This is a genomic window from Oceanomicrobium pacificus, assembly GCF_009833495.1.
Lineage (GTDB): Bacteria > Pseudomonadota > Alphaproteobacteria > Rhodobacterales > Rhodobacteraceae > Oceanomicrobium > Oceanomicrobium pacificus.
The window spans coordinates 395,716-450,644 of record NZ_WUWG01000003.1; the positions used below are offsets into that span (position 1 = coordinate 395,716).

The 54,929-nt window shown below is 65.8% G+C and carries 58 protein-coding genes, 1 tRNA gene and 1 riboswitch (2 of these 60 only partly in view); of the genes, 34 read left to right on the top strand and 25 right to left on the bottom strand.

Annotation, left to right across the window (positions count from 1 at the left end; all coding sequences use genetic code 11):
- From GSH16_RS08405 to GSH16_RS08430, 6 genes are all read left to right on the top strand, one after another.
- Window positions 1-1,648: the 3' portion of a sarcosine oxidase subunit alpha family protein gene (locus tag GSH16_RS08405; protein WP_160853974.1), read on the top strand. 1,367 nt of this gene lie to the left of the window's left edge; 1,648 of the gene's 3,015 nt are visible here — the last part of the coding sequence; its start codon lies off the left edge, out of view; the stop codon is at window positions 1,646-1,648.
- Window positions 1,641-2,210 carry a sarcosine oxidase subunit gamma gene (locus GSH16_RS08410; RefSeq protein WP_160853976.1) on the top strand — a complete coding sequence of 190 codons (570 nt, stop codon included), beginning with the start codon at window positions 1,641-1,643 and terminating at the stop codon, window positions 2,208-2,210. Before GSH16_RS08405 ends, GSH16_RS08410 begins: the two co-directional genes overlap by 8 nt.
- 115 nt (window positions 2,211-2,325) lie before the next feature.
- On the top strand, window positions 2,326-3,075 hold the full coding sequence (locus GSH16_RS08415) for a transporter substrate-binding domain-containing protein (RefSeq protein WP_160853978.1): 750 nt from the start codon (window positions 2,326-2,328) through the stop codon (window positions 3,073-3,075).
- A gap of 56 nt (window positions 3,076-3,131) precedes the next feature.
- Window positions 3,132-3,821 (top strand): ABC transporter permease, encoded by a 690-nt coding sequence (locus GSH16_RS08420; RefSeq protein WP_160853980.1) that lies wholly within the window; start codon window positions 3,132-3,134, stop codon window positions 3,819-3,821.
- A complete protein-coding gene (locus GSH16_RS08425) occupies window positions 3,811-4,527 on the top strand; it encodes an ABC transporter permease (RefSeq protein WP_160853982.1) in 717 nt (238 codons plus the stop codon). Before GSH16_RS08420 ends, GSH16_RS08425 begins: the two co-directional genes overlap by 11 nt.
- A 76-nt stretch (window positions 4,528-4,603) precedes the next feature.
- Window positions 4,604-4,807, top strand: a complete 204-nt coding sequence (locus GSH16_RS08430) for an RSP_7527 family protein (RefSeq protein ID WP_160853984.1) — start codon at window positions 4,604-4,606, stop codon at window positions 4,805-4,807.
- A gap of 121 nt (window positions 4,808-4,928) precedes the next feature.
- On the opposite strand, the gene GSH16_RS08435 is transcribed toward GSH16_RS08430, so the two are convergent.
- Window positions 4,929-5,285 (bottom strand): hypothetical protein, encoded by a 357-nt coding sequence (locus GSH16_RS08435; protein WP_160853986.1) that lies wholly within the window; start codon window positions 5,283-5,285, stop codon window positions 4,929-4,931.
- A gap of 261 nt (window positions 5,286-5,546) precedes the next feature.
- Here GSH16_RS08435 and GSH16_RS08440 point away from each other — a divergent pair, with 261 nt between their 5' ends.
- Window positions 5,547-6,743, top strand: a complete 1,197-nt coding sequence (locus GSH16_RS08440) for an RSP_2647 family RNA methyltransferase (RefSeq protein WP_160853988.1) — start codon at window positions 5,547-5,549, stop codon at window positions 6,741-6,743.
- Entirely contained in the window at window positions 6,743-7,279 is a 537-nt protein-coding gene (locus tag GSH16_RS08445; RefSeq protein WP_160853990.1) for an RSP_2648 family PIN domain-containing protein, read from the top strand. The genes GSH16_RS08440 and GSH16_RS08445 overlap by 1 nt, the downstream gene beginning before the upstream one ends.
- Here the strand turns inward: GSH16_RS08445 and GSH16_RS08450 are convergent, their stop codons facing one another.
- From GSH16_RS08450 to GSH16_RS08475, 7 genes are read right to left on the bottom strand one after another with little or no spacing between them, the layout of a single operon-like run.
- Window positions 7,280-7,975, bottom strand: a complete 696-nt coding sequence (locus tag GSH16_RS08450) for a M48 family metallopeptidase (protein WP_160853992.1) — start codon at window positions 7,973-7,975, stop codon at window positions 7,280-7,282. It lies immediately after the preceding gene.
- Between the two features lie 4 nt (window positions 7,976-7,979).
- Complete coding sequence (locus tag GSH16_RS08455; protein ID WP_160853994.1) at window positions 7,980-8,486, bottom strand: DUF6653 family protein; 507 nt, start codon at window positions 8,484-8,486, stop codon at window positions 7,980-7,982.
- A complete protein-coding gene (locus GSH16_RS08460; protein ID WP_160853996.1) occupies window positions 8,483-9,673 on the bottom strand; it encodes a vWA domain-containing protein in 1,191 nt (396 codons plus the stop codon). Before GSH16_RS08460 ends, GSH16_RS08455 begins: the two co-directional genes overlap by 4 nt.
- A gap of 6 nt (window positions 9,674-9,679) precedes the next feature.
- A complete protein-coding gene (locus GSH16_RS15770) occupies window positions 9,680-9,847 on the bottom strand; it encodes a hypothetical protein (RefSeq protein ID WP_205524044.1) in 168 nt (55 codons plus the stop codon).
- Window positions 9,844-11,229 (bottom strand): DUF2927 domain-containing protein, encoded by a 1,386-nt coding sequence (locus tag GSH16_RS08465; RefSeq protein WP_160853998.1) that lies wholly within the window; start codon window positions 11,227-11,229, stop codon window positions 9,844-9,846. The genes GSH16_RS15770 and GSH16_RS08465 overlap by 4 nt, the downstream gene beginning before the upstream one ends.
- Complete coding sequence (locus GSH16_RS08470; protein ID WP_160854000.1) at window positions 11,229-11,675, bottom strand: GNAT family N-acetyltransferase; 447 nt, start codon at window positions 11,673-11,675, stop codon at window positions 11,229-11,231. Before GSH16_RS08470 ends, GSH16_RS08465 begins: the two co-directional genes overlap by 1 nt.
- The gene (locus GSH16_RS08475) at window positions 11,672-12,511 is read right to left on the bottom strand and encodes an AAA family ATPase (protein WP_160854002.1); all 840 of its coding nucleotides are present in this window, start codon (window positions 12,509-12,511) and stop codon (window positions 11,672-11,674) included. Before GSH16_RS08475 ends, GSH16_RS08470 begins: the two co-directional genes overlap by 4 nt.
- 191 nt (window positions 12,512-12,702) lie before the next feature.
- On the opposite strand from GSH16_RS08475, the gene dksA reads away from it, so the two are divergent.
- The 3 genes from dksA (at window position 12,703) to GSH16_RS08490 (ending at window position 15,595) form a co-directional block, all read left to right on the top strand.
- The gene (dksA, locus tag GSH16_RS08480) at window positions 12,703-13,125 is read left to right on the top strand and encodes an RNA polymerase-binding protein DksA (RefSeq protein ID WP_160854004.1); all 423 of its coding nucleotides are present in this window, start codon (window positions 12,703-12,705) and stop codon (window positions 13,123-13,125) included.
- Between the two features lie 137 nt (window positions 13,126-13,262).
- Window positions 13,263-14,390: a CaiB/BaiF CoA transferase family protein gene (locus GSH16_RS08485; protein ID WP_160854006.1), complete on the top strand. Its 1,128-nt coding sequence runs from the start codon at window positions 13,263-13,265 to the stop codon at window positions 14,388-14,390.
- The gene (locus GSH16_RS08490; RefSeq protein ID WP_160854008.1) at window positions 14,387-15,595 is read left to right on the top strand and encodes an FAD-dependent monooxygenase; all 1,209 of its coding nucleotides are present in this window, start codon (window positions 14,387-14,389) and stop codon (window positions 15,593-15,595) included. The genes GSH16_RS08485 and GSH16_RS08490 overlap by 4 nt, the downstream gene beginning before the upstream one ends.
- Window positions 15,596-15,599: 4 nt before the next feature.
- Here the strand turns inward: GSH16_RS08490 and xth are convergent, their stop codons facing one another.
- Entirely contained in the window at window positions 15,600-16,382 is a 783-nt protein-coding gene (xth, locus tag GSH16_RS08495) for an exodeoxyribonuclease III (RefSeq protein ID WP_160854010.1), read from the bottom strand.
- A 190-nt stretch (window positions 16,383-16,572) separates the two neighbouring features.
- On the opposite strand from xth, the gene GSH16_RS08500 reads away from it, so the two are divergent.
- A complete protein-coding gene (locus GSH16_RS08500; protein ID WP_160854012.1) occupies window positions 16,573-17,391 on the top strand; it encodes a hypothetical protein in 819 nt (272 codons plus the stop codon).
- Between the two features lie 10 nt (window positions 17,392-17,401).
- Here GSH16_RS08500 and GSH16_RS08505 read toward each other — a convergent pair whose 3' ends face one another.
- Window positions 17,402-17,734, bottom strand: a complete 333-nt coding sequence (locus GSH16_RS08505; RefSeq protein ID WP_160854014.1) for a HesB/IscA family protein — start codon at window positions 17,732-17,734, stop codon at window positions 17,402-17,404.
- Window positions 17,735-17,814: 80 nt separating this feature from the next.
- Here GSH16_RS08505 and GSH16_RS08510 point away from each other — a divergent pair, with 80 nt between their 5' ends.
- From GSH16_RS08510 to scpB, 6 genes are all read left to right on the top strand, one after another.
- Window positions 17,815-18,963 (top strand): deoxyguanosinetriphosphate triphosphohydrolase, encoded by a 1,149-nt coding sequence (locus tag GSH16_RS08510; protein WP_160854016.1) that lies wholly within the window; start codon window positions 17,815-17,817, stop codon window positions 18,961-18,963.
- A gap of 92 nt (window positions 18,964-19,055) precedes the next feature.
- Complete coding sequence (gene argS / locus GSH16_RS08515) at window positions 19,056-20,798, top strand: arginine--tRNA ligase (protein ID WP_160854018.1); 1,743 nt, start codon at window positions 19,056-19,058, stop codon at window positions 20,796-20,798.
- 77 nt (window positions 20,799-20,875) lie between these two features.
- On the top strand, window positions 20,876-21,790 hold the full coding sequence (locus GSH16_RS08520; RefSeq protein ID WP_160854020.1) for an SPOR domain-containing protein: 915 nt from the start codon (window positions 20,876-20,878) through the stop codon (window positions 21,788-21,790).
- On the top strand, window positions 21,790-22,803 hold the full coding sequence (nagZ, locus tag GSH16_RS08525; RefSeq protein ID WP_160854022.1) for a beta-N-acetylhexosaminidase: 1,014 nt from the start codon (window positions 21,790-21,792) through the stop codon (window positions 22,801-22,803). The genes GSH16_RS08520 and nagZ overlap by 1 nt, the downstream gene beginning before the upstream one ends.
- Complete coding sequence (locus tag GSH16_RS08530; RefSeq protein WP_160854024.1) at window positions 22,796-23,623, top strand: segregation and condensation protein A; 828 nt, start codon at window positions 22,796-22,798, stop codon at window positions 23,621-23,623. The genes nagZ and GSH16_RS08530 overlap by 8 nt, the downstream gene beginning before the upstream one ends.
- Complete coding sequence (gene scpB, locus GSH16_RS08535; protein ID WP_160854026.1) at window positions 23,616-24,308, top strand: SMC-Scp complex subunit ScpB; 693 nt, start codon at window positions 23,616-23,618, stop codon at window positions 24,306-24,308. Before GSH16_RS08530 ends, scpB begins: the two co-directional genes overlap by 8 nt.
- A 6-nt stretch (window positions 24,309-24,314) precedes the next feature.
- Here scpB and GSH16_RS08540 read toward each other — a convergent pair whose 3' ends face one another.
- The 8 genes from GSH16_RS08540 to GSH16_RS08575 form a co-directional block, all read right to left on the bottom strand.
- The gene (locus GSH16_RS08540) at window positions 24,315-25,409 is read right to left on the bottom strand and encodes a 2'-deoxycytidine 5'-triphosphate deaminase (protein WP_160854028.1); all 1,095 of its coding nucleotides are present in this window, start codon (window positions 25,407-25,409) and stop codon (window positions 24,315-24,317) included.
- A gap of 41 nt (window positions 25,410-25,450) precedes the next feature.
- Window positions 25,451-25,527 (bottom strand) — tRNA-Pro (locus GSH16_RS08545).
- A 62-nt stretch (window positions 25,528-25,589) separates the two neighbouring features.
- On the bottom strand, window positions 25,590-26,099 hold the full coding sequence (locus tag GSH16_RS08550; protein WP_160854030.1) for a MerR family transcriptional regulator: 510 nt from the start codon (window positions 26,097-26,099) through the stop codon (window positions 25,590-25,592).
- Window positions 26,100-26,107: 8 nt separating this feature from the next.
- A complete protein-coding gene (ihfA, locus tag GSH16_RS08555) occupies window positions 26,108-26,410 on the bottom strand; it encodes an integration host factor subunit alpha (protein WP_160854032.1) in 303 nt (100 codons plus the stop codon).
- Between the two features lie 87 nt (window positions 26,411-26,497).
- Complete coding sequence (locus GSH16_RS08560; protein WP_160854034.1) at window positions 26,498-27,475, bottom strand: beta-ketoacyl-ACP synthase III; 978 nt, start codon at window positions 27,473-27,475, stop codon at window positions 26,498-26,500.
- The gene (plsX, locus tag GSH16_RS08565) at window positions 27,472-28,623 is read right to left on the bottom strand and encodes a phosphate acyltransferase PlsX (RefSeq protein ID WP_160854036.1); all 1,152 of its coding nucleotides are present in this window, start codon (window positions 28,621-28,623) and stop codon (window positions 27,472-27,474) included. Before plsX ends, GSH16_RS08560 begins: the two co-directional genes overlap by 4 nt.
- A 24-nt stretch (window positions 28,624-28,647) precedes the next feature.
- Window positions 28,648-28,854 (bottom strand): 50S ribosomal protein L32, encoded by a 207-nt coding sequence (gene rpmF / locus GSH16_RS08570; protein ID WP_160854038.1) that lies wholly within the window; start codon window positions 28,852-28,854, stop codon window positions 28,648-28,650.
- Between the two features lie 155 nt (window positions 28,855-29,009).
- Window positions 29,010-29,585 (bottom strand): YceD family protein, encoded by a 576-nt coding sequence (locus tag GSH16_RS08575; RefSeq protein WP_160854040.1) that lies wholly within the window; start codon window positions 29,583-29,585, stop codon window positions 29,010-29,012.
- Between the two features lie 113 nt (window positions 29,586-29,698).
- On the opposite strand from GSH16_RS08575, the gene GSH16_RS08580 reads away from it, so the two are divergent.
- The gene (locus GSH16_RS08580) at window positions 29,699-30,163 is read left to right on the top strand and encodes an outer membrane protein assembly factor BamE (protein ID WP_160854042.1); all 465 of its coding nucleotides are present in this window, start codon (window positions 29,699-29,701) and stop codon (window positions 30,161-30,163) included.
- A gap of 28 nt (window positions 30,164-30,191) precedes the next feature.
- Here GSH16_RS08580 and msrB read toward each other — a convergent pair whose 3' ends face one another.
- Window positions 30,192-30,602: a peptide-methionine (R)-S-oxide reductase MsrB gene (msrB, locus tag GSH16_RS08585; protein ID WP_160854044.1), complete on the bottom strand. Its 411-nt coding sequence runs from the start codon at window positions 30,600-30,602 to the stop codon at window positions 30,192-30,194.
- A gap of 121 nt (window positions 30,603-30,723) precedes the next feature.
- On the opposite strand from msrB, the gene GSH16_RS08590 reads away from it, so the two are divergent.
- Window positions 30,724-31,479 carry a GNAT family N-acetyltransferase gene (locus GSH16_RS08590; RefSeq protein WP_160854046.1) on the top strand — a complete coding sequence of 252 codons (756 nt, stop codon included), beginning with the start codon at window positions 30,724-30,726 and terminating at the stop codon, window positions 31,477-31,479.
- A gap of 10 nt (window positions 31,480-31,489) precedes the next feature.
- Here GSH16_RS08590 and GSH16_RS08595 read toward each other — a convergent pair whose 3' ends face one another.
- The 4 genes from GSH16_RS08595 to GSH16_RS08610 all read right to left on the bottom strand — a co-directional run bounded on the left by GSH16_RS08595 (window position 31,490) and on the right by GSH16_RS08610 (window position 34,554).
- On the bottom strand, window positions 31,490-32,185 hold the full coding sequence (locus GSH16_RS08595) for an orotate phosphoribosyltransferase (protein WP_160854048.1): 696 nt from the start codon (window positions 32,183-32,185) through the stop codon (window positions 31,490-31,492).
- 38 nt (window positions 32,186-32,223) lie between these two features.
- Window positions 32,224-33,267: a dihydroorotase gene (pyrC, locus tag GSH16_RS08600; RefSeq protein WP_160854050.1), complete on the bottom strand. Its 1,044-nt coding sequence runs from the start codon at window positions 33,265-33,267 to the stop codon at window positions 32,224-32,226.
- A 79-nt stretch (window positions 33,268-33,346) separates the two neighbouring features.
- The gene (locus tag GSH16_RS08605) at window positions 33,347-34,057 is read right to left on the bottom strand and encodes a glutathione S-transferase N-terminal domain-containing protein (protein WP_160854052.1); all 711 of its coding nucleotides are present in this window, start codon (window positions 34,055-34,057) and stop codon (window positions 33,347-33,349) included.
- A gap of 137 nt (window positions 34,058-34,194) precedes the next feature.
- Window positions 34,195-34,554, bottom strand: a complete 360-nt coding sequence (locus tag GSH16_RS08610) for a PaaI family thioesterase (RefSeq protein ID WP_205524045.1) — start codon at window positions 34,552-34,554, stop codon at window positions 34,195-34,197.
- A gap of 264 nt (window positions 34,555-34,818) precedes the next feature.
- Window positions 34,819-34,898: riboswitch (SAM riboswitch) on the top strand.
- A 61-nt stretch (window positions 34,899-34,959) separates the two neighbouring features.
- On the opposite strand from GSH16_RS08610, the gene metZ reads away from it, so the two are divergent.
- The 13 genes from metZ (at window position 34,960) to glmM (ending at window position 51,869) form a co-directional block, all read left to right on the top strand.
- Window positions 34,960-36,147 (top strand): O-succinylhomoserine sulfhydrylase, encoded by a 1,188-nt coding sequence (gene metZ, locus GSH16_RS08615; protein ID WP_160854056.1) that lies wholly within the window; start codon window positions 34,960-34,962, stop codon window positions 36,145-36,147.
- A 132-nt stretch (window positions 36,148-36,279) separates the two neighbouring features.
- Window positions 36,280-36,918 (top strand): GTP cyclohydrolase I FolE, encoded by a 639-nt coding sequence (gene folE / locus GSH16_RS08620; RefSeq protein WP_328803202.1) that lies wholly within the window; start codon window positions 36,280-36,282, stop codon window positions 36,916-36,918.
- A gap of 187 nt (window positions 36,919-37,105) precedes the next feature.
- Window positions 37,106-38,554 (top strand): TrkH family potassium uptake protein, encoded by a 1,449-nt coding sequence (locus GSH16_RS08625; protein ID WP_160854058.1) that lies wholly within the window; start codon window positions 37,106-37,108, stop codon window positions 38,552-38,554.
- Between the two features lie 11 nt (window positions 38,555-38,565).
- Window positions 38,566-40,008 carry a thiamine pyrophosphate-binding protein gene (locus GSH16_RS08630; protein WP_160854060.1) on the top strand — a complete coding sequence of 481 codons (1,443 nt, stop codon included), beginning with the start codon at window positions 38,566-38,568 and terminating at the stop codon, window positions 40,006-40,008.
- Window positions 40,009-40,155: 147 nt separating this feature from the next.
- Window positions 40,156-41,088 (top strand): glycine--tRNA ligase subunit alpha, encoded by a 933-nt coding sequence (locus tag GSH16_RS08635; protein ID WP_160854062.1) that lies wholly within the window; start codon window positions 40,156-40,158, stop codon window positions 41,086-41,088.
- Window positions 41,089-41,122: 34 nt separating this feature from the next.
- Entirely contained in the window at window positions 41,123-41,563 is a 441-nt protein-coding gene (locus GSH16_RS15905; RefSeq protein ID WP_160854064.1) for a DUF6446 family protein, read from the top strand.
- Window positions 41,564-41,565: 2 nt separating this feature from the next.
- Window positions 41,566-43,782 (top strand): glycine--tRNA ligase subunit beta, encoded by a 2,217-nt coding sequence (gene glyS / locus GSH16_RS08645; protein WP_160854066.1) that lies wholly within the window; start codon window positions 41,566-41,568, stop codon window positions 43,780-43,782.
- Window positions 43,783-43,873: 91 nt separating this feature from the next.
- Window positions 43,874-46,564 carry a pyruvate, phosphate dikinase gene (ppdK, locus tag GSH16_RS08650; protein WP_328803203.1) on the top strand — a complete coding sequence of 897 codons (2,691 nt, stop codon included), beginning with the start codon at window positions 43,874-43,876 and terminating at the stop codon, window positions 46,562-46,564.
- 366 nt (window positions 46,565-46,930) lie between these two features.
- Window positions 46,931-47,752 (top strand): cell wall hydrolase, encoded by an 822-nt coding sequence (locus GSH16_RS08655; protein ID WP_235913089.1) that lies wholly within the window; start codon window positions 46,931-46,933, stop codon window positions 47,750-47,752.
- Window positions 47,753-47,847: 95 nt separating this feature from the next.
- A complete protein-coding gene (locus GSH16_RS08660) occupies window positions 47,848-48,825 on the top strand; it encodes a dihydroneopterin aldolase (protein WP_328803204.1) in 978 nt (325 codons plus the stop codon).
- Window positions 48,826-48,832: 7 nt separating this feature from the next.
- The gene (locus GSH16_RS08665; RefSeq protein ID WP_160854068.1) at window positions 48,833-49,510 is read left to right on the top strand and encodes an HAD-IA family hydrolase; all 678 of its coding nucleotides are present in this window, start codon (window positions 48,833-48,835) and stop codon (window positions 49,508-49,510) included.
- A complete protein-coding gene (gene folP / locus GSH16_RS08670; RefSeq protein WP_328803205.1) occupies window positions 49,507-50,532 on the top strand; it encodes a dihydropteroate synthase in 1,026 nt (341 codons plus the stop codon). The genes GSH16_RS08665 and folP overlap by 4 nt, the downstream gene beginning before the upstream one ends.
- Window positions 50,529-51,869: a phosphoglucosamine mutase gene (gene glmM, locus GSH16_RS08675; RefSeq protein WP_160854070.1), complete on the top strand. Its 1,341-nt coding sequence runs from the start codon at window positions 50,529-50,531 to the stop codon at window positions 51,867-51,869. Before folP ends, glmM begins: the two co-directional genes overlap by 4 nt.
- Before the next feature lie 18 nt (window positions 51,870-51,887).
- Here the strand turns inward: glmM and GSH16_RS08680 are convergent, their stop codons facing one another.
- On the bottom strand, window positions 51,888-52,817 hold the full coding sequence (locus tag GSH16_RS08680) for a DMT family transporter (protein ID WP_160854072.1): 930 nt from the start codon (window positions 52,815-52,817) through the stop codon (window positions 51,888-51,890).
- Window positions 52,814-53,764, bottom strand: a complete 951-nt coding sequence (locus tag GSH16_RS08685; protein ID WP_160854074.1) for a DMT family transporter — start codon at window positions 53,762-53,764, stop codon at window positions 52,814-52,816. Before GSH16_RS08685 ends, GSH16_RS08680 begins: the two co-directional genes overlap by 4 nt.
- A 257-nt stretch (window positions 53,765-54,021) precedes the next feature.
- On the opposite strand from GSH16_RS08685, the gene GSH16_RS08690 reads away from it, so the two are divergent.
- Window positions 54,022-54,929, top strand: the 5' portion of a protein-coding gene (locus tag GSH16_RS08690; protein ID WP_160854076.1) for a phosphoserine transaminase. Its footprint extends 259 nt past the window's final position; the window shows 908 of its 1,167 coding nt (coding positions 1-908); it begins with the start codon at window positions 54,022-54,024; the stop codon falls past the right edge of the window.

Consider the following 54,929-nt stretch of genomic DNA (forward strand, 5'->3'; position numbering starts at 1 on the left):
GACCGCCGGCACGGCTTCGGGCCCGATGGACACGGGCGCCGCGCTGGCTGATGCGGTCGAGGCCGGCCACCGCGCCGCAAAGGCGCTCGGCCATGACAAGGGGGCGCCGCGCATTCCGCAGGCCGACGGCACAGCCGACGGCCCGCCGGCCGCCGTCTGGATGATGCCGCATGGCGCGGGGCCGGAACTGCGCGGCAAGGCCTTCCTCGATTTCCAGAATGACGTGAAAGTGTCCGACGTGCAGCTGGCCGCGCAGGAGGGCTACCAGAGCGTCGAGCATACCAAGCGCTACACCACGCTCGGCATGGCGACTGATCAGGGTAAGCTGAGCAATATCAATGGTCTTGCCATTCTTTCTGACAGTCTGGGTGCCCCGATACCGGAGGTGGGCACAACGACATTCCGCCCGCCCTACACCCCGATCTCTCTGGGGGCCGTGGCGGGCGAGGCGCGCGGATCGCTCTTCAAGCCGGTGCGCCGCACGCCGATCCATGACTGGCACGCGGATGCCGGCGCGGTCTGGGAGCCGGTCGGCGACTGGCGCCGCCCCTATTGCTACCCGAAGGACGAAGAGAGCCACCGCGACGCGGTCAACCGCGAGATCACAGCAACGCGGAGCGGTGTTGGCCTGCTCGACGCCTCGACGCTCGGCAAGATCATCGTCTCGGGTCCGGACGCGGCGGCCTTCCTCGACCTGACCTACACCAACATGATGTCGAGCCTGAAGGTCGGGCGCTGCCGCTACGGACTGATGTGCACCGAGAACGGCTTCCTGTTCGATGACGGGGTGGTCGTGCGCCTGTCGGAGGACAGTTTCCTCTGCCACACCACATCCGGCGGGTCGGACCGTGTGCATGCCTGGATGGAGGAATGGCTCCAGACCGAATGGTGGGACCTGAAAGTCTGGACGAGCAATGTCACCGAACAGTTCGGCCAGATCGCGATTGTCGGTCCCAAGGCGCGCAGCGTGCTGGAGCGGCTCGGCGGTATGGACCTGTCGGCCGAAGCGCTGCCCTTCATGGCGATGGCCGAAGGCACGCTCGGCGGGATCGGCGTGCGGATCTTCCGCATCTCATTCTCGGGCGAGCTGAGCTATGAGATCGCCGTGCCGGCGGGACGCGCACGCGCGCTCTGGGACATGCTTCTCGCAGAAGGCGCGGCGGACGGGATCACACCCTACGGCACCGAGGCGCTGCACGTGATGCGGGCCGAGAAGGGCTATATCATGATCGGCGACGAAACTGACGGCACCGTCATCCCGCAGGACCTCAACCTCGGCTGGGCGGTCTCGAAGAAGAAGTCCGACTTCATTGGCAAGCGCGCGATGGAACGTTCTGCGCTCACCGATCCGGATCGCAAGCAGCTTGTCGGGTTGGAAACCGAGGATCCGGCGCTGGTGCTGCCGGACGGCGCGCATGCCGTATCGGGCCAGACCAACAGGTTCGGCCAGCAGGAAACGCTCGGGCATGTGACCTCGACCTACTGGTCGCCGACACTGAACCGCTCGATTGCCATGGCACTCGTTTCGGGCGGGTCGCGGCGGATGGGCGAGACACTCGATTTCAGCCTCGAGGATGGCAGGATCGCGAAGGCCCGCGTGGTCGATCCGGTCTTCCTCGACAAGGACGGGGAGCGGCAGAATGTCTGAGGCGGTCACAGCGCTTGCGGGCGCAACCTATGAGGGCGCGGTCACGGTCGCCGACGGCGGGCTGACCGGCATGGTGCAACTGCGCGCCGATCTGGCCGACGCCGCGGTCGCGACAGCGGTGAAGGCCGCCACGGGTGCGGATCTGCCGGACAGGCGCCGCATCAGTGCCGCGAAAGAGCAGCGCCTGCTCTGGATGAGCCCCGACGAACTTCTGATCCTGACCGATCATGGGGCGGCGCCTGATCTGGTGAAGCGGCTCTCCACTGAGTTGACCGGCCAGCATGCGCTGGTGCTCGACCTGTCGGACGCGCGGTCGCGCATCCGCCTGTCGGGGCAGGGCGTGCGCGAGGTGCTCGCCAAGGGCGCGCCGGTCGACCTTGCACCGGGCCGTTTCGAACCCGGCGAGGTGCGGCGCACCCGGATCGGCCAGATCGCGGCGGCCTTCTGGCTCCTGTCGGAAACGGAAGCCGAGGTGATCTGCTTCCGTTCGGTCGCGCCCTTCCTCTTCGACTGGCTGTCGACCGCTGCGCGTCCCGGAAGCCTGCCCGGCCATTTCCGTTAGGTCACCTTCGGCGCACAGCCGATTCCGCTCCGATTGGAGGGTCATGCATCTTGACCTTCCGGCAGGTGTGCATAAGGGTTGAACGCTGGAATACCACTGTCCACGGGAGACAAAAATGAAACGTATCACGATGGCCGCCGCGGCAGCCATGACCCTTGCCGGTGCCGCTCAGGCCGCAGATCTGAAAATCTGTGTCGAGGGTGCCTATCCTCCGTTCTCCGAAACCTCCGCCTCCGGAGAGGTCGTCGGCTTCGACATCGACATCGCCAACGCTCTTTGCGCCGACATGGGCAAGGAATGCGAAATGGTGAAAACCGACTGGGACGGCATCATTCCCGCGCTTCTGGAAAAGAAATGCGACGCGATCATCGCGTCGATGTCGATCACCGACGAGCGCAAGCAGGTCATCGACTTTTCCGAGAAATATTACAACACGCCGGCCCGTTTCGTCGGCAAAGAGGGCATGACGGCTGACGATCTGGCGGGCAAGACCGTCGGTGTGCAGCGCGGCACCATCCACCAGGATTTCATGGAAGGCGAGTTCGGCGATGTGGAGCTGAAGCTCTACGGCTCGCAGGATGAAGCCTATCTCGACCTCGTGGCCGGCCGCGTCGACGCGCTGATGGCCGACAGCATCGCGATCCTCGACGGCTTCCTGAACACCGACAATGGTGCGGGCTTCGCCTTCTTCGGCGACAGCTACTCGATCCCGGAATATCACGGCAACGGTGCCGGTGTGGGCGTGCGCAAGGAAGATACCGAGCTGCGTGACGCGATCACCGCCTCGATCAAGGCGATCCGTGACAGCGGCGAGTACGAGTCGATCAACGGCAAATATTTCGACTTCGACATCTACGGCGGCTGACCGCCCCCTGAACCCGGCTGATGCCCGCGTGACCGCGCGGGCATCGGCATATGAACATGCTCATTCTCATCGATTATATTCCGCTGTTGTTGCGCGGCGCCGTCGTCACGATCTCGCTGGCCCTGCTGGGCCTGTTGCTGGCGACGGTTCTGGGTGCGCTCGGGGCTGCCGGCAAGCTGTCGGGCGGCCGGATCGCCGGGGCGCTTGTCCGGCTCTATACGACCATCGTGCGCGGTGTGCCGGACCTCGTGCTGATCCTGCTCATCTATTTCGGCGGCCAGCGGCTGGTGAACACTGTCGGTGACCTGTTCGGCGCGGACTATATCGAACTGTCGAAATTCGGGGCCGGTGTCCTGTCGATCGGCTTCATCTACGGCGCCTATCTGACCGAAACGTTCCGCGGCGCCTATATGACGATCCCGCGCGGGCAGGTGGAAGCGGCGCAGTCGCTTGGGATGGGCGCGCTTGCCACGCTCTGGACCGTGTCGATCCCGCAGTTGGTGCGCTTCGCGCTGCCGGGCTACGCGAATGTCTGGCAGGTGCTTGTCAAATCCACCGCGGTTGTGTCGATCATCGGGTTGGAGGACCTTGTGGGCCTCGCCAATGACGCGGGCAAGACGGTGCGCGAACCATTCATCTTCTTCTCGGCCGTGCTTGTGGCCTATCTCTTCTTCACCTGGGTGTCCCAGCAGATCTTCAACAATCTGGAACGGCGCTACGCGCTCAGGGGGCATGATGCGGGTTGATCTTGTCCTTCAGAACTGGGAGCTCTTCGCGGGCGGTGTCTGGGTCACCGCGCAACTGACCTTCCTGTCGCTTTTCTTCGGCTTCTGCATCGCGCTGCCCTGCGGTCTGGCACGGGCGCGGCGCGTGGGCTGGGCCTCGCCGCTCATCAACGGATATGTCTACCTGTTTCGCGGCACGCCGCTCCTCGTGCAGACCTACCTGATCTATTACGGGCTCTCGCAATTCGAATTCATCCGCGACAGCTGGGCGTGGATTTTCCTGCGCGAGGCATGGTGGTGCGCGCTCATCGCATTCACGCTCAATTCGGGCGCCTACGCGACCGAAATCATCCGCGGCGCGGTGGAGACCACACCGAAAGGCGAGACCGAGGCCGCGACGGCGCTCGGACTGGCGCCGCGTCAGGTGACATGGCTTGTGCTGATCCCTTCCGCGTTGCGGCGCGCGCTGCCGCAATATGGCAACGAGGTCGTCTTCATGCTGCATGGCTCGGCGGTGGCCAGCGTCATCACCATTCAGGACATTCTGGGAGCGGGACGCACGCTCAACGCGCGCTATTATGTCGCCTATGAAGGGTTCATCACGGCGGCGCTCCTTTACATGGCGATCACCTTCACGCTGGTGATGATCTTCCGCCAGCTGGAGAAACGCTACCTGCGGCACCTGAATATCCGGCCCGCCAAGAAAAGCCATGCAATTCCCGCATAGCGGCTTTCGACTTTTTTGCACTGCAACAGAGCCGGTGGTCGCCTTACGTTGAGGTCAACAGATTCAAGCGCGCCCGGTGACCGGGCCGCGAACCGGAGACCTCGACATGAGCCAGTATGATTTCCGTGTGCCGGACATTAACGAGCGCGAAGCCTATATCGCCCGCGCCCACGAAATGCGCGCCGAAGCCGTGCGCGACAGCTTCAAGGCCCTCGGCCGCGCCATGACCGCAGCGATCCGCTCGGTTGCGACCCTCTTCAAGCGTCCGACGCACGCCTGACACCCTATTCAAAGTTCCTCCCTAGACTTGGGCCGTCCCGGACGGCCCATTTTTTTTGGCTGCAGGAAAAAAAGGCCGGCAATTGCCGGCCCCCAATGTAAGACTTTCTATCAGTCTGCCCTCAAACCGAGAAACATCCCTGCTTGATGCCGGCTTGTGTGAGCGCTTCGTAGTGACCCTTGGTCGACGCGAGTTCATTCTCATGATCGTCGCCGGTGGCAAGAAGAAATGCGGCAGGCCAGAACAGAACAATTGCAACGCCTGTTGCCACGGCATCGCTCGTCGCCTTGCTTTGCTGGTCATCAGCCAACTTGTTGACACGGGTTGCAATGGCATTGCGTTCCGAAACGATCTCGCCACAGTTTTTGGAGGAGTAGACGGTCGGGCTTACATAATCCGCGCTGATCTTATCTGGGGATTTTGCGCATGCTGTCAGGGTCAAGGCGATCAGACACGCGCCGGCTGTTACTTTCTTCATTGGTCTTCCTTACTCATTAATGCCCCAATGAGTGGCGCGATTGCGCGTGGGGCAGGACGCGGTTCACCATCCTGCCCGGCTCGCAATCGGCAGTGTTGCACTAATCCGACGCAAAAAATGAGAACCTTGATTTAGGTCAAATTTGCTCACCTTTTTATGGCGCCGATGTTTGACCTTGGGTCGTAAGGAGACCCGCAACGCAAGCCACCCCCGGCTTCAATCGGTCTTTCCCATCACGCGCCGCCGCGTTAGGAGACAGGCATGAGCGACATTCAGACACCGACCGTTCGGCTGAAGCCGAAAATCTCGCCGCGGCAGATCCGATTCGGCGCGCCGTGGATCTTTGCCGACCAGCTGGTGCTCGACCGGCGCAGCCGCAATATCGCACCCGGTGCAATCGTTGCGGTCGAGGATGGCAACCGCCAGCCGCTCGGCTACGGCGCTTTCAATGCCAATTCGAAGATCGCCGTGCGGATGTTGGGCCTTGGCCCGGTGGAGGATGTTGATGCGGACTGGTTCGAAGCCCGGTTCGCCCGCGCCGCCGCCTTGCGGGACAGGCTTTACGATGCGCCCTACTACAGGCTCGTCCATGCCGAGGCGGATGGGATGCCGGGGCTGATCGTCGACCGGTTCGGCGATGCGGCGGTCGTGCAGCCGAACGCGGCCTGGACGGACTCGCATCTGGACGCGCTTTGCGCCGGGCTGCAAAAAGCCGTTCCGGTCAGCACCATCGTGATGAACGGCAGCGGGCGGGCGCGCAAGCTCGAAGGGCTCGACGAGCGGGTCGATCTATTGGCAGGGCAGTTGGACGGGCCGCTGGCCGTGCCGATGAATGGTGCGACATACATGGCGGACCTGATCGGCGGCCAGAAGACGGGGCTCTTCTACGACCAGCGGCCGAACCATGCCTTTGCGGCACGGTTGGCGGGCGGTCAGGATGTGCTCGATGTGTTTTCCCATGTCGGCGGTTTCTCTCTCGCAGCGCTGGCGGCAGGCGCCGCTTCGGCCACGGCGGTTGACGGGTCGGCTTCGGCGCTCGAACTGGCTGAAGCCGGCGCGAAAACCTCCGGCACGGCAGACCGTTTCACCACACGGCGCGGGGATGCATTCGCGGAGATGGAGGCGCTTGCAGCCGAGGACCGGCAGTTCGGCCTCGTGATCTGCGATCCGCCTGCCTTTGCACCGGCCAAGCCGGCGCTGGAGGCCGGATTGCGCGCCTATGAACGTGTCGCGCGGCTCGGCACCGGACTGGTGGCGCCCGGCGGCTATCTTGTACTCTGCTCCTGCAGCCATGCGGCCGATCTGGCAAAGTTCCGAGAGGTTTCGCTGAAAGGCGTCGGCCGGGCCGGTCGCCGCGCGCAGATCCTGCATGTGGGCGAGGCGGGGCCGGACCATCCGGTCCATCCGCATCTGGCCGAAAGCAGCTACCTGAAAGCCGTCTTCCTGCGGCTCGACTGATGCGCGCGGTCCTCGATGCCTGCGTGCTGTTCCCGACCGTGCTCCGCGAGATCCTGACGGGTGTCGCGGCCGAGGGCGGTTATGCGCCGCTCTGGTCGCCGCGCATCCTCGAGGAATGGCGCCGCGCCGCGCTGCGGCTGCCCGACCCGGCGGCCGGTGCCATCGCGGAAGGGGAAATCGCGCTTCTGAATACGGCCTTCCCCGGCGCCAGCATCGCCATCGACCAGGCAACCGAGGCCACGCTCGACCTGCCGGATGCAAATGACCGCCATGTGCTGGCCGCCGCGATCGACGGTCAGGCATCGCTGATCGTGACCCATAACCTGCGGGATTTCCCGCTGCGCAGGCTGGCCGCGTCGGGCGTGCGCCCGGTCAGCCCCGATCAGTTCCTGCTGGCCGATATGGACCTGTCGCTGGTCGAGGCTGTCGTGGCCCAAGTGCAGGCCCGGACGGAGAAGATTTCGGGGCGCGAGCAGCCGCTCCGGCCGCTCCTGCGGCGGGCGGGGCTGCCGCGGCTCGGCAAGGCGCTCGGCTGATCAGCCCTCCCGGGCGGTGGTCCATCCCGCTTCGAGCCTGCGCAGCGCCGCGATCCGCTTTTCGGTCTGTGGGTGGCTCGACAGCCAGACCGGACCGCCCTGACCACCCATGCCGGTCATCCGGTCGAGTTTCTCGAAGAGCGCAATCTGGGGGGCAACGCCGATCCCTGCCTTTGTGAGGAGCGCAGCGGCATAGGCATCGGCCTCGAACTCGTCCTGCCGCGACAGGGTCGCCGTCAGGAGCGTCACCAGGCCCTGCGCGATCCACGGTCCGACCACCGGCACCAGCCGCCCGATCACCATGGTCAGCACCACGCGGATGGCATTCTGGGCGCTGAAGTCGATCATCCGCCGGCGCGCATGGCCGAGCGCCACATGACCCAGTTCATGCGCGATGACGGAGGAGAGTTCCGCCGCCGACACCGCGCCCGACTGGTATTTGCGCAAGAAGCCGCGGGTGATGAAAACGCGCCCGTCAGGGGCCGCGAGCCCGTTTACCGGTTCGATTTCATAAACGTAAACAGGAACCTCCTTGACGCCCAGTTCCTGCGCCATCCGCGCGGTCAGGGCGTTTAGGATCGGATCGCTCAGGCGGGAGGACTTGCGGTCGAGGTCGCGTTTCAGCCGGTTGGCCGAGAAAAGATACATGACAAGCCCGACCGCGACGGCGATCAGGATCGGGGCCAGCCTCAGCATGATGTTACCTCATCCATGCTGCATATATGGGGTCTTCGCGCGCCATGTCATCATAGAGCCAGACCATCCGGTCGATGAACCACATCTTGCCGCCGAAGGCGAGCGCAAGGCCGAAGAGCGTCAGCCCGCCCGCATGGGTCCAGAGCCCCCAGACGAGAAAGAGCAGCCCGGCGGCCGCCACCCAGACCAGCAGTTGCGCCATCCGTTCGTGATGGGGCGGGATCGGGCGCTCGGCACGCGCCAGCCAGACGCGCTCACCCATCACGCCGCGTGCCGGCCAGGACCGGGTGGATTCCGGCGGACCGAAAGCGCGTGGATTGATCGCGGTCCAGAACGCGATCAGCCCCAGCGGCAGGAGCGTCCACCAGCCCATCGCGGGCGCGAACCACAGGACCAGCGTCACGGCGGGCAGGATCGGGATGCGGGTCCAGACGCTCCACGGGTTGGCGTGGCGCGCCCAACCCTCTTCGTCGAGCCGGTGCAGCGCGGCCAGCCGGTCCATTATGCTCATCGCGAGAGGTCCCGCATCGCGCCGGACAGGCCCTGCAGGGTCAGCGGGAACATCCGGTCCTCGAAAATCTGGCGAATCATGCCGACCGACTGGGTGTAGCGCCAATGCGCCTCGGGCAGGGGGTTCAGCCAGACATGCGACGGCCATTGCTCGCGGGCGCGGGTGAGCCAGACATGGCCGGCCTCCGCGTTCCAATGCTCGTTCGCGCCGCCCGGCTGGACGATCTCGTAGGGCGACATGGCCGCGTCGCCGACGAAGATACATTTGTAGTCGCGGCCGAAGGTGCGCAGGATTTCGGCCGTGGCCACCTGCTGGTCGTGCCGGCGGCGATTGTCCTTCCAGACGCCCTCATAGAGGCAGTTGTGGAAGTAGAAATGTTCGAAATGCTTGAACTCGCTGCTCGCGGCGGAAAACAGTTCATCCATCTGCCGCACATAGGCGTCCATCGAGCCGCCCACGTCGAGGAAGAGCAGCACCTTGACCGCGTTGCGCCGTTCCGGCCGGGTCTGCACGTCCAGATAGCCATGCTCTGCCGTGGCGCGGATGGTGCCGGACAGGTCGAACTCCTCCGCCGCGCCGTCGCGGGCCCAGCGGCGCAGCCGTTTCAGGGCGACCTTGATCGTCCGCGTGCCCAGTTCCACGCTGTCATCAAGATTGCGGAACTGGCGCTGGTCCCAGACCTTTACCGCGCTTTTGTGCCGGCTTTCCTTCTGGCCGATCCGCACCCCTTCGGGATTGTAGCCTAACGCCCCGAAAGGCGAGGTGCCGGCCGTGCCGATCCATTTCGAGCCGCCCTGATGCCGCCCGGCCTGCTCTTCCAGCCGTTTCTTCAGCGTTTCCATGAGCTTGTCGAAACCGCCCAGCGATTCGATCAGGGCCTTTTCCTCTTCGCTCAGGTGCTTTTCGGCCAGTTTGCGCAGCCAGTCTTCGGGCAGTCCCTGCGGGCCGGTTCCGGTGCCGTCCGGTCCTGCGCCGCCCGACAGGCCCTTGAAGTGGGCGGCGAAGGCGCGGTCGAACCGGTCGAGGAACCGCTCGTCCTTCACCATCGCCGCGCGGGCGAGATAGTAGAACGCTTCCGGGTCGCGCGCGGGCACATCCGCGTCGAGCGCTTCGAGGAAGGTCAGGAACTCCCTGAGCGTTACCGGAACGCCGCCGTCTCGCAAGGCAAGGAAGAACCCGAGAAACATCGGGTTTCAGCCCAGCAGGTGGCCGAGCAGGATCGACAGGAACAGCCCCGCCACGGCAAAGGCGAGCCCGTGGGCGGCGGCATATTGCAGCCGGTCCTTGGTGTTGCCACCGGCGCGCTTGGCGCGGACATAGCCCCATGCGACGCCGATCAGTGCGGCGACGAGAATGATCATGGTCTTTCCTCTCTGGTCTGAAGCAGGGCGGCCTCGGCAAAGGCGTCGATCTGGTCCTGGGCCTCGCGGATCGCGGCGCTGGACGGACCGAAGGCGAAGCGCGCCCATTTCAGACTGTCTTCCTGTGCGGCCGCGGCGCTTTGCATCTGTCCGCGCGCCTCGAACACGGCCGCCTGAATGGCATGGAGACCGGACAGAAGCAGCGCATTTTCAGCCGCGCGGGCGGCGGGCAGGGCTTCCTCGGCCAGGCTGAAGGCTATGTCGTTCTGCCCGTCGGCCAGCGCCACCACCGCCAGATGCATCGCCGCCTGCGCGGCGCGGATATCCACGCCACCGGCTGCGCGGCGGAACATGTCATAGGCCCGCACGAATTGCAGCGTCGCGGCGGACGCATCCTGCCGCAGATAGAGCCGCCCGAGCGCCAGATGGGACACGCCGAGCCGGTGATCCTGCGGCCGCATGGCCTGACCGAGTTGCACCGCTGCGCGGGCGCCGTTCTCGCGCGTTCCGCGCCGGTTGCGGCGGTCGAGCGCCTGTTCGATCGCCTCGTCCCAGCGGGCATTGGTGGCGGCTTCGGCAACAGGGGCGCGCCCGCCTTTCGGGTTGGTGCGCGCCAGCACGCGGGGCAATTGTGCGGCCATCGCGGCCCGCGGCATGCCGGAGCGGAATTCGGGCTGGTAGATGGTCCGCAGCACGGTCATGTCGAAAGGTGTCAGCACGGAATGGAAATTGTCGTCGTTGAAGACCGTGTCGGAGAGCCGGTAGACATCATTGACCGGCCCGAGCGCCTGCGCGACCTCCTCATGCAGGCAGTCGCGAACTTCCTGCGGGGGGCTGTCGTCGGGGATGAAAATTCCGACTGTGCCCATGGTGCGCAGGTCGCGCCAGTCGGTGCGGTTGCGGCGCCCCTGTTTCCGGAAAACCTCCCATCCGTCCACACCGGGCGCGATGAAACAGGCGGCTCCGGGCGCCACGCGGTTCATCTGGGCAGACGGCACAAGCTGGATATGCATGTCGGCCCGCGCGACGTCGCCGGTCAGCGCAATGTCGATCCCGGCCTCGGCCCGCAACCGCGCGATCAGCCCGTCAATCTCGGGGCGGTAGGCGCGCAGACCCTCGGAGCGAAGCGCAATCCGAACCGGGCGCTCGTAGCGCAACAGGCCCGGCAGCGGATCACCGTTTTCCAGCTGGAAAGCCAGTTCGAGAATGTCATTTGCCAGCATCCGGTTCGACCGCGCGACACCTTGCGGGCGGATTTGCGTGGGGAACCGCGCCACGGTAACGCTTTGAGCCTGCGGGCGCTCGGGCGACGCCGGCGCGGGCAATTCGGCACAGGCCGCGGCAAGGAGCGGCAGCGCCAGAGCAAGGCCACGGCCCCACATCAGGCGGGCCGCCGGTAGACGATGAAATCGGACTTCTTGCCGATCCGGTCGTAAAGCTGCCGCGCGGTCGCGTTGCCCTCCTGCGTCAGCCAGTAGATCGACGGGCAGCCGGCTTCATCGGCCGCGGCATAGACATGTTCGATGAGGGCCCGCCCTGCGCCGGTGCCGCGTGCCTCGGGCGCGACATAGAGGTCCTGCAGATAGACCGTGTTCTCCACCCGCCAGCAATGGCGGTGAAACAGGTAGTGGACGAGCCCGACCGGCACCCCGTCCCGCACCGCCAGACGGCCGTGGAACTCCTGCGGATCATCGCTGCAAAGCCGCCGGAAGGTGGTTGCATAGACCGGCTCGGGCACGGTCGCTTCGTAGAAGTCGAGATAGGCGGTCCAGAGCCGACGCCAGTCGGCCTCGTCAGCCGGGGTGAGCGGGCGAATCGCAAGCGTCATTGCCGGCCCCGCGCCATGAAGGCGAGCCGTTCGAAAAGTTGCACATCCTGCTCGTTCTTCAGAAGCGCACCATGCAGGCGGGGCAGGGCGGTTTTCGGGTCGCGGCTCAGGTCCTCGGCCTCCAGATCCTCGGCCAGAAGCAGCTTCAGCCAGTCGAGCACCTCGCTCGTCGAGGGCCGCTTGCGCAGACCCGGCGTTTCCCGGATCTCGAAAAACTGGGTGAGCGCGGCGTTCAGGAGCCGCGGCTTGATGCCCGGGAAATGCACGTCGACGATCCGCGCGAGCGTTTCCTGATCGGGGAAGCTGATATAGTGGAAGAAACAGCGCCGCAGGAAGGCGTCGGGCAATTCCTTCTCGTTGTTCGACGTGATGATGACGATGGGGCGCTGGCGCGCGCGGACGGTCTCTCCGGTTTCGTAGACGAAGAACTCCATCCGGTCGAGTTCCTGCAAAAGGTCGTTGGGAAACTCGATATCGGCCTTGTCAATCTCGTCGATGAGCAGCACCACGCGCCCCTCGGCCTCGAATGCCTCCCAGAGCTTGCCCTTGCGGATATAGTTCGACACATCGCTGACCCGCGGGTCGCCCAACTGGCTGTCGCGCAACCGGCTGACAGCGTCATATTCATAGAGCCCTTGCTGGGCCTTGGTGGTGGATTTGACCGACCATTCGAGCATCGGCAGGTCGAGCCCGCGGGCCACCTGCCGCGCCAGTTCGGTCTTTCCGGTGCCGGGCTCGCCCTTCACCAGAAGCGGGCGCTCCAGCCGAATCGCTGCATTGACGGCGATCCGCAGATCCTCCGTGGCCACATAGTCGTCCGTGCCCGAAAATTGCATGATTGCCCGCCCCGATTGCCTCTCGGGGCCAAGACTATGGGTGGCGCGGGGCGGGTTCAAGCACACATATCCCGCGTGACATTCCCTCCAAATCTGTCTATGACCGCCCCATAAGGGGTTAGGACCGGCGCAGCGACCGGCGCGAAAAGACCCGTCGCAGGCAAAGGTCCCAGCAGTCGGAGTGATGCTTGATGAAAGCAGAGACTATCGAGGGCGACACCTACCGCCCTTCTGAAGACGAACCGTTCATGAACGATCGTCAGAAAGCCTATTTTACCGCCAAACTGATCGCCTGGAAGCAATCTATACTTCAGGAAAGCCGCGATACGATCGAAGGTATGCAAATCGGGACTCGGAATATTCCCGATGTTGCAGACCGCGCGTCCGAGGAAACGGACCGTGCGCTGGAACTGCGTACACGCGATCGTCAACGCAAGGTGGTCTCCAAGATCGACGCAGCCCTGCGCCGCATCGAGGAGGGAACCTACGGCTATTGCGACGTGACCGGAGAGCCGATTTCGCTTAAACGGCTCGAAGCCCGGCCGATCGCGACCCTGTCGCTTGAAGCGCAGGAACAGCATGAGCGTAAGGAAAAGGTCCATCGCGACGACTGATCGCGATGACCGCTGACCTGGGCCGCATCCCCGCCAAGGGGAGGCGGCCTTTTTGTTTGCAGGACCAGAAATTGCCGGGTCCGGACCGATGACGCGCCCGCCCGGGCGTGCCAGACTGCGCGGCGAAAGGAGCCCGCATGGCTGATCCCCTCCCGCCACCGCTTGCAAAAATCCGCATCCTTGAATTTGCCGGCCTCGGGCCGGGGCCGTTTGCCGGGCAGCTTCTGGCCGATCTCGGCGCGGACGTGATCGTTGTCGACCGGCCGGTTCCGAACCCGCTGCGCCCTGCCGGCGCGGTCGAACGCCGGGGCAAGCGCTCGATTCGTCTTGACCTGAAACGTGCCCGTGACCGCGATGTCGCCCGCGCGCTGATGGGGCGTGCCGACGCGCTGATCGAGGGCAACCGCCCGGGTGTGATGGAACGGCTCGGCCTCGGACCGGATGTGGCGCTCGCGGAAAATCCGGCGCTCGTCTACGGGCGGATGACCGGCTGGGGGCAGGCGGGGCCCTATGCCGGAATGGCGGGCCATGACATCAACTATATCGGCGTCACCGGCGCGTTGCAGGCCATGGGTGATGCCGACAGGCCGCCGCCGCCGCCCCTGAACCTTGTCGGGGATTTCGGTGGGGGGTCGCTCTTTCTGGCGCTCGGCCTGCTGGCCGGCGTGATTGCGGCGCGCGAGAACGGGCAGGGTCGGGTGGTCGATGCGGCGATTTGTGACGGCACCTCGGCGCTGATGGGCATGATCCATTCGCTGGCCGGCGCGGGTGCATGGGATGCGGCGCGGGGCGCCAACCTGCTCGACGGCGGGCGGCCCTATTATCGCTGTTATGGGACCCGCGACGGCCGGTTTATGGCCGTGGGCTGTATCGAACCACAGTTTCACGCCGAAATGCTGGCCCGCCTCGGGATCGACCCCGACAGCTATGGCAACCAGAACGACCCGGCGTGTTTTGCGGCGCAGGCGGCGCAGCTGGAAAAAATTTTCGCCAGTCGCGACCAAGCCGACTGGGCGGCGCATTTCGCCGGATCGGATGCCTGTGTGACGCCCGTGCGGGCGCTCGACGAGGTGATGGATGATCCGCATATGGCGGCACGTGCGGCGCTGGTGGCGCGCGGCGACACGCAGCACCCGGCCATTGCCCCGCGCTGCGGTGGAGCGGTTGACCCGCCCGATCTGTCGCCTGAAGGCGGCGCGACAGCGGACATTCTCGGTGAACTGGGTCTTCCGGTCGATTTTCTTGACAGCGAGGGCACTGCATGAGCGGCAACAGGAGCATCACCGTTCTGGGCGGCGGAATCGGCGGGCTTGCGGCCGCGATCGCGCTGGCTCGCCGCGGATGTGCCGTGGACCTGATCGAGCAGGCGGACGCGCTGTCCGAGGTCGGTGCGGGGCTCCAGATCAGCCCAAATGGCGTCGCGGTGCTGGAAGGGCTCGGGCTGCGGGACGCAGTTGCCGTGGTCGCCGGCCAGCCGGAGGCCGTGCATCTGCGTGATGGGCGGAGCGGTCGCCGCGTGGCAACCGTCCCCTTGGGCCGGCAGATCGAGATGCGGCATGGACGGCCGTTCTGGCAGATCCACCGTGCGGATCTGGTCGGCATTCTGGCTGACGCCGCGCGGCGCGAGGGCGTGTCCTTGCAACTCGGCCGGCGGATCACGGGCATCGCGCGCGACGATGGGACTGACGGACCTGTATTGCTGAAAGATGCGGCTGGCCAGACCAGCACGCATGGCACGCTGGTCGCGGCGGACGGTGTACGCTCGCGTGTTCGCGCCGCGCTTTTTGGCGGCGAGCAGGTCCGGTTTACGGGGCAGGTAGCATGGCGCGGGCTGGTTCCGATGGCGGCCTTGCCCGCGCCCCTTCCCGATGCCGCGCAAGTGTTCATGGGTGCGGGCCGGCATCTGGTTGCCTATCCGCTGCGCGGGCGCACGCTGGCCAATATCGTCGCGGTGGAGGAACGGGCCGACTGGACCGAAGAAAGCTGGACCCGTGGCGCCGATCCCGCCGATGTGCGGGCCGCCTTTGCCGGATGGGCGCCGGAGGTCTCGGCCCTCCTCGACGCGCTGCAGGACTGTTTCGTCTGGGGGCTTTTCGATCATCCGCCGCTACGCGACTGGGCGTCCGGACGCGTGGCGCTTCTGGGCGACGCCTGCCACCCGATGCTGCCGTTCATGGCACAGGGCGCGACCATGGCGCTCGAAGATGCCTGGGTGCTGGCGGCCGAACTGGCCGGGTCACCGGACGATCATGGCGCCGCGCTCCGCGCCTACAGCCGCGCGCGTCTGGCGCGGGCGACCCGTGTGCAGGCGACCTCGGCGGGCAATGCGAAAATCTATCACATGGGGTCCGGCCCGGCGCGGCAGATCCTGCATGGCGGGATGCGGCTGGTCGGTCGCAGCGCGCCGGGTCTTCTGGAGCGGAAATTCGACTGGATCTACGGGGCCGATGTGACCCGCACCCACCCCTGAACCGTCAGAGCGCCAGTTCCACCCAGATCGGCACATGGTCGGAGGGCTTTTCCCGCCCGCGCACATGGCGGTCGATCTGGCAATCCACCAGACGGTCGGCGGCCGCTGGCGTCAGCAGGAAATGGTCGATGCGGATGCCGTCATTCTTGTTCCAGGCACCGGCCTGATAGTCCCAGAACGTGTAATTCATCGGCGCGGCGTCGCGGGCGCGGAACGCCTCGGTGAAGCCGATATTCACCACCCGCCGCCAGGCCGCCAGGCTTTCGGGACGGTAGAGCGCATCGCCCCACCAGTCTTTCGGGCGCGCCGCATCGTCGGGTGCAGGGATGATATTGTAGTCACCGGCCATCAGCGCCGGTTCTTCAGCATCGAACAGTGCCTGTGCGCGGTCGAAAAGCCGATCCATCCAGGCGAGCTTGTAGTCGAATTTCGGTCCCGGAACGGGATTGCCGTTGGGCAGGTAGAGCCCGCAGACGCGCACCGCGCCCTCGTCCCCGATGACTGTCGCCTCGATCCAGCGGGCCTGTTCATCGTCGGGATCGCCGGGCAGGCCGCGGGTCACATCCTCGATCGGCAGGCGTGACAGGATCGCGACGCCGTTGAAGCTCTTTTGCCCGTGGGTTTCCACATGGTAGCCCAGATCCTCGATCGGTTCGCGCGGAAAGTTTTCGTCTATCGATTTGATTTCCTGCAGCAAAACCACGTCGGGCTTGCTTTCCGACAGCCAGTCCAGAAGGGCGGGCAGACGCGCCTTGATCCCGTTGATGTTGAAACTGGCAATGCGCATGGACGGTCCCCGGATGGCTTTGGCGTGGTGTGACTGGAGGGGCGAGGCTATCCCGCGGGACCTGCCAGCGGCAAGGCGGAACCGGCCGTGATCGGCATCATGGTTAACAAAATGGAAAGACGGGACGCGGAAACTGTGGCCGGACCGCGCGCGGAACGGTTTCGCGCGGGCAGGCAGGGGGCGTGTGCGCATGGCGATCCTGAAACTCCATGGCGAGCGGCATACCGGTACGCGGGCGATGCTCGCGATGATCCGGCGGGCGGGTCAGGTCTCCTTGCCGGGGCGGGGGCCACTGACGGGAGCAAGGACGGCGGAACAGGCGGAGCTTGATGCCGCGATCGAGAGCCATTTTCGCGGCAGTTGGCGGCGGTTGCACCGAGAGGCCGCTCGGGAGGAGGCCGCTGCCGGCCGGTCCGCGCTCCACGCATGGAAACATGCCGCACCCCGCCATGATCCGTCTTTCGCCGCGCTGGACATGCGGCTCCTGCTGACGGTCCGCGATCCCTATGCCTGGCTCTGGTCGCTCTACCGGCGGCCCTACCATATGGCCGGACCTCCCGCACGGAGCCTGATCGATTTCATCGACCGGCCCTGGCGGCTCTCGTCCCGTGACGGGCTCGGGCACCTGCTGCGGTCGCCCGTCGACCTCTGGCAGGCCAAGATCCGCGCGGCACAGGCCTGTGCTGCTGCCTGCAAGGCGGTCGGGCAGCCCGTGGCGTGGATCAGGTTCGAGGATTTCGTGGCGGATCCGGCCGCCAGTCTGGGTGGGGCGCTGCGGGCGCTGGACCTGCCGGATGGCGGGCTGGACCCGCTGCCGCGATCAACGAAGCGGGATGGGCGCACGCAAGCGCAAATCGCGGCAGATGTTGCAGCCTTCGATCCGGTTGCGGTCATGGGAGAAGCAGCATGCGCACGCATCGCCGCGCGCCTGTCACCCGCGCTCTGCGTCGAATTCGGCTACCGCCACAGCGTGACGGAGGCTGTGCTGCAACGCCACGCTGCCGAGTGACGGCGGCGGATCAGATAGAAAAGCTGGTCCCGCAGCCGCAGCTTGATGTGGCATTGGGATTGTCGACCGTGAACCGGGCACCGATCAGCTCATCTGTGAAATCGATGGTCGCATTGGTCAGGAAGGGCAGGGAAACCGGGTCGATCAGCACTTTCTGCTCGCCCCGTGCCAGCACCAGATCATCCGCCTCGGCCGTATCGGCGAGCGTGATCTCGTACTGGAAGCCCGAACAGCCGCCGCCCTCGACCGCCACGCGCAACGCCTTGCCCGCGCCGCCCTGATTGATCTCGGCAATCTGGTCGAACGCGCGGTCCGTCACTTTGGGGGGAAGGGAAAGCTCCATCTTTCGGCCCGTCTCTGCATCCTGTAGAAGATGCCATAGATAAGGCGCGCCCCCAAGGGCCACAAGGGTTGAGAGATCAGATGTTTGCGAGCTATGCCTCCTTTCCGGAGCAGAGCCGGGGACGGTTGTTTCAGGAGGAGGGATCGGCGCACCGGTCCTGTTTCCAGCGCGACCGCGACCGGATCATCCATTCCTCCTCGTTCCGGCGGCTCAAGCACAAGACGCAGGTCTTCGTCGAGCATGAGGGCGACTATTACCGCACCCGGCTGACCCATTCGATCGAGGTGGCGCAGGTGGCGCGGACCATCTCGGGGGTGTTGGGGCTGAACGCGGAACTGACCGAGGCGGTCGCACTTGCCCATGACCTTGGCCACACGCCCTTCGGCCATACCGGCGAAGACGCGCTGCACGAGATGATGATCCCCTATGGCGGCTTCGACCATAATGCGCAGGCGATCAAGATCGTGACCCTGCTGGAGCGCCATTATGCCGATTTCAACGGGTTGAACCTGACCTGGGAAACCCTTGAAGGCATTGCCAAACATAACGGCCCGGTGGAGGGTGCGGTGCCCTATGCGCTGGCCAATTATGTCGGCCAGCACGATCTGGAACTGGGGACCTATGCCAGCGCCGAGGCGCAGGTCGCGGCGATCTCGGACGATATTGCCTACAATAATCACGATCTCGATGACGGCCTGCGCGCGGGCCTGTTCACGGTCGAGCAACTGTGCGACCTGCCGATCATCGGCCCCTGTTTTGCAGAGGTGGACCGCAAGCATCCGGGGCTCGATCCGGCGCGCCGGCAGCATGAGGCGCTGCGTCGCGTGTTCGGCGTGATGGTCGAGGATGTGATTGCGCAGACGCAGGCCAACCTTGACCGCATCGCGCCGGAAACCGCGCAGGACATCCGCGAATGCGGCGAGCAGGTCGTGGCCTTCTCCGCTCCTGTGCAGGAGGATCTGCGCACGATCCGGGCCTTCTTCTTCAAGAACATGTACCGTCACTGGAAGGTGCGGCGGATGCGGCGCAAGGCAGCGATCATCGTGAAGGAGATGTTCGAGATCTTCTTCGACGATCCCGGCATGCTGCCAGACGAATGGCAGGTCTGGGCCGGCAAGGGCGGCGAGGTCCAGCAGGCTTGGGTCATTGCCGACTATATTGCCGGCATGACGGACCGTTACGCGCTGCAGGAATATAACAAACTGACAGACCCGATGATGCGGGTCTGACCCGCGCTGCGCGACCGGATCGGGGCCATTGCCTGTGGCCCCGGCACGACCCCTGTGCTATGGCCGCGCGCACAGATAAGACGGATGAGACGATGAACCTGTTTGCCGATATCAAGACCCTTGTTTTGCAGTCGCTTGACGCGATGGTGACCGCGGGCGACCTGCCCGAGGGGCTCGACATGTCCAATGTCAGCGTCGAGCCGCCGCGCGATGCAAGCCACGGCGACATGGCGACAAATGCCGCGATGGTGCTGGCCAAACCTGCGGCTCGGAAACCGCGCGACATTGCCGATGCGCTGGCCTCCCGTCTGGCCGAAGATCCGCGGGTGGCAAGCGCCGATGTAGCGGGGCCGGGGTTCCTGAACCTGCGGCTCGATCCGGCGCTCTGGTTCTCGACCATCGTGACCGCGCTGGACCACGGTACCGATTTCGGCCGGTCCGACATGGGCAAGGGCCAGAAGGTCAATGTTGAATTTGTCTCCGCCAACCCGACCGGGCCGCTCCATGTCGGCCACACGCGCGGCGCGGTCTTCGGCGACGCGCTTGCCGGCCTGCTCGATTTCGCGGGCTATGACGTGACGCGCGAATATTACATCAACGATGGCGGCGCGCAGGTCGATGTTCTGGCCCGTTCGGCCTACCTGCGCTACCGCGAGGCCAATGGCGAGGCGGTCGAGTTTGTCGACGGCACCTATCCGGGCGACTATCTGATCCCGGTGGGGCAGGCGCTGGCTGAGAAATATGGCGACAGCCTTATGGATGCGCCCGAGGATGTGTGGCTCGACGATCTGCGCAGCTTCGCGACCGACGCGATGCTCGATCTGATCCGGGCGGACCTCAAGGCTCTGGGCGTCGAGATGGACGTATTCTTCTCGGAAAAATCGCTCTACGGCACCGGCCGGATCGAGGCGGCGCTTGAAGATCTCGACAGCAAGGGACTGATCTACGAGGGCGTGCTGGAGCCGCCCAAGGGCAAGACGCCCGAAGATTGGGAGGCGCGCGAGCAGACGCTCTTCCGCTCCACCGCGCATGGGGACGATGTGGACCGGCCGGTGAAGAAATCCGACGGGTCCTGGACCTATTTCGCGCCGGACATCGCCTATCACTATGACAAGGTCACACGCGGCTTCGACAGTCTGATCGACGTGTTCGGCGCCGACCATGGCGGCTATGTGAAGCGGATGAAGGCGGCGGTCGCGGCCCTGTCCGACGATCGCGTGCCGCTCGACGTGAAGCTGACGCAGTTGGTGAAGCTCTACAAGAACGGCGAGCCGTTCAAGATGTCGAAACGTGCAGGCACTTTCGTGACGCTCCGCGATGTGGTCGATCAGGTTGGCGCTGACGTGACCCGCTTTGTCATGCTGACGCGCAAGAACGACGCGCCGCTCGATTTCGACTTCGACAAGGCGATGGAGCAGTCCAAGGACAATCCGGTTTTCTACGTGCAATATGCCCATGCGCGGGTGCAGTCGCTGCTGCGGCGCGGGGCCGAGGCCGGGATCGACACGAGCGCGGCCGCGCTGTCGGCAGCCGACCTGTCGCGGCTCGGCCATCCGGCGGAACTGGCTCTGGCGCAGAAGCTGGCCTCCTGGCCGCGCCTGCTGGAACTGGCGGCGCAGCATCACGAGCCGCACCGCATCGCCTTCTATCTCTATGAATTGGCGTCGGAATTCCACAGCCTGCAGCATCTGGGCAAGCTCGAACCGGCGCAGCGGTTCCTGGTCGACGGGGATGCCGCTACGTCCTCGGCCCGGCTGGCACTTGCCGCCGCCGTGGCGGTTGTTATTGCCGGCGGGCTTGGTATTCTGGGAGTCACCCCGGTCAACGAGATGTAAAAACGTCCGACGCATATTTCGGGGTTGGAGCAGTGGCGCATACAAGATAAAGTGTGCGTGTCTAAGATTGGGGCCCTATGCAGGACGAGTTCATCGACGAATCCGATCATGCGGCGACCCGTGGTGGTCTCGGCGGGCTGATGGTGACGGCCGCCCGCTTCGGGCTGGCCATCCTGTCGGTCAGTCTGGTTGTGGGAATTGTGATCTGGTCATACCGGCTCGGCGTGCGCGACGCGTCCGAATTGCCGGTGATCCGCGCCGCCGAGGGGCCGGCGCGCGAGCGCCCGATCGACCCGGGTGGCACGCAAACGGCCAATCAGGGGCTCGCCGTCAACGATGTTCTGGCCTCCGACACGCCGCCGAGCGTGTCCGCGGACACGAGCACCGCTCCGGCGCCAACGGCTCTGGCGGAGGAAGATGTGCCCGGGGCCGCGCTCGACACGACCGTTCCGGTGCCGGTTCTGGCCAATCCGGACGAGGCGACGGCGAGCGCGACCGCAGCACTGGCCACCGCGTCCGGCCCCACGCCGCTCGAAGCTGAAGCGAGCGACAGTTCCGCGCTTGATGCGAGCGAGGCTGATGAAGAGGTGGTCGAGGTAACGCCAGATCCGCGCTTCCCGCGCCCGGTGTCGCGCCCGGCGACCCTGTCGGGCGGCGCGCCGGCCCAGCAGTCCGAAATTGCCAATCTGATCGCGGGAAATCTGGCCGAACCGGTGGCCGAGACCGGCACGGAAGTTCCGGCCGGTGACGCGCTGATCCAGATCGGCGCTTATGCGAGCGCCGATGTGGCCGATGCCCAGTGGGACCTGATCCGCCGCGAAAACAGCGATCTGCTCGGCTCGAAGGCCAAGATCATCGAGGAAACCCGCATCGGCGGGCAGACGCTCTTCCGCCTGCGGGCGCGTGGCTTTGCCTCCATGGCCGAAACCGAGGCCATCTGCGCGGCGCTTCAGGCGCGCAAGGTGCCCTGCATCGCGACGCGGGCCGAGTGATGGCACCGCGGGCCGCCATATTCGGAACGAGCGGGCCCGACCTGACGCCGGACGAGGCCGCTTTCTTCCGGGATGCGGACCCTTGGGGGTTCATTCTCTTTGCCCGCAACATCGACACGCCCGCGCGCCTGACGCGTCTGACGGCTGACTTGCGCGACAGCGTGGGCCGCGATGCGCCGGTCCTGATCGATCAGGAAGGCGGGCGGGTGGCGCGGATGCGCGCGCCGCACTGGACGGAAGTGCCGCCCGCGCTCGACATGGCGGACATGTTTGCCGCCGAGCCGCAGAAACAGGCGGATGTGATGCGCGCCCGCGGCCGGTTGATCGCGGCCGAGTTGCGCGCGGTCGGCATTGACGTGAACTGCGCACCGCTCGCCGATGTGGCGCGCCCCGAGACCCACGCCGTGCTGCGCAACCGCTGCTACGGCCATGACGCGGACACGGTCGCGCGGCTCGGTCGCGCGCTGGCCGAGGGGCAGGCGGAGGGCGGTGTCGCGTCGGTCCTGAAACATATGCCGGGGCAGGGGCGGGCCGATCTCGACAGCCATGCCGACCTGCCGCGGATCGAGACCGACCGCGCGACGCTGATGGCCGAGGATTTCGCACCGTTCCGGGCGCTGGCCGACCTGCCGATGGGCATGGTTGCCCACTGTGTCTACTCGGCGATCGACCCTGCGGCCCCGGCCAGCCAGTCGGCCCTGGTGACGGACCTGATCCGCGCCGATCTGGGTTTCAGCGGCCTGCTGATGACCGACGATATCGGGATGGGGGCTCTGTCCGGCACGGCAGGTGCCCGCAGCCGCCGCGCGCTCGCGGCCGGTCTCGACATGGCGCTCCATTGCAATGGCGAGATGCCCGAAATGGTCGATGTTGCCGACAACGTGCCGCGCCTCGCCGGTGTTGCGCTGGCGCGGGCCGATGCAGCGCTTGCCGCGCGCCCCGCAACGGGTGCCGATCCGGCCGAGGCCCGCGCATGTCTGGACGAGTTGACAGGGGAGAGCCACCATGCCTGACGATCTGTCACCGCGCGACGCTGCGCTTGATTTCGACGGCGATGCCGCGCCCATCGTCGATGTCGAGGCCCGCCGCGCGTCCGAGGCGCTGCTCGTCGACGTGGACGGCTACGAGGGACCGCTCGACCTGCTGCTGACGCTCGCGCGCACCCAGAAGGTCGACCTGCGGCGCATCTCGATCCTGCAGCTGGCCGAGCAATATCTGAAATTCGTCGAGCAGGCGAAACGGCTCCGCATCGAACTGGCGGCGGACTATCTGGTGATGGCGGCCTGGCTGGCCTTCCTGAAATCGCGCCTTCTGCTGCCGCCCGATCCGGCTGACGAGGGCCCCTCGGGCGAGGAACTGGCCGCTCATCTGGCCTTCCAGCTTGAACGGTTGGAGGCGATGCGCCGCGCCGCCGCGCGGTTGATGGGCCGTGACCAGCTCGGCCGGGATTTCTTCGCGCGCGGCGAGACGGAGACCATGTCCCACCGCCGCAAGGTGACCTATTCGGCGACGCTTCTCGACCTGATGCAGGCCTATGCGCGGATCAAGACGCGCGATGATTTCGAGCCCTTGCACCTGAAACGCGACAAGGTCCTGACGATGGAGCAGGCGCTTGACCGGATGAAGGGGCTGATCGGGCACGCCATCGACTGGGGCGACCTGTCGCAATATCTGCCCGACGCCTGGACCAAGGACCCGAAGGAGCGCCGGTCGGCCATGGCGGCGACCTTCGCCGCGTCGCTCGAACTGGTCAAATCGGGCGATCTGGAAATCCGGCAGGCCGAAACTTTCGCCCCGATCCAGTTGCGCCGCAAAGGAGGACGCGATGCCTGACGATCTCAATCCGAACGCAACGGCTGAAGCGGGTTCGACCGATACGGCCTCGCTCTTTGCCGCCCCGCCGATGGGCGAACAGGAACGGATGGTCGAGGCGCTGCTCTTTGCCTCCGCCCAGCCCATGTCGGTGCGCGAACTGGCCGCGCGGATGCCGCATGGCTGCGACCCGGCGGAGGCCATCGTGCACCTGCGCAAGCGCTACGAGGGGCGCGGTGTGAAGCTCGTCCGCGTCGACGATGCTTTCGCCTTCCGCACCGCGGCCGATCTGGGCTTCCTGATGAGCCGCGAGACCGAGGAGAAACGCAAGCTATCGCGGGCCGCGATCGAGACGCTGGCGATCATCGCCTATCACCAGCCCGTCACCCGCGCCGAGATCGAGGAAATCCGCGGCGTGTCCGTGTCGCGCGGCACGATCGACCTGCTGCTGGAACTGGAATGGATCCGCATCGGGCGGCGGCGGATGACGCCGGGCCGGCCCGTGACTTTCGTCGTCACACAGCATTTCCTTGATCATTTCGGGCTGGAAACGCCGAAAGACCTGCCGGGTGTGCAGGAATTGCGCGCCGCCGGTCTGCTCGACAACCGCCCGCCGCCGGGCATGTCACCGACGGGCGAGGCCCCGCTCGGGGATGATGCGGACGAGGTGGACGAGGACGAGGATCAGGACGAACTGTTCGAGTGAGGCCCGTCAGGACGCCGGCGGCGTCTTGAAATGTTTGGACAGTTTGAGCCCCTGGCCCTGATAGTTTGACCCCATGTCGGCGCCGTAAAGAATGTCCGGCCGCTCCAGCATCCGCTCATAGACCAGCCGCCCGACATCCTGCCCGTGCTCCAGCACGAAGGGCGCTTCATGGCAGCGCACCTCCAGCACCCCGCGTGACCCGCTGCCGCCGGCGGCGGCATGTCCGAAACCGGGGTCGAAGAAGCCAGCATAGTGAACGCGGAACTCGCCGACGAGCGCCAGATAGGGCGCCATCTCGGCTGCGCAATCGGGCGGCACATGCACGGCTTCCCGGCTGACGAGGATATAGAAGGCACCCGGGTCGAGCACCACATGTCCGCGCGGTGCGGTCACCGGCTCCCAGAAGTCGGCCGGGTCGTAATGGCCGATCAGGTCAAGATCGATGAGGCCGGTATGCGGTTTTGCGCGGTAACCCACGACATCGCCGATCGCGTCGGACAGGTCGACGGAAAAGCCGAGACCGTCATCGATATGGGCGGGGCCGTTGACGAGCTGTTCGGCGGCATTCAGCGCCCGCAGCTCATCGTCGGAATAGACCGCCTGGCCACGGCGGAACCGGATCTGGTTGAGCCGCATGCCGGGGCGGGCGAGGGCCGAGAAGGAGCGCGGCGAGATTTCTGCGAAAAGCGGACCCTGATAGCCCGCCTCGATCCGGTCGAACTCGGTCGCGCGGTCGGCGATGAGCCGGGTGAACAGGTCGAGCCGCCCGGTCGAGCTTTTGGCATTTGCCGCCGCCGACACGTCGCCGGGCAGCGCGAGGGCTTCCTGCAGTTCCACCAGATAGACGCAGCCCTTTTCGAGCACCGCCCCGCCGGAGAGGTCGATTTCGTGCATCTGGAACTCGGGCAGCCGGTCGGCCACGCGGCGGCCGGCGCCCGGCAGGAACGAGGCCCGCACGCGCCAGGCGCGCTGTCCGAGCCGCAGGTCGAGGCTCGCGGGCTGGATCTGGGCGTCGATGATCGGGGTGTCGGCCCGGATCTCGCCTTCGGCGATCATCCGGCGCAAGGTCTGCGAGGGCAGGACGCCGTGGCGTTCTGTCATGTCGGTCTCCGCTGCAAGGATTGGCCAGCCAGACGGGGAGATGGTCGGGCTAGCGGGATTCGAACCCACGACCTTTCGTCCCCCAGACGAACGCGCTACCAAACTGCGCTATAGCCCGACTGAGGCGTGTTATATCCGGCTGGCCGCCCGTGGCAAGGTCGAAAGCGCGGGCGGCCGGTTTCATTTTCGCATTTCGTCGCGCAGCGCTTCGAGCCCGCGGATCACCTCTTCGAGACGGGCCTTCTGCTCGGCCGGCAGCGCGGCGGCTTCGGCCTTTGCGGCCGCTTGTGGCTCGTCCAGAAAGCTGGGCTGGGTCATTTCGGGTTCCATGGCGATTTCCTCGACGGTGGGGGACGGGTCGGAGGCGGGGGCCGGCGCCGCAGGTGCAGGCGCAGCCGGTGCATCGTCGGGGGCCGAACCTTCGGCACCGAGCGTGATGATGTGGCGCTGGCCCTTGTCTTTGAAGACCTTCTGCACGCCCTTGATCGTCAGCCCCTCGGTATAGAGGAGCGTCTGGATGCCGCGCAGCAGGTTCACATCTTCGGGCCGGTAATAGCGCCGCCCGCCGCCGCGTTTCACGGGGCGGATCTGGCTGAACTTGCTTTCCCAGAACCGGAGCACATGGGCAGGCACGTCCAGCGTCTCGGACACTTCGGAGATGGTCCGGAACGCCTGGCTGGATTTTTCCATCGCCGGCCTCAGCTCTTGTTGCCGGCGTCGACCCGCTCTTTCATGAGGTGGGACGGGCGGAACGTCAGAACCCGCCGCGGCTCAATCGGAACCTCTTCACCGGTCTTGGGATTGCGCCCGACACGGGCGTTCTTGGAGCGGACGGAAAAGGTTCCGAAGGACGAAACCTTGACGCTTTCACCGTTGACCAGCGCATCCGACATATGGCGGATGACGCTTTCGACCAGATCGGCGGATTCGTTTCTCGACAGCCCCACTTCGCGAAACACGGCCTCGCTGAGGTCCATGCGCGTCAAAGTACCTTCACTCATATCGATACCTCCCGATACGGGAAAACGATATTGGGTTTCATGAAAGAGAGTCAATAACAACGGCTTGCACGCCGTCGTTCAAATCCCTTACCAGCGGATTGTCGCCGCTCCCCAGGCAAGGCCGCCGCCGATCGCTTCCATCAGCATCACGTCGCCGCGCTTGATCCGCCCTGCCGCATGCGCGGTGGAGAGGGCAAGCGGGATGGATGCAGCGGACGTATTGCCGTGATCCTGCACCGTGACCACCACCTTTTCCATCGGGATGCCCATCTTTGCGGCCATCCGGCTGATGATCCGCAGGTTGGCCTGATGGGGCACCACCACATCGACATCGGCCGAGGTCAGGCCAGCGGCTTCAAGCGCCGCTTCACCGCAGGCGGCGAGCTTCGAGACCGCATGTTTGAAGACCTCCTGGCCCTCCATTTTCAGCACGCCCGCGGTCTGGGTGGAGGAGACGCCGCCGTCGACATAGAGGAGGCTGTTATACTGGCCGTCGGAATGAAGGTCCGTCGACAGGATGCCGCGATCCTCCGGCCCGCCCGTGCCCTCCTGTGCCTCCAGGATCAGCGCGCCCGCGCCGTCACCGAAGAGCACGCAGGTGCTGCGGTCGGTCCAGTCCATGATCCGGGAAAAGGTTTCCGCGCCGATCACCATGACGCGCCGCGCCTGGCCGGACACGATGAGCGCATTGGCATTGGCGAGCGCATAAAGGAATCCCGCGCAGACCGCATGGATGTCGAAGGCGAAACCGGACGTCATGCCGATGGCCGCCTGCACGCGCGTCGCGGTGGAGGGGAAGGTCTGGTCGGGTGTGGCGGTGGCCAGCACCAGCGCGTCGATCTCCGATCCGTCGATACCTGCGTTCGACAGGGCCGCGCGGGCGGCATGGATCGCAAGATCGGAGGTCAGTTCCCCGTCGGCCGCGAAATGGCGGCGTTCGATCCCTGTCCGCGCCCTGATCCACTCGTCCGATGTGTCCAGCGTTGCCTCAAACTCGGCATTCTCGACGACACGTTCGGGCAGGTAATGCCCGCAGGAGAGCGGAACGGCGCGGATCGGTTTCATGGGGCCTCGTCTGCTTTCGGACCGGTCCCCTCTGTCTGATCCGGCGGTTCTGCCGCCGGGTCTTCGTCGGGCCGGTCTTCTGATATGACTGCAAGTCCGCTGGCCACACGGGCCGCGAGCTTGTCTGAAAATCCGGATTGTGCCAGCCGGAAGGCCAGCTTGATGGCGGCCGAGACGCCCGTCGCGTCGGCCCCGCCATGCGATTTGACCACGATACCGTTGAGGCCGAGGAACACCCCGCCATTGACCCGGCGCGGGTCGATGCGCTTTTGCAGCCGCCGCAGAGAGGTCAGCGCGAACAGCGCTCCGATGCGCGACAGCGGCGAATATTGGAACGCATCGCGCAGCATCCGCGAGATCATCTTGGCGGTGCCTTCGGCGGTCTTGATCGCGACATTGCCGGTAAATCCGTCGGTCACGATGATGTCGACCTTGCCGGACGGCATGTCCGTTCCCTCGACATAGCCGATATAGTCGAAGTCGGACCGGTCCGCGATGCCGGCGATCAGTTCGGCGGCCTCGTGCAACTCGCTCCGGCCCTTGTGATCCTCGGTCCCGACATTCAGGAGCCCGACGCGCGGGCGCTTGATGCCGAACCCGTTGCGCGCATAGGAGGCGCCCATAACCGCATAGGTCATCAGATCCTGCGCGTCGGCACGGATATCGGCGCCCACGTCGAGCATGATCGCGTAGCCCGCCTCGTTGCGGGACGGCCAGAGGATCGCAATGGCAGGGCGGTTGACGCCGGGCACCTTGCGCAGGGCCAGCATCGACATGGCCATCAGTGCGCCGGTATTGCCGCAGGACACGGCAACGGTAGCCTCTCCGGCAGATACGGCGTCGAGCGCGCCGCGCATGCTCGACTCCTTGCCGCTGCGCAGCGCGCGGGACGGTTTCTCGTCCATCGCGATGACGCGGGTCGTGTGGCGGATTTCGGTGCGCGCAGCCAAAGCGGGCCGCTTCTTCAGAAGCGGCCCGATCTGTTCTTCGTCCCCATGGACGAGAAAGCGGATAGCGTCATTTTTCTGGGCCGACTTCTGCATGCCGCCGATCACGGCGGCCACGCCTTTGTCGCCTCCCATCGCATCGATGGAAATCACGACACTTCTGTCGCCCGTCGGTTCTGCCCGGTCATCCGTCTCCGTCATACCGGAACAGTCCCGTCAGCCAGATTATGCCGCGTCTTCGTCCAGGTCGACCAGATCGGCCGAAGCGACGACTTCACGGTCGGCATAGTGACCGCAGGCGCCGCAGACGTGATGCGGACGCTTCAGTTCGCCGCAGTTGGGGCATTCGTTGGGGTTGCCAGCCACGAGCGCATCGTGGGCACGGCGCATACCACGCTTGGAGCGGGTGATCTTACTCTTAGGGACAGCCATATCTAGACCTCAAGCATTTTTGGGGCCCAGGCCCCTCTTTGCCGGTGCCACAAGCATCGCGCAAGCGTGGCGCGACATCCCGTGGGAAACCGAACAGGAAACGAAGCCGGGAAAATAGCGATATTGGCGGGGTCCGCAAGTCTTTTCTGACGATTTCATGAACCGCCCTCCAACTTGCTTTTCAGCGCCGCCAGTCCGGCAAATGGTTTGGCATCATCATCGGTCATCGGCGTGACGCCGGGCGCGGCGAACTGGGCGTCCTCGAGGCGCGCACCGGGCACGCGCGGATAGTCGGGCAGGGCCAGCGCCAGCGCTTCCATCGCCACCAGACCAAGGTCGATCCGCTCGCCCAGCGGCTCCAGATCGATATCCTCGTCGGTCAGTTCGACCTCCAGATCCGTCGCGTCTGCCATCGCATCGGGCTGGTAGATCCGGCTCACGCCCGTGTCGACGCGGGTCTTGACCGGTTCGCCCGTGACCACGCAGGCCTGTACGACGGTCGCCCCCAGATTGCCCTTCAGCCGCCAGCCCTTGCGCCCGGAGGGGCGGATATGGCCCTCGAACCGCATCTTGCGGACCGAATCGGCACCCAGAACGTCCGCCAGCGCGCGTTCCTCGTCCGCGGTCGGCTTCAGATCGAACACATGCTCGCCATTGGAGCGCAACCGTGCCACATCCAGCGGCCGGCTGAATTCCGGTGTTTCTGAGGGGAAATCGGGCGTTTTTGCCATAGGGTTCTGACCGGTCATTGGCGCGGGCCGCACCGCGCGGGCACAACCTCGTTCCTTGAATGTAGATCACGCAGGGGGTAGGTGAGCAAGAGCAACTTGGGTGACTGACGACGATGATTCCGACGACGATCCGAAAATCCCTTCTGGCCGCCACACTCCTGTCGGGGGGGCTTCTGGCCGGCTGCGCGCCGACGAGCCAGGTGCACGGGTTCGTCCCCGACCGTTCGTTATTGCAGTCTCTCATCATCGGCGTGGACACGATCGAGTCGGTCGAGACCGAGATCGGCCGCCCGTCGAGCGCGGGCATCCTCGGCGACCGATCCTGGTACTATGTCGAAACGCGGATGGAGCAATATACCTACAATGCGCCACGTGTGGTCGACCGCCGAGTGGTGGAAATCACCTTCGATCAGGCCGGCGTCATCCGCGGAATAAACGAATACGGGCTGGAAGACGGGCGGATCATCAATCTGACAACCCGCACCACCGAGGCCCGCGGCACCGAGTCGAACATCCTCGGAGAGATCTTCGGCAATATCGGCAATATCGACCCGTCGCAGCTGCTCGCGGACCAGTAATCGCCAGCCGGAGGCATGCGCCGGCGGATCAGTCCTCCGCCGGATCGAAGCGCATGACGCTGCCGTTCATGCAGTAGCGCAATCCGGTCGGGGCCGGTCCGTCGGGAAAGACATGGCCCAGATGCGCGTCGCAGCGGCTGCAAAGCACTTCCGTACGGCGCATGAACCACGACCGGTCATCCTTCTCGTCGACCGCGTCGGCATCGACGGGCGCCGTAAAACTCGGCCATCCTGTGCCGCTGTCGAACTTCGTAGACGCCTCGAAGAGCGGCTGGTCGCAGCACAGACACCGGAACAGGCCCGGTCCCTTGGGAAAATCGTCATGCGTGAAGGCGCGTTCGGTGCCCTTGCGCCGCGCCACCTTGAAAGCGAGCGGCGAAAGCTGCGCTTTCCATTCCTCATCGGTCTTGACGATTTTTTCCCGTGCCTCCGTAGCCATCCTGTCCTCCTTGAGCGCGGCGGTCGCCGCGTCGGTCTTGTCTCGGTTTTCCATGCGTCACATATAGGTCAAGATGCGCCGCTAAACAGGCCTCGCAACAGTGGCATGGCAAAGGTGTGATATGGTTCAGGAGCAGAAACCGCGCTACCGGGTGCGCCTGACACGGGCACCGAAGGACATATTGCGGGCTCAGGAATTGCGCTATCGGGCTTTTCGTGGGACGGCGGGGGGCATCACACCGGACGGCCGCGATTTCGACGATTTCGATGCCCGTTGCCACCATGTGCTGGTCGAGGAGACAGTCAGCGGCGCGCTCGTCTGCTGCTACCGGTTCCTGCATCTCGACAGCGGGGCGGAGATCGCGGGCAGCTATTCCGCGCAATTCTACGACCTGTCGCGCCTCGGTCGGATGCGCGGCCCGATGGTCGAGATGGGCCGGTTCTGCGTCGCGCCGGGGCAGGGGCATCCGGATATCCTGCGCCTCGCATGGGCGGAGATGACCCGCTATGTCACCCGCCACAAGGTGCGGTTCCTGTTCGGCTGTTCAAGCTTTTCGGGCACGGAGGCCACGCCCTATGAGGAGGCGTTTCTCCTGCTGCAGCAGAAACATCTTGCGCCGCGCCGCTGGCTGCCGCGCGTGAAAGCGCCGCGGATCTTCGACTTCGCCCGCAATCTGCGGCTGCGCCGCCCGGACCTGAAACAGGCCATGGGGGCGATGCCGCCCTTGCTGCGGAGCTATCTGGTCATGGGGGGCTGGGTGTCCGACCATGCGGTGATCGACCGCGATCTGGGTACGCTCCATGTCTTCACGGGACTGGAGGTGCGGCGCATCCCCGCTGCACGCCGCCGCCTGCTTCTGCAAGGCGCCGGCGTCTGAGGCTGAAGTTTCAGCGCGAAACGGTATCGACCCCGCCATGGGCGCCGGACCAGCCGAGCGGGTCGCCGAGGAATTTCTCCACCTCGCTTAGGGTCTTCGTGTCGAAATGGTTGCCCGCCTTGGCCTCTGCCAGCACGTCGTGCCAGGTCGCGAGCGCATGCAGCGTCACCCCATGTTCGGCCAGATTGGCTCGCGTGTCCGGGAAGATATCGTAGAAGAAGAGCACGATCGTATGATCGCAGGTCGCGCCGGCTTTGCGCAGTGCTTCCACAAACTTGATCTTCGAGCCGCCATCCGTGGTCAGGTCCTCCACCAGAAGCACCCGGTCGCCCTCGTTCAGCTGGCCCTCGATCTGCGCGTCGCGGCCATAGCCTTTCGGTTTCTTGCGGACATATTGCATGGGCAGCCCCATCCGTTCCGCAATCCAGGCTGAGAAGGGAATGCCCGCCGTCTCGCCGCCGGCCACGGAATCGAACGCCTCGAAGCCCGCGTCGCGCAGCACGGTCGCGGTTGCGAAATCCATCAGGGTAGAGCGGATGCGCGGGTAGGAGATGAGCTTGCGACAATCGATGTAGGACGGTGAGATGATGCCGGACGCAAGCTTGTACGGGCTCTCAGTATCGAAATGGACGGCCTTGATTTCCAACAGCATTTTTGCTGTCAGGCGGGCCATGGTCTCGCTGTCCGGGAAGCTGGAATTGTGCATGCTCTATCCTCTGTCTCGCCTCTGCTCGTGTCTGTCGCTTAGTCCGTTTCAACCCGCCAGTGGAGCGGGAAGCCCGGGTCGAAAACGGTTACCGGACCGTCGCCTGTCTCGATCTTGTCGGGGTAGATTACCGGTTCGTCCTGCCGCACCAACGTCACCGTCGCCTCGTTATAGGGCAGCCGGTAGAAACCCGGCCCGTTGAGGCTGGTGAAGGCCTCCAGATGGTCGAGCGCGCCCTCGGCCTCGAACACTTCCGCCAGACAGCTGAGCGTGTTGGGCGCGCAGAAAACCCCGGCGCAGCCGCAGGCGCTTTCTTTCAGCGGGTCGACATGCGGTGCGCTGTCGGTGCCGAGAAAGAAGCGCGGGTGGCCGCTCGTGGCCGCTGCCACCAGCGCGGCGCGGTGTGTCTCGCGCTTGGCGACCGGCAGGCAGTAGTAATGCGGCTTGATTCCGCCCACGAGGATGTGGTTGCGGGTCAGGATCAGGTGGTGCGGGGTGATTGTCGCGGCAAGGTTGAGCGCATTGTCGCGCACATAGTTCACACCGTCGGCAGTCGTCACATGTTCCATGATGACCCGCAGCTGCGGCAGACGCTGGCGGAGCGGATCGAGCACGGTTTCGATAAAGACGGCCTCGCGGTCGAAAATGTCGACCTCCGGCGTCGTCACTTCGCCATGCACGCATAGCGGCAGGCCGATCTCTGCCATTTTTTCCAGCACCGGCAGGGCCTTTTCGATGTCGCGCACGCCCGACTGGCTGTTGGTTGTCGCACCTGCCGGGTAGAGCTTGACCGCGGTGACAAGACCGCTTTCCGCCGCCGCGGCCACGTCGCCCGGGTCGGTCGTCTCGGTCAGGTACAGTGTCATGAGGGGCGTGAAGGGTCGGTCGCCGATGGCAGCCATGATTCGGTCGCGATAGGCGGCGGCGTCCTTGGACGTGACCACGGGCGGCACGAGGTTCGGCATGATGATGGCGCGGCCGAAATGGTCGGCGGAGACCGGCGCCACGGCCTGAAGCATCGCGCCGTCGCGCAGGTGCAGATGCCAATCATCGGGGCGGCGCAGGGTCAGGCGGGTCGTCATGGAAGCTCCTCGGGCGGCGTCGCGGGAAGGTCGCCGCCCGATAGCATGAATGTCTGCGCCCTGCCAGTGGGCGCGGGACTTATCGGGCTGTCTGGCCGAACAGGACCGACTGGGCCTTCTTGTCGTCCTGGATGCGGTTGCGCTTCTCTGCCGCCACGGCTCGGCCGGCTTTCACGCCCGGACGCGACCCGACGCGCTCCAGCCAGATCTTCATATATGGAAATTTCTCGATATCCTGCTGCTGGCCTTCCCAGAGGCTCGCCCACGGCCAGATGGCCATATCGGCGATGGTGAACTCGTCCCCCGCCACGAAGTCGCGGTCCGCCAGACGGCGGTTCAGAACGCCATAGAGCCGTCCGGTCTCGTTGCGGTAGCGGTCCTTGGCATAGGGCAGGTCATTGGGCGGGGTCATGGAAGGTGCATATTTCAGGAAATGATGCGCCTGGCCGGCCATCGGGCCGAGCCCGCCCATCTGCCACATCAGCCACTGGTCGACCTCGATCCGCTCGCGCTCGGTGCGCCCCCCGAACTGGCCTGTCTTGCGGGCCAGATATTGCAGGATCGCCCCGCTTTCGAAAATCGAGATCGGTTCGCCATCCGGTCCGTCCGGATCGATGATCGCGGGCATCCGGTTGTTGGGCGCGATCTTCAGGAAATCGGGATTGAATTGCTCGCCCGCACCGATGTCGACGAGGTTGAGATTGTAGGGCAGGCCCATCTCCTCCAGCGCGATGGAGATTTTCCAGCCGTTCGGGGTCGGCCAGTAATAGAGTTCGATCGGCTTGGACATTGGGCCTCCTTGCAGGCGTCGGATCTGTTCTTGGATTTGGGCGGACCGGAACCGGACCACCATTGGGTGTCGGTCAGAGATAGGGGCGTTGCGCCGCTATTGGAAGGGGGCGGCCGCCGGCATCAGGTCACCGCGCATCACAAGACGATCAGGGTCGACGTGCCGACGGCCGCAACCTTGCCGTCGGGCAGGGTCAGCTTGGCCTCCACGACGATGAGCTTGCGGCCGCGCGTGACAACCGTTCCAGTGCACTGCACCGGCGTGCCGTCTGTCGGGATCGGGCGGGTCAGATTGGCCTTGGTCTCCACCGTCGTGTAGGCCTCGCCCGCAGCCAGCGTCGAATGGCCCGCGCAACCGCAGGCGCTGTCGACCAGCGCGAGCGCAAAACCCCCGTGCACCCCGCCGAGCGCGTTCAGATGCGCCGGTCCCGCCACGCCTTCGAAGAGGGCGGTGCCATAGCCGACCTCGACCAGATGGAATCCCAGCATGCCGGCCATGGGGGGCTGCGGAAACCGCCCGTCGGCAATGCGCGACATCACCTCCAGCCCGGTCAGGCCGTCAATCGCCTCGGGGTCGAGCGGCGTATAGCGTCGCGGCCCTGTATTCGTGTCTGAATGTGTCAGCGGTCCGGCTCCTGATGTCGTCTTCGACCAGAGTTAATCCGGCCGCGGGGCGCGGCGCAACCTTCCCGGCAACGGGGTCCGGCGGTCCCGCACGGAATGCATGCGCCGGAATTGACCGGACCGGAGCGCTGCGCTAAAAGCGCCGTCAGTGGCGATTTGTCGAACCGGATTGCGGGCCACTCAAAACATGCCGCTAAAGAGGTCGAGGCCCTCTGGCCCCGATCGCGCCCGATCGGGGCTTTGTTTTTAAGGAGGGGCCGCGCACCGGCCTGACATGCGATGACGACAGAATGGAACCCGCGGACCGCACTGGTCCATGGCGGCACCCGCCGCTCTCAATATGCCGAAACGTCCGAGGCGATCTTCCTGACACAGGGATTTGTCTATCCCGACGCGGAGACCGCCGAGGAACGGTTCATCGGGGAGACCGAGGAAGAGGGCTTCATCTATGCCCGCTACGGCAACCCGACCGTTCGCATGTTCGAGGACCGTATCGCGCAGCTCGAAGGGGCGGAGGCCGCCTTCGCCACCGCCTCGGGCATGGCCGCCGTCCATGGCGCCCTGTTCTGCCAGTTGCAGGCCGGCGATCATATCGTCTCGGCCAAGGCGCTTTTCGGCTCCTGCCTCTACATTGTCGAAACCCTGCTGCCGCGCTTCGGGGTGGAGGTGACATTCGTCGACGGCACGGACATGGACCAATGGCGCGCCGCGGTGCGCGATGACACGAAACTTGTCTTCCTCGAGGCCATGTCGAACCCGACGCTGGAGGTGATCGATATTGCTGCCGTGGCCGACATCGCCCATGCCAAGGGCGCGCAGGTCGTGGTGGACAATGTCTTTGCCACCCCGATTTTCCAGCGTTCGCTGGCGCTCGGGGCCGACGTGGTGATCTATTCCGCGACCAAACATATCGACGGGCAGGGCCGTTGTCTGGGCGGCGTCGTGATCGGGACCGAGGAATTCATCCGCGGACCGCTCGAAGGGTTCCTGAAACATACCGGCGGGGCGCTCAGCCCGTTCAACGCCTGGGTGATGCTCAAGGGGCTGGAAACGCTCGATCTGCGGTGCCGGGCACAGGCGGAAACGGCCGAAAAGCTGGCGCAGGGTGTGGCGGGCCATGCCGCGCTTCAGAAAGTCATTTTCCCCGGCGATCCGGACCATCCGCAGGCCGACGTGGTGAAGCGCCAGATGAGCGCCGGCGGCACCATGCTGTCGCTGGAGCTGAAGGGCGGGCAGGCGGCGGCCTTCCGGTTCCTCAACGCGCTGAAGATCGTGCTGATCTCCAACAACCTTGGCGATGCCAAGTCGCTCGCGACCCATCCGTCGACCACCACCCATCAGCGGCTGACCGAAGAGCAGCGGCAGGAACTGGGCATCTCGCGCGGGCTCGTGCGCCTGTCCGTTGGGCTGGAGGATGCAGGCGATCTGCTCGCAGACCTTCAAGGTGCGCTCGACGCGGCGCTTTGAGCGCCGCTGGCATCACGTTCGGGTGAAGAACTGGTCCGGATCCGCACCGCGGACCGTAAAGATCGTTGTTTACCCGCACAGGCGCCCTATCTGATAGTGTCTGCCTGACCGGGTCCAGCTGGAGGGAGCGCCGTGACCAAAGTCGAAAAGAACCTGAAAGGACGGATGCCCGTCCAACGCCCCGATGCCCGCCCGACCCGCGAGGAGGCGGAGGATGCCGTGCGCACGCTCCTGCGCTGGGCTGGCGACGACCCGCACCGCGAAGGGCTGCTCGACACGCCGTCGCGCGTGGCCCGAGCCTATCAGGACTGGTTCCGCGGCTATAACGAGGATCCGGACGCGATGCTCCAGCGCACCTTCGAGGAGGTCGAGGGCTATGACGAGATGGTCGTCCTGCGCGACATCCGGTTCGAGAGTTATTGCGAGCATCACATGGCCCCGATCATCGGCAAGGCCCATGTCGGCTATATCCCGACGGACCGGGTTGTCGGCATTTCCAAGCTGGCCCGCCTGGTCGACGCCTATGCCAAGCGTTTGCAGGTGCAGGAAAAGATGAACGCGCAGATCGCCCAGACGCTTTTCACGGTGCTGAAGCCGAAAGGTGTGGCTGTGGTGCTGGAAGGCGAGCATCACTGCATGTCGACCCGCGGCGTGCACAAGCCCGGCGTCTCGATGGTGACCTCGACCATGCTGGGGTCCTTCCGCGACGACCCGTCGACGCGCAAGGAGTTCCTCAACATCATCGGCAACCCGACGAACCGTCTGAGCTGACACTGAGCGCGGCGCGCAAGGGAAAGGCGGCGGTCATGGCACCGGCCGCCTTTTTTGTGGCGTGTCCAGCGGTCGCGCAGCCTGCCCGGACAGGTGCGGCGCTGCAGTCACGCAAAGGGCAGGGCGGGGCGTGCCCGCCGCTCTGCCGCTTGACAGATGCGGGGCTTCTCACCAAGCCTGCCCCATCATGATTGATGTCCGTCCCGTCGTTCACGTGATCGGCCTGCTGGTCCTTGCTCTTGGCGGGACAATGCTGATTCCCCTCGTGGCCGACCTGATCTATGCCCGCGACCAGTGGGGCACCTTTGCCTCCTCCGCGCTCATCACGGTGGTGGCGGGTGCCGTCATGGCCCTGTCCACGGGCAATGCGATCACCGAGGGCCTGACGCGGCAGCAAGTGTTCCTGCTGACCACGTTCGTCTGGGTGGTGCTGCCGGTGTTCGGGGCGCTGCCCTTCGTGCTCGGCGCGCCGGATGCGAGCTTCACGGACGCCTATTTCGAGGCCGTGTCGGGGATCACCACCACCGGATCGACCGTGTTCAGCGGTCTCGATGCAATGCCGCAGGGCACGCTCATGTGGCGCGGGGTGCTGCAATGGTTGGGCGGGGTCGGCATCATCGTTGTCGCCATTGCCTTCCTGCCGATGCTGAAAGTCGGCGGGATGCAGCTCTTCCAGTCCGAAGGGTTCGACACGTTCGGCAAGATCCTGCCCCGCGCGGCCGAGATCGCGGGCTCGATCTCGGTCATCTACCTCGTCATCACGCTGGCCTGCATCCTCAGCTACATGTGGGCGGGGCTCGACGCGTTCGATGCGATCGTCCATGCGATGACGACCGTCTCCACCGGCGGGTTTTCCACCAAGGATGCGTCGCTCGGCCATTTCGAGCCGGCTGCGGAATGGGTGGCGTCGGTCTTCATGATCCTCGCAAGCCTGCCGTTCGCGCGCTACGTGCAGATGGTGGCCGGCGATATGGGCTCGCTCTTCCGCGACGCGCAGGTCCGCGCCTATATCGCCTTTCTGGCCATCATTGCCGTCGTGCTCGGCTACTGGACGCTGGTGCAGGTCGGGCTCGGGGTCCATCAGGGACTGCGCGAATCCATCTTCAACTCGATCTCGATCATCTCGGGCACCGGCTATGCCAGCGCGGACTACCAGTCCTGGGGCAGCTTCTCGATCGTGCTCTTCTTCCTGATCGGGCTCGTCGGCGGCTGCGCCGGCTCCACCAGCTGTTCGATCAAGATTTTCCGGTTCCAGATCCTCTGGTCCACCCTTGTCACGCAAGTCAAACGTATCCACTCGCCGCGCGGCGTCTTCACGCCCCGCTATGGCGACAAGCCGATTACCGAGGATGTCATCAACTCGGTCATGGCTTTTTTCGCGATGTTCTTGCTTACATTGACAATGCTGTCTATCCTTCTGTCTTTGTTGGGTTTGGAGCCCATCACTGCCATTTCCGGCGCGGCCACCGCCCTTGCCAATATCGGCCCAGGGTTGGGTCCGGAAATCGGTCCGACCGGAAACTTTTCCGGCCTGTCGGACACAGTGAAATGGGTTTTGAGCGCAGCCATGATCACTGGCCGCCTTGAACTGGTTGCTGTTTATGTTCTGTTTACCGCCGCTTTCTGGCGGACCTGAGGTGCGTACCCATGGAGAGAGGCATCCCGTCTCTCGGCACCCGTCTCTGCCGCGTATTGGCAGATCACGGTGTCGAATCGATCTTCGGAACTGACACGTCGCTGACGCCGGCGATCCGGGAAGGCATTGCGCAAGCCGGATTGCGGGGCTTTTCGGCGCCTTGCGCGTCCGGCGCGGCCTGGATGGCCGACGGGTCGAGCCGCCTGACCGGCCGACCGGTGCTCTGCCTCGTGGACGGTGCGGGCGGGGTCGCGCAGGCGCTGGGCGCAGTCGGGCGCGAAGACCATCCCCGCTGGGTCCTGATGAGCCATGGCGGCCCGGACGAGGCGCCTGATCCCGCAAAACTCGTGCGCGCCGCCGTGCCGGCCCTGCGCCAGCCCGGAACGCCCGAAGCGGCGCTGACCGCGCTGGAACGGGCCTTCGAGGCACTGGAAATGCCGCGGCAGGGCATGCAGGCGCTGCATCTGCAGACCGGCTGGCTGGATCGCCCGGTGCCGACCCTGCCGGTTCAGATCGACGAGGTGGACTTCGCCGAAGGGATGCGCGCCAGCCGCCGGGTGATCGAGGCCGCCGCCAGTATCTGGATGGAATCGGAGCGCCCGCTTCTGGTGATCGGCGGCGGGTGCCGCCATGCGGCCCACGGCATCCGCGCCCTTGTCGCTGTCAGCGGTTGCGCGGTCCTGTCGAGCCCGGCCGGGCGGGGTGTGCTGGCCGATGGCCACCCGCTCAACCTCGGCGCCTGCCTTGACCGGCCGGACTGCCGCAAGATGGTGGAAGCGGCCGATCTGGTGGTCGCGATCGGAACCGGCGTGGACCTGTCGATGCTGGCCGATAACGACCGGCGGCGCCGCGTGATCCGGGTGGACCGCGACGCCGCCGCGGCCGAGGAAGGGCTGACACCGGGGCAGGGGATCGACATGGCCATCCAGTCGGATGCCGACTGGTTTGCCAGCCGTCTAGCACGGGTCCTGTCACGGCGGCGCAATCAGGTGTTCTGGAACCCGGCCGAGCTGGCACGGATCAAGGCCCGGCTCTGGTCGGGCTATGATCTTCAGGACCGGCCCTGGGCGGATGCCGTGCGCGACCTGCGCGGGGTGCTGCCCTACGGTGCCACGATCTTTGCCGAACCCCATGCGCTCAGCGATGCGTTGCGCCGCGGGCTCGATTTCGACCGGCCGTCGCGCTTCCACACGATCCCGACAGACGGCCATCCGGGCGCGGCGGTGCTGGCCGCGGTGGGCGCGCGGCTCGATGCGCCGGAAGCGCCGGTGCTTTGCCTCGCCCGCGAGGCCGGATGCGGCGCCGCGCGGCAGGCGGTGGCGCTACTGGAAGAGCGCGGCCTGTCGCTGCCCGTTGTCACCTTGCCGGACCGCCCGCCCGAGCGTCCGGGGCTGGCCGCAGCGGTCGACAGGGCGCTCTGGAGCGATGCCCCGCGCCTCGTGCGGCTCAGCTGACCTCGGGACCTGCAGAGACGCTGCATTCATATCGGCCGGAAATCCCCTCGACCTCTGCGCGGTTCGGGCAATTGACCCTTCGGGTCGCGCACCTTATGCAGTGGCTCGAACCCGACAGACCCGATTGCGCCTTCAGGATCCACGCCCATGACCGCCACAGACACTTCGCGCCCGCCGCGCAGCTTCCAGGAGATCATCCTGCGCCTGCAATCCTACTGGGCGCGGCAGGGCTGCGCCGTGTTGCAGCCCTATGACATGGAAGTCGGCGCGGGCACCTTCCACCCGGCGACGACGCTACGTGCGCTCGGTGCAACGCCCTGGGCAGCGGCCTATGTCCAGCCCTCACGCCGGCCGACCGACGGGCGCTATGGCGAGAACCCGAACCGTTTGCAGCACTATTACCAGTATCAGGTCATCATCAAGCCGAGCCCGCCGGACCTGCAGGCGCTTTATCTCGGCTCGCTCGATGCGATCGGCATCGACATGGAAATGCATGATATCCGCTTTGTCGAGGATGACTGGGAAAGCCCGACGCTCGGCGCATGGGGCCTCGGATGGGAGGTCTGGTGCGACGGGATGGAGGTGAGCCAGTTCACCTATTTCCAGCAGGTCGGCGGCCATGACTGCCGCCCGGTTTCGGGCGAGCTGACCTATGGTCTGGAACGTCTTGCCATGTATGTGCTGGGCGTCGATCACGTGATGGACATGCCGTTCAATGATCCGGACGCGCCGATCCCGTTGCGCTATGGCGACGTGTTCCGCCAGACCGAGCAGGAATTTTCCGCCTGGAACTTCGACCGTGCGGACACGGATACGCTCCTGCGCCATTTCGAGGATGCCGAAGCCGAATGCGCCCGCATTCTGGCCGAACCGGCGCGGGACCCGCAGACGGGGCGCGACATCATCATGGCGCACCCGGCCTACGACCAGTGCATCAAGGCGAGCCATCTGTTCAACCTTCTCGACGCACGCGGCGTGATCTCCGTCACCGAACGGCAGGCCTATATCGGGCGGGTCCGGGCGCTGGCCAAACAATGCGCGGACGCGTTCGTCCAGACCGAAGCGGGCCGGCAGGCGTGAGCCGTCGCAGCCATCCTGACGGCCGGAGGCTCCTGTGACCGGGCGCTGGCTCGGTGGCGGGCTTGTCCTGTTCGCGGTGCTGTTCGGCGCCGCGCTCTACTATTTTCAGGTCTATGCCTATTACGAGCGCGTGTCGGGCCTGTCAGCGATCACCGTCGCCGGGCAGGAGGTTGCTGTCAGCGAGTATGACGGGATCGACGCGGACACGTCCGGGCTGAAACTGCGCGGCTGTTTCCGCACCGACCCGCAGGCTTTCGACGGGCTGCCCGTCGCCGCCGCGCCGACACCGCTGACGCCGCCGCGCTGGTTCGACTGTTTCGATGCCGCCGCGCTGCAGGACGACCTCGATGCGGGGCGCGCCACGGCCTATATGGCGGCCGAGAATGACAAGGACGGGATCGACCGGCTGGTGGCCGTCTATCCCGATGGACGCGGCTTCCAGTGGCGTCAGCTCAACGAGAAATACACGGATTGATCATGCCCGATTTGCTGCTTGAACTCTTTTCCGAGGAAATTCCCGCCCGCATGCAGGCACGCGCCGCGGCCGACCTCAAAAAGCTGGTGACCGACGGGCTGGTCGAGGCCGGTCTGACCTATGCGGCGGCGGAGAGTTTCGCCACCCCGCGTCGCCTGACGCTGGCTGTCCACGACCTGCTCGGTGAGAGCCCGACCACGGTCGAGGAACGTAAAGGTCCGCGTACCGATGCGCCGGAAAAGGCCATCGAGGGGTTCCTGCGCTCCACGGGCCTCAGCCGAGACGCGCTGGAGGTCCGGGACGACAAGAAGGGCCAGGTCTTTTTTGCAACGATCCGGCGGCCCGGACGGCCGGCTGCCGAGATCATCGCGGAGACCGTGACAAACACGATCCGCACCTTCCCATGGCCGAAATCCATGCGCTGGGGTGCGGGCAGCCTGCGCTGGGTGCGTCCGCTTCACTCGATCCTGTGCATCCTGTCGGACGAGGCCGGGGCCGAACTGGTGCCGTTCGAGGTGGACGGGATCGAGAGCGGCACGACCACGCAGGGCCATCGGTTCATGGGGCACGGCACGATCAGCGTGACGGGTTTCGAGGATTATGCCGCCAAGCTGAAGGCCGCGCATGTGATCCTCGATCCGCAGGAACGCGCCGACCGGATCTGGGAGGATGCGCGCCAGATGGCCTTCGCGCAGGGTCTCGATCTGGTGGAGGATCGCGGCCTGTTGGCCGAGGTGGCCGGTCTCGTGGAATGGCCGGTCGTGCTGATGGGTGACATTGCCGACACGTTCCTCGACCTGCCGCCCGAAGTGCTGCAGACCTCGATGAAGGAACATCAGAAATTCTTCTCCGTCCGGAACCCGAAAACCGGCCGGATCGAGAAATTCGTGACTGTCGCCAACCGCGAAACCGCCGATCAGGGCGCGACCATCCTTGCCGGCAATGGCAAGGTCCTGTCGGCACGGCTCGCAGACGCAAAATTCTTCTGGGACAATGACTTGCGTCGTGTGGCAGAGGGCGGGCTCGATGCGATGGCCACGCCGCTGGCGCAGGTCACCTTCCACAACAAGCTCGGCAGCCAGGCTGACCGGATCGCGCGTATCGAAGCGCTATCCGGCGATCTGGCCGGACCGGTTGGCGCTGAGGCCGGACAGGCCCAGCAAGCCGCGCGTATCGTCAAGGCCGACCTCTCGTCCGAGATGGTCTACGAGTTTCCCGAATTGCAGGGCGTGATGGGCGGATATTATGCCCGCGCGGCGGGTCTGCCAGACGCGGTGGCCGACGCCTGCACCGGGCACTATCAGCCGCTCGGCGCGTCCGATTCCGTACCCGAGGGGCCGGTTTCGGTTGCCGTGGCGCTGGCCGACAAGCTCGACATCCTGACCGGCTTCTGGTCGATCGACGAAAAGCCGACCGGGTCGAAGGATCCGTTTGCGCTCCGCCGTGCCGCGCTCGGCGTGATCCGGATCATCGAGGCGGGCGATTTGCGCCTGCCGCTCCGTCCGGTCATCGTGGCCCAGCTTCTGCGCCACGAAATCGCGCAAGCGGGCGGCGGGGCCGATGCGGACACGGCTGCGCTGAACGCCATGCTGGACGATCTGGTGAAGAAGGGCCTTTTCGGCGCGGCTTTCGATGCCATTGCCGACCGGTTGGCAGAGCATGGCGGGGCTGACCGCAGCCTCGACGCGATTGCCGACGATCTTCTGTCCTTCATCCATGACCGGCTGACCGTGCATCTGCGCGATCAGGGCATCCGGCACGATGTGATCGCGGCCTGCCTTGCGATGCCCGGTTCTGATGACCTGACGCTTCTGATGGCACGGGCGCGGAGCCTGTCGGCCTTCCTTGGCACGGACGACGGGGAAAACCTGCTGCAGGGCTTCAAGCGGGCGAACAACATCCTGACGGCCGAGGAAAAGAAGGACGGGATCGAATATTCGCTCGATCCGGACGTGAAATTTGCCGAGGAACCGACCGAGAAGTCGCTCTTTGCGGCGCTCGACCGGGCGGAACCTGCGATTGCCACGGCAATGGGGGCGGAGGATTTTGCCGCCGCCATGCAGCATATGGCCGAGTTGCGCGCGCCGATCGACGCGTTCTTCGAAGCGGTACAGGTCAACAGCGACAACCAGATCGTGCGCCGGAACCGGCTCTGCCTGCTCAACCGGATCCGTCAGGTGATGGGGCAGGTGGCTGATTTCACGCGGCTCGAAGGCTGAATCCCGGCGGCCGCTGCACTGAATAGCGTTTGCGTGGTCACAGCACGCGGGTCTATGCTGCACTGCACCTGAGCATGCAGGAAACGGGGCAGTGACGCAGCGCATCAGACAGATCACAACCGCCGGCCGCATCGATCCGGCGGTCTATGGCGAGCGCGGGGCGCGGCTCTGCGCGATGGCCGCGCTCGGCCTGCCGGTGCCCGACGGGCTGATCCTGCCGGCCGATCTGGTGTCCGAGATTGCGACCGGTGCGCCAGTGCCCGACCTTGGCGCCTTTCCCGGCGCGCCGGATATCCTTTCGATCCGCTCCAGCCCCGAACGGTCCGACTGGGGCGGGCCGACCGCGATCCTCAATATCGGTCTTTCCGACCGGGAGACGGAGAAGCTCGCGGCCACGATCGGCGCGGCGCCTGCGCTCGACCTCTACCGCCGGTTCATCCAGAGCTTCGGCACCGGTGTGGCAGGGCTTGATCCAGAGGATTTCGAGAATCTCTATTATGACCAACTGAAGCTCGCCGGTCTCGACACGCATGACGGGCTCGACGCGGGCCATTTGTCCGACCTCGTCGATGCATCCAAAGATTTCTATGCAGACGAGGTGGGCGAGCCGTTCCCGCAGGATCCGCATGATCAGCTTCGCGCCGCGATCCGCGCGATGGCGGAAGCCTGGGCGCGGCCCTCGGCCCGGATTTTGCGCCAGGCCCGCGGGGCTGATCCCGAGGCCGGAACGGCGCTCATTCTCCAGACGATGGCGCTTGGCATCGGGCAGGGGCTTTCCGGGTCAGGCCTTGTGCAGATGGTCGATGCCGACAGCGGCAAAGCGGTGGTGACGGGACGGTTCCTGCCGCAAAGCCAGGGGCAGGACGCACTCATGGGCGTGCGCACACCACATCTGATCACCCGCGCGTCGCGCGAGGCCGAGGGCCAGAGCGCACCGGCGCTGGAAGAACTGGCGCCTGACGCACTGACCGCGCTTCAGGCCGCCGATCTGAAGGCGACCGAAGGACTCCGCGACCGGTTCCAGTTCGAGTTCACGCTCGACCGCGGACAGGTCTGGCTGCTCGACGCGATGCCGGCCAAACGTTCGGCCCGCGGGGCTGTGGCCATTGCCGTCGATCTGGCCGACCGCGGCATCATCACGCGGGAGGAGGCCATCCTCCGGATCGACCCGCGCAACCTGATCCAGCATCTTCATCCGCAGATCGACCCCGACGCCCGGCGCGACGTGTTCGGCACCGGTCTGGCGGCGAGTCCCGGCGCCGCGACCGGGCGGATCGTCTTCTCGGCGGAGGCCGCGCTTGCCATGCAGGCACAGGGCGAGGCGCCGATCCTGGTGCGGATCGAGACCAGCCCTGAAGACATCCGCGGCATGCATGCGGCGGTCGCGGTTCTGACGGCGCGCGGCGGGATGACGAGCCACGCGGCCGTGGTGGCGCGCGGGCTCGGTCTGCCCTGCGTGGTCGGCGCGTCCGATATCCGGCTCAACCTGCGCAAGGGCGTGCTCACGGTCGCCGACGGTCGCAAGTTCAACGAGGGCGCCGTGGTCACGATCGACGGCACACGCGGCGAGGCCCTGATGGGGGCAGCGCGGATGATCCAGCCCGAACTTGGCGGCGCCTATGCCAAGGTGATGGACTGGTCGGACGATATCCGCACGCTCGGCGTGCGCGCCAATGCCGACACCCCGCAGGACGGGCGGCTGGCGCGCCAGTTCGATGTGGACGGGATCGGGCTCTGCCGGACCGAGCATATGTTCTTCGAGGAAGACCGTATCCACGTCATGCGCCAGATGATCATGGCCGATGATGTGGACGAGCGCCGCGCCGCGCTCGACCGGCTTCAACCGATCCAGCGCGCTGATTTCGAAGAGCTTTTCGCGATCATGCAGGGGCTTCCGGTGGTCATCCGCTTGCTCGACCCGCCGCTCCACGAATTCCTGCCACACGGGCATGACGAGATGCAGGATCTGGCCGAGGCGATGGATCTGCCGGTCAGTCAGGTCACCGGCCGCGCCGAGGAATTGCGCGAATTCAACCCGATGCTTGGCAAGCGGGGTGTCCGGCTCGGCATCACCATGCCCGAAATCTATGAGATGCAGTCGCGCGCGATCTTCGAGGCGACGCTCGCGGTAAACCGCCGCGCCGACGCGCCTGTGGTGCCGGAGATCATGATCCCGCTCGTCTCCGCCTATCGCGAGGTGGAGATGATCAAGAGCCGGATCGACGCCATCGCGCAGGAGGTGCAGGCGCAGGCGGGTGAGGCGCTCTCCTACAAGCTTGGCGTCATGGTCGAGACCCCGCGTGCGGCCTTGCGCGCGGGCGATCTTGCCGCCAGTTCGGCCTTCCTCAGTTTCGGTACGAACGATCTGACCCAGATGACTTACGGGCTCAGTCGCGACGATGCGGGGCGCTTTATGCGCGACTATGTGAATGCAGGCGTTTTTCCCGAGGACCCGTTCCATTCCCTCGATGTCGAGGGGGTGGGGGAGCTGCTCCTGCTTGCCGCGAACCGGGGCCGGGCGCAAAATCCCGATCTGGTGCTGGGGCTTTGCGGTGAACATGGCGGCGATCCCGCTTCGATCCGCTTCTGTCAGGTGGCCGGATTCGACTATGTGTCCTGTTCGCCCTTCCGGGTGCCGATCGCGCGTCTGGCGGCGGCGCAGGCGACGCTTCTGTCCCGGCGCGACCGCGGGGCAGCGGATGCGCCCGGACTGGAACCGGAAGCGCGCGGTGTTGGGAGCGATTCCGTCCCGCCAACCCGCTCGGCAAGCGGCACGGGCTAGGGTCAAGGGCGGGATGGCAGCCCGCCTGTAGCAGCGCACGCCGATCGGCGAATCGTTGCCGGTCGCCGCCTGTGGATAAGTCGAAAGTTGAACAAAAGCATTATGTTGCGCTGCATTGATGCGATGCGAAATCGACTTGTTTAGACTGTTGGCGTAACATTCTGAAATTAATTAAAAATTTCGATTGAACGCGGCTCCATCGCAAGATGCCCCGTGCGACCGCTTGCCACAAAGCCTCTGAAAAGGCTGGACTTGCCGGTTTCGGGCGCTATGTATCCCGCCGTTGTAATTGAACGCGTTGCCGCCGTGGAAACGGTGGAGGGTGGCGCATCTGGCGCCACGAAAATTGTAGGTGGGACTACAGATATGACGAAGATTAGCAACCGGCGCCTCGCCGGTCTGTCGGCTTTGTGCATCCTGCTGGTGCCGCTCTCGCTGAAGCCCGTTGCCGGCCTCTCGCGCGAAGCGCATGCCCCGACCCCCCAGGACCAGGTACTCGACCAGATTCTCACGGTGCAGAGCCAGGAGCATCGTGCCGATGCCGACCGCAGCCCGACGACATTGTCGGAACTGGAACCGATGCAGGTGGCGGGGCTGCAGCCGTCGCGCCTCTATCAACAGCAGTGGCGGCTCAATCGTTCCAAACATTCCGGCCAGCATCTGCTGTCGACCGAACATGCGGTGCCGTCCGCGGCCATGCCAAGCGCTCTGGCGACCCGTCCGGCAGAGGAACTGACCTTCGCGATGGTCGACGCGCTGCCGCGGGCCGAGGGCGGGGCGGAACTCGACTGTCTGGCCGAAGCGCTCTATTTCGAGGCGCGCGGCGAGACGCTTCTGGGCCAGATTGCGGTTCTGGAAGTGATCCTGAATCGCGTGGATGCGAAAAAATATCCCGACTCGGTCTGTGGCGTGATTGCACAGGGCACGAGCAGCGGGCGCAAACATGCCTGCCAGTTCTCCTACAAGTGCGACGGCCGCAAGGAGGTCTTCTCCGAGAAGGCGACCTACGAGCGGGGCCGGAAACTGGCCAAGATGATGCTCGACGGGCGGACCCGGGACCTCACGGACGGGGCGACCCACTATCACACAAAACATGTGAACCCGTCCTGGGCGCGGCGTCTGACCAAGACCGCGCGCTACGGGGTGCATCTCTTCTACCGCTACCCGACGACCATCGCGTCGAACTGACGGTGCGGAGATGCGGCGGCCCGTCGGCGGCGGGCCGCGCTTTGCCGGAAATGCCCGTGACAGGGCTCCGCGCCGCGTGGTAACGGAGCGCGACAGTGTCCCAGACGCAGGAACCGCGCCTCGTGAATGAAACCAGCCTCGCCTTCGAGAACCCGTCCGTCCGCGCTGCGGCCACGGCCGGCGACCAGCCGCTCGACCGGATCTCGGTCCGCGACCATGTGCGCGCGGTGGAGATCGGGGCCTTCCAGTCCGAGCGCGGCAAGCTTCAGCGGCTGCGGTTCAACGTGGTGCTGGAGGTTTCGCGCCACACGGCGGCGCAGAATGACGATGTCGACCAGGTCATATCCTACGACACGATCATCGAGGCGATCGAGGCGCAGCTGACGCACGAGCGGATCAACCTCTTGGAAACATTGGCCGAACGGGTGGCGCAGCGCTGCCTAGCAGATCCGCGTGCGGTGCGCGTTTTCGTGCGGATCGAGAAGCTCGACCGGATTCCGGGCGCGCTTGGCGTGGAAATCGTGCGGCGCCGGCTCGAAACTGAAGACGTCTCACGCCTGCATCCCGTGACAGAGGCGCCGGAGCAAACGGCCGTTTCGCCGCGCGTTCTGCTGCTGGGGGCGGAAGTTCTGGCCGACAGCGCCTGCATTCAGGCCTGGCTCGATGTTGTTGCAGCGGCGGACACGCCTGTTGTGCTGGCGCTGCCGCCGCTCGATCCGGCGCGAGCGGCAAGCGACGGGCCGCTGGAGATCGGGCTCCTGTCCATTGAGCAGAATGCCTGGGCGGTTGCGGCGCTCGGATCCGACCTGTCCGTCGCCGGTTCGCGCACCGAGCTGGACTGGGCCATTCGCGAGGGGCGCAAGACAGTTTGGGCCCCGTTCAAGATGGTCACGGACGCGGTGGAGAAACCGGGTGCGGGCGCGGACGATCCGGTCGGGCTGGCGCTCTGGCTCGCGGGGCAGATCGGGGCATCCGACTGTCTGGTGGCTGGGGCAGCGCCCGCATTGCCGGACGGAGCGACGCTGCTCGATGCGGCCCGCCCCGGACTGCCCGCCGGTGCTGCGACGGGCTGAGCGGCGCGTGGCTCGGATCATCTTTGATCTGGACGGCACGCTCGTCGACAGTCTGGCCAGCCTTGCCAGCGCCGGACGTCAGTTGACCGGGGAACTGGGACGACCGGCGGTGGACGATGCCACCTATCGCGGATTTGTCGGGCATGGGATCGGGCATCAGGTGCGCTGCCTGCTCGACTCGACCGGCGGGGCGGATGATGCGCTCTTTGACCGTGCTCTGGCCCGGTTTCACGACATCTACGGCGCCGATCCCGCGTCTGGGGTCAATGCCTATCCCGGTGCGCGAGCGGCGCTCGATGCGTTGAGCGCGGGGGGGCATCGCTGTGGCATCTGCACCCAGAAACCCGAAGCCCCATCCCGCGCCATTCTGGCCGCGACCGGATTGGCCGACCGGATCGAGGGCGGCGCGTTCGGAGACAGCCTGCCGGTCCTGAAGCCCGATCCGGAGATGCTCTATTTCGCGGCGCGCAGCATGGGCGGCGGGGCGCCGGTCATTTTCGTCGGGGACAGCCATGTCGATGCGCAGACGGCGCAGGCGGCGGGCGTGCCCTTCATCCTGCATCGGGCGGGCTTCCATGACAGCGGCGCGCCGCCCGATGCCGATGCGGGATTTGACCGGTTCGCGGACCTGCCGGATCTGGTCGCGCAACTGTGCAAAAGTCCAGAAGTCGCAGGTGCACCGTGAGCCAGACCTATTTCCGCCCGATCTGCCGCAGCGGACCGATGCCGGACGGGGCCGTGCCGCTCGCCGGTGGGCCGCTCTGGTTCACCGAAGCCGACCGCCTGTCGCGGGATGCCGCATCGGAACCGGTGGCCGCAGCGGACCTGCCTGCGACCGTGCGCGACCAGCTGAGCGCACCTCGCGGGGACATTTGCGGGCTGACCGCGCGGCCCGGCCTTCTGATAGGCATCGTCAACGTCACGCCCGACAGTTTTTCCGACGGCGGGCTGCATGATGCCGAAGGGGCAGGGGCAGCGCATGGCCGGAAGCTCGCGGATGAGGGCGCGGATATTCTCGACATTGGCGGGGAGAGCACGCGCCCCGGCGCAACACCGGTGCCGCGGGACGAAGAAATCGCGCGGGTCCGGCCCGTGATCGCGGATCTGGCGGACGCCTTGCCCGACATGCCGCTGTCCATCGACACGCGCCACGCCGCCGTGGCCGCGGCCGCATTCGATGCCGGCGCCACGCTCTTCAATGATGTGACGGCCCTGCGCCATGACCCGGAGGCACTGGCGCTTGCGGCAGACCGGGCCGGCATGGTCTGCCTCATGCATTCGGCCGCCGATCCGCAAACCATGCAGGACGATCCGCGCTACGGGCACGTGCTGCTGGATGTCTATGACCATCTGGCTGAGCGCGTGGCGGTGGCCGAGGCTGCAGGCATTCCCCGCAGCCGGATCCTTGTCGATCCGGGCATCGGGTTCGGCAAGACGCTCGACCATAATCTCGCGCTCCTGCGCGGCCTGTCGCTGTTCCACGGACTGGGCTGCGCGGTGTTGCTCGGGGCGTCCCGTAAGCGGTTCATCGGCACGCTGACCGGTGTGGACGCGGCGCCTGCGCGGGTGCCGGGGTCGGTTGCCGTGGCCTATGAGGCGCTTTCGCAGGGGGTGCAGGTGTTGCGGGTTCATGATATTGCACAGACACGTCAGGCGGTTCAGATCTGGCGGGCGTTACACGAGCGCGAGGGGCAGGAACAGGCGTGAGCAGACAGTATTTCGGAACCGACGGGATTCGCGGTCGCGCGAACAGCGAGCCGATGACGGCGGCAACGGCGCTTGCCATCGGGGCGGCGGCGGGCCGCTATTTCCGGCACGGGCGCGGCACGCACCGGGCGGTGATCGGCAAGGACACGCGGCGGTCGGGCTACATGCTGGAGACCGCGCTCACCGCAGGGCTGACCTCCGTCGGGATCGACGTGTTCCTGCTCGGCCCGGTTCCGACACCGGCTGTCGGCATGCTGACCCGCTCCATGCGGGCCGATCTGGGGATCATGATCTCGGCTTCGCACAATCCGTCACACGACAATGGCATCAAGTTTTTCGGCCCCGACGGGTTCAAACTGTCGGACGAGGCCGAGGCAGAGATCGAAACCCAGATCGAGGGCGGCGGACCGCTGGTCGAGCCGGACCAGATCGGGCGCGCGACCCGGATTGATGACGGGCGCGGGCGCTATACGGAATTTGCCAAGACAGCCTTTCCTAAAAAGCTGCGCCTCGACGGGCTGAAGATCGTGGTCGATTGCGCCAATGGCGCGGCCTACAAATCTGCGCCCGAGGTCCTGTGGGAACTGGGCGCGGAGGTGATACCGGTCGGCGTGCGGCCAAACGGGTTCAACATCAATCAGGATTGCGGCTCGACCGATACACGCACGGCGGCGGAAACCGTGGTCGCGCACGGGGCCGATCTCGGCATTGCGCTCGATGGCGATGCGGACCGCGTGATGATCCTCGACGAGACCGGCCGCGTGGCCGATGGCGACCAGCTGATGGCGCTGATCGCGGGCCGCTGGGCGGATGAAGGACGGCTCGCGGGCAACACGCTCGTGGCCACCGTCATGTCGAACCTCGGGCTGGAACGCCATCTGGAGGGTCGCGGCCTGTCGCTGATGCGGACCGCCGTGGGCGACCGCTATGTGGTCGAGGCGATGCGGGCCAACGGGTTCAACGTGGGCGGCGAGCAGTCCGGCCATATCGTGATGCGCGATTTCGTGACGACCGGTGACGGGCTGATCGCTGCGCTGCAATTCCTTGCCGCGATGGTCGAAACCGGCCGGCGGGCCAGTGAGCTGGCGCAGGTGTTCGAAACCGTCCCACAGCTCTTGCAAAATGTGCGCGTGGCGGCTGGCACGGCGCCGTTGCAGGACGCCGCCGTTCAGGCCGCGATTGCCGAAGGCGAAGCGCGGTTCGGGGACAGGGGCCGGCTGCTCATCCGCGCATCGGGCACCGAGCCCCTGATCAGGGTGATGGGCGAATGCGAGGACGAGGCGCTTCTGGCCGAAGTCGTCCGGTCCATTGCCGATCAGGTGAGCAAGGCCGGCTGATTCCGGATCCGCGCGCCCTCAGGTTGGCGGGACGCGCTTGCCGCGCCCGTCGCGCGACACGAGCACGCCGAGGATGATGAGCCCGTAGGCGAGCGCGGCACTGGCCCGCAGCTCCTCCCCAAGCACCACGATTCCAAGGAAACCGGCCCAGAGCGGGATCAGGTAGCCGACGATCGACATATAGACCGGCCCGCGCCGCCGGATGATGAAGAAGCGCAGGGTTTGCGCCAACCCTGTGGGCAGAAGCCCCAGCGCGAGAAGCGCCAGTGCGGGCAGGGTGACGAGCGGCGCTGCCGCCAGCCCGGCACCCAGCCCGAGCGGCAGGGTCACGGCGCTCGCGCAGATCATGGCGCCCGCGGTGCCCTGCAGGGGGCGCATCGGCGGCATGATCCGGATCAGGATGGCCCCGGTCGCGTAGCACAGGCACGTCAGGGCAAGGGCCGCGATCGGCAGCGCGAGGTCGCGCAGCGGCAGATCGGGCATGCTGCCCGGAGAGGAGAGCCAGACCAGCCCCAGAAATCCGATGCCGAAGCCGGTCCATTTCCGCAGGCTGATCGCCTCTTTCAGGACCAGCCGCGCCAGCAGCAGGATGAAGAGCGGCACCGCTGAGATGAAGATCGCGACGATGTTGGTTGGCACGAAAAGCTGTGCCCAGCTCAGGAGCGAGAAAGGCAGCGCCAGAGACACGATGCCGACCAGCGCCGACCAGCCCCAGTCCCGCAAGGAGCGCGGCAGTCCCTGACCCGAGAGGAGCGCAAAGGCGGTGACGAAGATCGCGGCGATGAAAATCCGCCCGCCTGCAACCGCCAACGGCGCATATCCGTCGAGTGACAGGCTGGTGAGGAAGAAACTCGATCCCCAGATGACCACCAGAAGTCCGACACCGCCGGCCGAGAGCCAGTCCGTGCCCTCGGCGGCCGGGGCGGCGGGTTTGTCGGAGACGGTCATTTCGACACCACTGGCTCAGGCGCTGCGGCGGCGCGCTTGCTGGTGCGGCCGGTCTGGCTGACGAAGAGCCCCGCAAGGATCAGCCCGAGCGCGAGCCCGAACTGCAGGGTGATCGGCTCGGATAGGAGAAGCGCGCCGAAGAGCATCGCCCAGACCGGCACCTGATAGTTGACGAGGCTGAGGAAACTCGGCCCCGCATCCGCGATGACGCGGACCAGCAGAATGGTTGCGACCGCCGTGGGCAGCACCGCCAGATAGAGCACGGCCGCCAGCGGTCCGGCACCGATCTCCGAGGGCCAGCCCTCCAGCGCGACGGCAACGGGCATAAGGACGACAGCGCCGATCAGGAGGCCGCCCGCGCTGAAGGACAGCATGTGTGTCGGCGGCGACAGGCGGGTGATGATCGCGCCGCACGCATAGCAGCCGGCCGCCGCGATACAGGCGAGCCGTGCCAGCGCCACCGGACCGCTGCCCTCGGGCCCTGCAAGAATCGTCTGCGGCCCAAGGAGCACGATCACGCCCAGAAAGCCGATCCCGAACCCGAGGCTGCGGCGGACGCTCATCCGCTCGCCCGGCACCAGCAGATGCGCCAGCGGCAGCACGAAAAGCGGCACGACCGCCATGGTCAGTCCCGCGAAACTCGACGTGACATGCTGCTGACCCCAGCTCAGAAGCGAGAAGGGCAGCGCGTTGGAAAATATCCCCATGCCGGCGCAGTGCAGCCAGATCCGCTTGCCGGTCGCTGTGCCGACGGGCGGAAGCCCCGGCCCAAGTGTCACCGCGTAGGCCACCAGAAGGAGCGCGGCCAATGCCACCCGCAGCGCCGCAACCATGAGCGGCGGCAGGTCGATGAGCGCGATCTCTACGGCAAGGAAGGACGCCCCCCAGATCACCGCGAGGCTCAGGAGCAGGATCCAGCTCGTCAGGGATGGGGTGGGCTGGCTCATCGGCGGTGGTCCTGTTCGGGTATGGGCCCTCCTTATCCGCTGGCGCGGGCGCGGGCAATCACCGATCACGCGTCTCGTCCCGCTGGCGAAACACGGGTTTCCGATCGGAAACGGCAGGGCTGCGGGAAACTGGCGCAAGGCGCAAAATTTATCTTGGCGGCGCGTGGTCAATCGCTTATCCGGTCCGTGGGTGCGCAGCCGGACTATGGGCGAGCGGCGGCGGACTCAGGAATTTCGCCCTGACGATGGAGCCGTCCATGAGCTTCCCCACACCGCCGCAGGTGCGTCCTGCGCGTCCCGAATTTTCATCTGGTCCCTGTCCCAAACGCCCCGGCTGGTCCGCAGACGCGGTCGCCGCCAAGGCCTTTCTCGGTCGGTCGCACCGCGCCGCGGAACCCAAGGCACAGCTGAAAGAGGCGATCGACCGCATGGCGGCGACCCTCGGCGTGCCTGCCGATTACAAGGTCGGCATCGTGCCGGCCTCCGACACGGGCGCCGTCGAAATGGCGCTCTGGTCGCTGCTCGGCGCACGCCCCGTCGATGTGCTGGCCTGGGAAAGCTTCGGCGCGGGTTGGGCCAGCGACATCACCAAGCAGCTGAAGCTCGACGATGTGAAACTGCACGATGCCGGCTATGGCGAACTGCCGGACCTGTCGGCCGTCCGCCGCGACAGCGACATCGTTTTCACCTGGAACGGCACCACGTCGGGTGCCCGCGTGCCCAATGCCGACTGGATCGCCGCCGACCGTGAAGGTCTGACGATCTGCGATGCCACCTCGGCGGCATTCGCGCAGGATCTCGACTGGGCCAAGCTCGATGTGACCACCTTCTCCTGGCAGAAGGCGATGGGCGGTGAGGGGGCACATGGCGTGCTCATCCTGTCGCCGCGCGCGGTTGAGCGGCTGGAGACATACACGCCCGACCGGCCCTTGCCGAAAATCTTCCGGCTGACCAAGGGTGGCAAGCTGATCGACGGTATCTTCACCGGCGCCACGATCAACACGCCCTCGATGCTCTGTGTCGCGGACTGTATCGATGCGCTCGACTGGATCGAGGGGATCGGCGGCCTGACCGCGACCCGCGCCCGGGCCGACGCCAACCTCAAGGCCCTGCAAGACTGGGTCGATGCAACGGACTGGGTTGAAAACCTCGTTGCTGATCCGGC

Bases quoted from the DNA above. Each gene is read 5' to 3' on its own strand.
- GSH16_RS08410 (WP_160853976.1), top strand. From the start codon at position 1,641: ATGTCTGAGGCGGTCACAGCGCTTGCGGGCGCAACCTATGAGGGCGCG.
- GSH16_RS08415 (WP_160853978.1), top strand. From the start codon at position 2,326: ATGAAACGTATCACGATGGCCGCCGCGGCAGCCATGACCCTTGCCGGT.
- GSH16_RS08420 (WP_160853980.1), top strand. From the start codon at position 3,132: ATGCTCATTCTCATCGATTATATTCCGCTGTTGTTGCGCGGCGCCGTC.
- GSH16_RS08425 (WP_160853982.1), top strand. From the start codon at position 3,811: ATGCGGGTTGATCTTGTCCTTCAGAACTGGGAGCTCTTCGCGGGCGGT.
- GSH16_RS08435 (WP_160853986.1), bottom strand. From the start codon at position 5,285: ATGAAGAAAGTAACAGCCGGCGCGTGTCTGATCGCCTTGACCCTGACA.
- GSH16_RS08440 (WP_160853988.1), top strand. From the start codon at position 5,547: ATGAGCGACATTCAGACACCGACCGTTCGGCTGAAGCCGAAAATCTCG.
- GSH16_RS08445 (WP_160853990.1), top strand. From the start codon at position 6,743: ATGCGCGCGGTCCTCGATGCCTGCGTGCTGTTCCCGACCGTGCTCCGC.
- GSH16_RS08450 (WP_160853992.1), bottom strand. From the start codon at position 7,975: ATGCTGAGGCTGGCCCCGATCCTGATCGCCGTCGCGGTCGGGCTTGTC.
- GSH16_RS08455 (WP_160853994.1), bottom strand. From the start codon at position 8,486: ATGAGCATAATGGACCGGCTGGCCGCGCTGCACCGGCTCGACGAAGAG.
- GSH16_RS08460 (WP_160853996.1), bottom strand. From the start codon at position 9,673: ATGTTTCTCGGGTTCTTCCTTGCCTTGCGAGACGGCGGCGTTCCGGTA.
- GSH16_RS15770 (WP_205524044.1), bottom strand. From the start codon at position 9,847: ATGATCATTCTCGTCGCCGCACTGATCGGCGTCGCATGGGGCTATGTC.
- GSH16_RS08465 (WP_160853998.1), bottom strand. From the start codon at position 11,229: ATGTGGGGCCGTGGCCTTGCTCTGGCGCTGCCGCTCCTTGCCGCGGCC.
- GSH16_RS08470 (WP_160854000.1), bottom strand. From the start codon at position 11,675: ATGACGCTTGCGATTCGCCCGCTCACCCCGGCTGACGAGGCCGACTGG.
- GSH16_RS08475 (WP_160854002.1), bottom strand. From the start codon at position 12,511: ATGCAATTTTCGGGCACGGACGACTATGTGGCCACGGAGGATCTGCGG.
- dksA (WP_160854004.1), top strand. From the start codon at position 12,703: ATGAAAGCAGAGACTATCGAGGGCGACACCTACCGCCCTTCTGAAGAC.
- GSH16_RS08485 (WP_160854006.1), top strand. From the start codon at position 13,263: ATGGCTGATCCCCTCCCGCCACCGCTTGCAAAAATCCGCATCCTTGAA.
- GSH16_RS08490 (WP_160854008.1), top strand. From the start codon at position 14,387: ATGAGCGGCAACAGGAGCATCACCGTTCTGGGCGGCGGAATCGGCGGG.
- xth (WP_160854010.1), bottom strand. From the start codon at position 16,382: ATGCGCATTGCCAGTTTCAACATCAACGGGATCAAGGCGCGTCTGCCC.
- GSH16_RS08500 (WP_160854012.1), top strand. From the start codon at position 16,573: ATGGCGATCCTGAAACTCCATGGCGAGCGGCATACCGGTACGCGGGCG.
- GSH16_RS08505 (WP_160854014.1), bottom strand. From the start codon at position 17,734: ATGGAGCTTTCCCTTCCCCCCAAAGTGACGGACCGCGCGTTCGACCAG.
- GSH16_RS08510 (WP_160854016.1), top strand. From the start codon at position 17,815: ATGTTTGCGAGCTATGCCTCCTTTCCGGAGCAGAGCCGGGGACGGTTG.
- argS (WP_160854018.1), top strand. From the start codon at position 19,056: ATGAACCTGTTTGCCGATATCAAGACCCTTGTTTTGCAGTCGCTTGAC.
- GSH16_RS08520 (WP_160854020.1), top strand. From the start codon at position 20,876: ATGCAGGACGAGTTCATCGACGAATCCGATCATGCGGCGACCCGTGGT.
- nagZ (WP_160854022.1), top strand. From the start codon at position 21,790: ATGGCACCGCGGGCCGCCATATTCGGAACGAGCGGGCCCGACCTGACG.
- GSH16_RS08530 (WP_160854024.1), top strand. From the start codon at position 22,796: ATGCCTGACGATCTGTCACCGCGCGACGCTGCGCTTGATTTCGACGGC.
- scpB (WP_160854026.1), top strand. From the start codon at position 23,616: ATGCCTGACGATCTCAATCCGAACGCAACGGCTGAAGCGGGTTCGACC.
- GSH16_RS08540 (WP_160854028.1), bottom strand. From the start codon at position 25,409: ATGACAGAACGCCACGGCGTCCTGCCCTCGCAGACCTTGCGCCGGATG.
- GSH16_RS08550 (WP_160854030.1), bottom strand. From the start codon at position 26,099: ATGGAAAAATCCAGCCAGGCGTTCCGGACCATCTCCGAAGTGTCCGAG.
- ihfA (WP_160854032.1), bottom strand. From the start codon at position 26,410: ATGAGTGAAGGTACTTTGACGCGCATGGACCTCAGCGAGGCCGTGTTT.
- GSH16_RS08560 (WP_160854034.1), bottom strand. From the start codon at position 27,475: ATGAAACCGATCCGCGCCGTTCCGCTCTCCTGCGGGCATTACCTGCCC.
- plsX (WP_160854036.1), bottom strand. From the start codon at position 28,623: ATGACGGAGACGGATGACCGGGCAGAACCGACGGGCGACAGAAGTGTC.
- rpmF (WP_160854038.1), bottom strand. From the start codon at position 28,854: ATGGCTGTCCCTAAGAGTAAGATCACCCGCTCCAAGCGTGGTATGCGC.
- GSH16_RS08575 (WP_160854040.1), bottom strand. From the start codon at position 29,585: ATGGCAAAAACGCCCGATTTCCCCTCAGAAACACCGGAATTCAGCCGG.
- GSH16_RS08580 (WP_160854042.1), top strand. From the start codon at position 29,699: ATGATTCCGACGACGATCCGAAAATCCCTTCTGGCCGCCACACTCCTG.
- msrB (WP_160854044.1), bottom strand. From the start codon at position 30,602: ATGGCTACGGAGGCACGGGAAAAAATCGTCAAGACCGATGAGGAATGG.
- GSH16_RS08590 (WP_160854046.1), top strand. From the start codon at position 30,724: ATGGTTCAGGAGCAGAAACCGCGCTACCGGGTGCGCCTGACACGGGCA.
- GSH16_RS08595 (WP_160854048.1), bottom strand. From the start codon at position 32,185: ATGCACAATTCCAGCTTCCCGGACAGCGAGACCATGGCCCGCCTGACA.
- pyrC (WP_160854050.1), bottom strand. From the start codon at position 33,267: ATGACGACCCGCCTGACCCTGCGCCGCCCCGATGATTGGCATCTGCAC.
- GSH16_RS08605 (WP_160854052.1), bottom strand. From the start codon at position 34,057: ATGTCCAAGCCGATCGAACTCTATTACTGGCCGACCCCGAACGGCTGG.
- GSH16_RS08610 (WP_205524045.1), bottom strand. From the start codon at position 34,554: ATGGCCGGCATGCTGGGATTCCATCTGGTCGAGGTCGGCTATGGCACC.
- metZ (WP_160854056.1), top strand. From the start codon at position 34,960: ATGACGACAGAATGGAACCCGCGGACCGCACTGGTCCATGGCGGCACC.
- GSH16_RS08625 (WP_160854058.1), top strand. From the start codon at position 37,106: ATGATTGATGTCCGTCCCGTCGTTCACGTGATCGGCCTGCTGGTCCTT.
- GSH16_RS08630 (WP_160854060.1), top strand. From the start codon at position 38,566: ATGGAGAGAGGCATCCCGTCTCTCGGCACCCGTCTCTGCCGCGTATTG.
- GSH16_RS08635 (WP_160854062.1), top strand. From the start codon at position 40,156: ATGACCGCCACAGACACTTCGCGCCCGCCGCGCAGCTTCCAGGAGATC.
- glyS (WP_160854066.1), top strand. From the start codon at position 41,566: ATGCCCGATTTGCTGCTTGAACTCTTTTCCGAGGAAATTCCCGCCCGC.
- GSH16_RS08655 (WP_235913089.1), top strand. From the start codon at position 46,931: ATGACGAAGATTAGCAACCGGCGCCTCGCCGGTCTGTCGGCTTTGTGC.
- GSH16_RS08680 (WP_160854072.1), bottom strand. From the start codon at position 52,817: ATGACCGTCTCCGACAAACCCGCCGCCCCGGCCGCCGAGGGCACGGAC.
- GSH16_RS08685 (WP_160854074.1), bottom strand. From the start codon at position 53,764: ATGAGCCAGCCCACCCCATCCCTGACGAGCTGGATCCTGCTCCTGAGC.